The organism is Ruegeria sp. AG7, assembly GCF_056541545.1.
Genome location: NZ_JBQFYP010000006.1, coordinates 113794 through 171301 on the forward strand (window position 1 = coordinate 113794; position 57508 = coordinate 171301).

A 57508-nucleotide genomic window follows, 5' to 3' on the forward strand; every position below is an offset into this window, starting at 1 on the left:
CGATGCTGGTCTATATCTTCACCGACGCGCAGGTCGAACAATCAGCGTTGCAGGCGATGCTGAGCGCGCAGACAGACCGGACGTTCAACTGCATCACCGTGGACAGCGATACATCCACCTCGGACAGCCTGCTGCTGTGCGCCACCGGCGCTTCGGGTGTGGACGCCACCGGCAACGCGGCTTTCGCCGAGGCGTTGGAAGCCGTGATGCTGGATCTGGCCCAGCAAGTGGTGCGCGATGGCGAAGGTGCCACGAAATTCGTCGAAATCCGCGTAAAAGGGGCCGCAACAGACGCTGACGCCAAGATCCACGGCCTTGCCATCGCCAACTCTCCGCTGGTCAAAACCGCCATCGCGGGCGAAGACCCGAACTGGGGTCGTATCGTCATGGCCATCGGTAAATCCGGTGCCGCGGCGGACCGCGACCTGCTGAGCATTTCCTTCGGCGACATCCTTGTGGCCGAAAAAGGCTGGGTCAGCCCCGATTACAGCGAAGACGCAGCTGCCGCTTATATGAAAGGTCAGGATCTGGTCATCGCCGTTGATCTGGGCCTGGGCGAAGGCAATTCCACCGTCTGGACCTGCGATCTGACGCACGGATATATCGAGATCAACGCGGATTACCGCTCGTGAAAACCGTGTTGGTCTCTGCTGTCGCCCTGATCGACATCGAGGGCCGGGTGCTGTTGGCCCAACGCCCCGAGGGCAAATCCATGGCCGGTCTTTGGGAGTTTCCCGGCGGCAAGATCGAGCCCGGCGAAACCCCCGAGGCCGCCCTGATCCGCGAATTGCACGAGGAACTGGGCATCGACACCTGGGCCTCGTGCCTTGCCCCCCTGACCTTCGCCAGCCACAGCTATGATGATTTCCACCTGCTGATGCCTCTGTTCGCCTGCCGCAAATGGCAGGGCATCCCACAGTCGAAAGAGGGGCAGGCGCTGAAATGGGTCCGCGCAAATGACCTGCGCAATTACCCCATGCCGGCCGCGGATGTGCCCCTGATCCCGATCCTGCGGGATTGGTTGTAGGGGCTCAAAAGGCGTCAGGCGCAAACGGCCCGAATTTCGGCTTGGCGGATTTATTTGCCGATTTGTGGTAGTGTTCGAGTGCTTTCTCAATGGTGAAGGAGTACCTCGTTATGATTGCAAGTCGAGTTGGAAAGCTTTGGGTGTCCAGGATTGTTTTGATTTTGGCCTTATTTGTTTTGGCGGTTCATAGTGCCAAAGCAGATGATGCGAAGACTGCAGTATCGGTCATGATCGAAGAGCAGGCCCGAATTGATCGCTATGTCGAACTCGATTTTGCACGGCAAGATCTTTTGTTTCACCAGACGAGCACGATCCTGGCCCTATACGGTGATTACAACTCCTACACCAAATCGGACGGCACTCAGGCCAATGGCTCTGACATGACGCGATTCAGAAATCGGGTCACTGAATACGTGCCCGCTGCCATTGTGGATTTCCGGCGAAAGTCCCAAAGAGACAAAACAATTTCCGAGGATGAGGCAAGCAAGGCAGTAGCCGCAGAAACCCTGATGGAAGAGATGGTTTTGGCCGCAGGTGAAATCATTGAACTTTGCGACGCCAACAAGCCCTATGAGGCAAGTCTCGTTTACCGCGATAAGACAATGCCCTTGAACACGAAACTTTTGGGGTTGCTGTACACGTTGCGCTCAACATCTGTTGGTCGTTTTAAAAAAGCAGCATTAAAAGCTAAGTATCAGTAACCGCGCCAACCTGCCGAAGGTCGAATTCTGTTTGCCGGTCCGGCGTCCCTGCTGCACACAGGACCTGTTTGGTACGGTAATTGCGTGGGACGAACGGGTTCCTCGTAACAGTCTGCATTTGTACATATTGTACAAAACGTAACATCACCCTTCTGCACCTGTTACAATTCGTAAGAATTGAGAAAACATCAGGCAAAACTTGACGCTGATCGTGCGGGTGTCCCAAATCGGGGCACTGGCATCCGGGGGCTTTCCCGGATCCGCCATTTCCGGCTTAGAGGAGGCCGGATGGGGAGGAGAAAAAGATTGGCTCAGACGCAGTCGGGCGCCGAAGGGTTGCACTCCCTTCCGGCGCTTCTACACCGCAACGCGACCCAGTTCGGGGATGCCCCGGCCTATCGGGAAAAAGAATTTGGGATCTGGCAATGCTGGACCTGGGCTGAAGCGGCCAAGGAAATTCGCGCGCTCGCTCTTGGATTTCTTGAAATTGGCGTTGAGCGCGGTGACCACATTGCCGTGGTCGGACGCAACCGGCCAGCGCATTACTGGACCATGGTCGCGGCACAGATGGTCGGTGCAATTCCGGTGCCTCTGTATCAGGACGCAGTCGCCGAAGAGATGACCTATGTGATGGAGCATTGCGGCGCGAAATACGTCGTCTGCGGTGATCAGGAACAGGTCGACAAGGTCATCGAAATTCAGGAAAAAGTGCACCAGATCAAGCACATCCTCTATACCGACAAGCGAGGGATGCGGAAATACGACCACAGCCAGATGAACGCGCTGGAAGACCTCATGGCCGAAGGTCAGGCAGGACATCAGCGGTTTGATGCAGAGCTGGACAAGCGCATCTCTGAGATCACCTATAACGACACCTGCGTCATGCTTTATACCTCGGGCACAACGGGCAAGCCCAAGGGGGTGGTTCTGTCGAACCGCAACGTGATCGAAAGCGCCAAGAATTCAGCGATCTTCGACCATCTGACCCGCGATGAAGATATCCTCTCCTACCTACCAATGGCATGGGTTGGGGATTTCATCTTTTCCATCGGTCAGGCCTATTGGTGCGGGTTCTGCGTGAACTGCCCGGAAAGCGCCGACACGATGATGACCGATCTGCGCGAAATCGGGCCGACCTATTTCTTCGCCCCGCCGCGCGTGTTTGAAAGCCAGCTGACCAATGTAATGATCCGGATGGAGGATGCGAGCAAGCTGAAACAGCGCATGTTCCATCACTTCATGGCGCATGCCAAAAAGGTGGGCGGCAAGTTGCTGGATGGCAAACCCGTCGGCTTTGGCGACCGGATGAAATACGCGCTGGGTAACCTGTTGGTCTATGGGCCGCTCAAGGATACGCTGGGCTATGGCCGGTTCCGGGTTGGCTATACAGCGGGTGAAGCGATCGGACCGGAAATCTTTGATTTCTATCGATCTTTGGGCATTAACCTGAAACAGCTTTACGGTCAGACCGAAGCAACCGTGTTCATCACAGTACAGCCGGATGGTGAGGTTCGGGCCGATACGGTTGGCGTGCCCGCGCCGGATGTTGAGATCAAGATCGACGACAAGGGCGAGATCCACTACCGCTCGCCCGGCGTGTTTGTCGAATATTACAACAACCCGGATTCCACGGCATCAACCAAAGATGCCGAAGGCTGGGTGGCAACGGGTGATGCGGGGTTTATCGAGGAAAGCAGTGGCCATCTGCGGATCATCGACCGCGCCAAGGACGTGGGCAAAATGGCCGACGGGTCCATGTTTGCGCCGAAATATGTCGAGAACAAGCTGAAATTCTATCCCGATATTCTCGAGGTCGTTCTGTTCGGAAACGGCAAGGATCGCTGTGTGGCCTTCATCAATATTGACCTGACGGCGGTCGGCAACTGGGCGGAACGCAACAACGTGGCCTATGCCTCCTATCAGGAACTGGCGGGCCATCCGCGTGTGTTAGAGACGATCAAGGCGCATGTGGAAGAGGTCAACAAATCGGTAGCAGCTGATGAAATGCTGTCCGGTTGCCAGGTGCATCGCTTTGTGGTGCTGCACAAGGAACTGGATGCTGATGATGGTGAAATGACCCGCACCCGGAAAGTTCGGCGCGGGTTTGTCGAAGAGAAGTTCCACGACATCATTGCGGCGCTTTACGACGGGTCCGAAAGCGTCTCGACCACGACCGAAGTGACCTATGAGGATGGGCGCAAGGGATCGATTAGCGCGACGCTGAAAATCGTGGACGCGCCGGTTGTACCGGTTGCGCAGCACAAGGTGGCAGCGGAATGAGGGCCGCCACAGCACCGCGCGACCTGCGGCCATCGCCCTGTCCGCCATCCCGTTTTTGCGCAAGTCAGGGAGTGACTGATGCTGGATAACGCCGAAGGATATGTCACCGAAGACGGTCGCAAGATCGGCGGCGTGGTGATGGAGATGAAGAACATCACTCTGCGCTTTGGCGGCGTCGTGGCGATCAAGGATATCTCGTTCGATATTCGCGAGGGTGAGATTCGCGCCATCATCGGGCCGAACGGGGCCGGAAAATCATCGATGCTGAACGTCATCTCGGGGTTCTATGTCCCGCAGGAGGGCGAGGTCTGGTTCCACGGATCAAAACGCCCAGCGATGCGGCCCTTTGAGGTGGCGCAGCAGGGGATCGCGCGGACGTTCCAGAACATCGCCCTGTTCGAGGGGATGAGCGTTTTGGACAACGTCATGACAGGGCGTTTGAATTTCATGCAGACCAACATCCTCCAGCAGGCCTGGTGGAAGGGAAAGGCCGAGGCGGAAGAGGTTGAAAACCGTGAGGCGGTCGAGAAGATCATCGATTTCCTTGAAATCCAGCACATCCGAAAAACGCCCGTGTCGCGCCTTCCATACGGGTTGAAAAAGCGGGTGGAACTTGCGCGTGCTCTGGCGGCAGAACCAAAGCTCTTGCTGCTGGATGAACCGATGGCGGGCATGAACGTTGAAGAGAAAGAGGACATGAGCCGCTTTATCCTCGACGTGAATGACGAATTCGGCACCACCATCGCCCTGATCGAACACGATATGGGCGTGGTGATGGACCTGAGCGACCGCGTGGTCGTGATGGATTACGGAAAAAAGATTGGTGACGGTACACCCGACGAGGTGCGCAACAATCAGGAAGTCATCGACGCCTATCTGGGGGTCAGCCATGACTGAGACCAAAGCAGATATCCGGGGAGGCACATATGCCTGAGCAGTTAATCTTTGCCACGGAGGTCATCCTTAACGGTCTGATGGCCGGGGTGCTTTATGCGCTGGTCGCGCTGGGCTTTGTGCTGATCTACAAGGCATCCGGGATTTTCAATTACGCGCAAGGGGTTATGGCCCTGTTTGCGGCGATGACACTGGTCGGGATCATGAACGGGCAGGTGCCTTTCGCGCATTTGATCAACGCGACCTTCGGCACTCATGTCTATAACTTCGGCTGGAACATCCCCGCCCTGCTGGCGATCATCCTGACAATGGGTGTGATGGTTCTGCTGGCCTGGTGTGTGCAGCGCTTTGTCATGCGACATCTGGTTGGGCAGGAGCCGATCATCCTGTTCATGGCCACGATCGGTCTGGCCTATTTCCTTGAAGGTGTGGCCGACCTGATGTGGGGATCCGAGATCAAGACGCTGGATGTGGGTCTGCCGCAGGGCATCAACCTGTGGATCGACGAGGTCACCTTTAACATCTTCGGCTATGGCTTCTTCATCGACAACCTCGACATCGTGGCAACCGTAATTGCGGCGCTTCTGGTGGCGGCGCTGGTGGCCTTCAGCCAGTACACAAAACAGGGCCGGGCCATGCGTGCTGTGGCAGATGACCATCAGGCGGCACTTTCGGTCGGGATCTCGCTCAACTTCATCTGGGTCATGGTCTGGTCGGTGGCCGGGTTCGTGGCGCTGGTCGCGGGGATCATGTGGGGCACCAAATCGGGCGTGCAGTTCTCGCTGTCGCTGATCGCACTCAAGGCGCTGCCGGTGTTGATGCTGGGCGGGTTCACCTCGATCCCCGGTGCCATCGTCGGCGGACTGATCATCGGTGTGGGCGAGAAGCTGTTCGAATTCTCGGTTGGCCCGCTGGTCGGCGGCGCGACCGAAAACTGGTTCGCCTATGTGCTGGCGCTGATCTTCCTGGTGTTTAGACCGCAGGGTCTGTTCGGCGAGAAGATCATCGAGAGGGTGTAACGCATGACCAAGCTGATCGCCATCATCAATGTGATCGCATGGGCGGGGTTCTGGGCCTTTGGATATATCGCGCTGACTTCGAATGACCTGACTGACAGTCAGCTGACGATTGCCGCGATCCTGGCCTTTGCCGGTCTGATCATGGGTGTTCTGGCCTACCTGAAACTCGTGCGCGCCTCTGAGGCGAGCGGATATGCCAAAGGGTCCAGCCAGCTGGACGCCGCGACCCGAAACCGGGCGCAGGAAGAATGGGGAAAGTAACAGATGTTCTATCGTGAGGCCGGAGATTTCAAAACCTCCTACGTGGATGACAGCCAGACTTTCCCGATCAAGTTCGACCGGTACCGGTACTATGTCGTTCTGGCGGTGGCGTTTGGGATCATTCCGTTCATCATCAACGACTATTGGGCAAACGCCCTGCTGCTGCCCTTTCTGATCTATGCCATCGCGGCGATCGGATTGAACATACTCGTGGGCTATTGCGGGCAGGTCAGCCTTGGTACAGGCGGTTTCATGGCGGTGGGTGCTTATGCCTGCTACAAGTTGATGACCGCATTTCCAGATGTCAGCATGTTCATTCATGTCCTGTTGGCTGGTGGTATCACAGCGATTGTAGGCGTCTTGTTCGGCCTGCCTTCCCTGCGGATCAAGGGGTTCTATCTGGCGGTGGCTACGCTTGCGGCACAGTTCTTTCTGGTCTGGCTGTTCAACCGGGTGCCGTGGTTTTACAACTACTCGGCCTCGGGTCAGATCAACGCGCCCGAGCGTGACGTGTTCGGCATTATCATCTCGGGCCCGAACGCCCCGGCCTGGGCGACCTACCTGTTCTGCCTGATCTTCCTGACCTTTAGCGCGATTATTGCGCGCAACCTGACCCGCGGCACGACCGGGCGGACATGGATGGCGATCCGCGACATGGATATCGCCGCCGAAATCATCGGGGTGAACCCGCTGAAAGCCAAGATCAGCGCTTTCGCTGTAAGCTCGTTCTTTGTGGGCATCGCAGGGGCCTTGTTCTTTGCCGTCTATCTTGGCGCGGTCGAGGTGGGCGAAGCATTCGGCATTCAGAAGTCATTCCTGGTGCTGTTTATGGTGATTATCGGAGGATTAGGCTCGATTTTCGGGTCTTTTGCCGGGGCGGCCTTCCTCGTGCTGCTGCCGGTTCTGCTCAAACTGGTTGGCGTCGATCTTCTGGGTTGGCCGACCGATATCGTTGCCCATCTTCAGCTGGTGATCGTGGGCGCGCTGATCATCATGTTCCTGATCCTGGAACCCCACGGTCTTGCACAGTTGTGGCGCGTGGCGAAAGAGAAACTCAGACTCTGGCCGTTCCCGCACTGAGGGCTGGCCCAATCATAAAGACGGGTGATCAAGCCCGAACTCAATATCGGATCAATCAAGGGAGGAGACACCCGATGAACAAGAAACTGGCAACCGTGGCGCTGAGCGCCCTGATGGCGGCAGGACCTGCGATGGCGGATCTTGTGTTCCCGTCGCTCAGCTATCGAACCGGGCCCTATGCGGCCGGTGGTATTCCATTCGCGGACGGTTACGCCGACTATTTCACGCTTCTGAACGAGCGGGACGGTGGCATTGGCGGTGTACCAGCAAACGTGATCGAATGCGAAACCGGGTATAACACCGAAAAAGGCGTGGAATGCTATGAATCCACCAAAGGTGAAGGCGCGCTGGTGTATCAGCCGCTGTCGACCGGTATCACCTATCAGCTGATCCCCAAAGTGACCGCAGACGGCATTCCTCTGCACACGATGGGGTATGGCCGGACCTCGGCTGCGAACGGCAAAGTGTTCAGCCATGTGTTCAACTATCCGGCCAACTACTGGAACGGTGCGTCCGGTGCGATCAACTATCTGCTGGATGAAAATGGCGGTGACCTGAGCGGCAAGAAGATTGCGCTGGTCTATCACAACTCGGCCTATGGCAAGGAACCGATCCGGACGCTGGAAACTCTGGCTGAAAAGCATGGGTATGAGCTGTCCTTGCTGCCGGTTGATCACCCGGGCCAGGAGCAGAAGTCGCAATGGCTGCAAATTCGCCGCGAAAAGCCTGACTATGTCATCATGTGGGGCTGGGGCGTCATGAACCAGGTTGCGGTTCAGGAAGCGGCCAACATCCGTTTCCCGATGGAAAACTTCATCGGTGTCTGGTGGTCGGGCGCGGAATTCGACGTTCAGCCTGCTGGGGAAAAAGCGACCGGTTACAAGGCGCTGACCTTTACTGGCCTTGGCATGGACTATCCTGTCTATGACGACCTGAAAAAGTACGTCGTTGACTCGGGCAAGGCTGCAGGTGCCGGCGATCAGCTGGGTACAGTTCAGTACAACCGTGGTCTTTATGCCGCCATGCTGGCAGCCGAGGCTGTGAAAACGGCGCAGGCGATGCACGGAACCGCTGATATCGACGCGTCGATGATGCGCGATGGCATGGAAGCATTGGAAATGACCAACGCCAAGATGGAAGCTCTTGGCATGTCCGGGTTCGGCCCTGAATTCTCGGTCTCCTGCGAGAACCACGGCGGCCCAGGCCTTGTCGGTGTTGTTCAGTGGGATGCGGCGACTGGCGCCTGGAACCCGGTACAGGACTTCAAACCGACAGATGCCGAAGTTATCGGCGCGTTGATCGATGAAGATTCCGGTGCCTACGCAACCGAAAACAGCATCTCGCCACGTTGCGAGTAAGGCATGTTGCGCCACGGATGTGATCCGGGGCGTTCAGACAACCGGAGCGGCGGGTCGCCTGCCGCTCCTCACGAACAGCCCCGGAACGGGCAGGCATGAGGAAACGCGCTGATGCTGGATGCGGCACAAACCACTGACGTGCAGGCGGAAACCCTGCTTGAGGTCAATAATATCGAGGTGATCTACAACCACGTGATCCTCGTGTTGAAAGGCGTCAGCCTGAACGTTCCAAAGGGCGGCATCACAGCACTGCTGGGCGGCAATGGCGCGGGCAAGACAACCACGCTCAAGGCCGTTTCGAACCTGCTGCATTCCGAACGCGGAGAAGTCACCAAAGGTTCGATCAAGTATCGCGGCCAGAACGTGCATGAAAGCGATCCGGCCGATCTGGTTGAAAAGGGTGTCATTCAGGTGATGGAAGGCCGCCACTGTTTCGAGCACTTGACCGTCGAGGAAAACTTGCTGACCGGCGCATATACTCGAAAAGACGGGGCTGCTGCAGTCCAGCGGGATCTTGAGATGGTTTACGCATATTTTCCCCGGCTCAAGGAACGCCGCCGGTCGCAGGCAGGCTATACATCGGGTGGGGAACAGCAGATGGTTGCCATGGGGCGGGCGTTGATGTCGCGGCCCGAGACGATTTTGCTGGACGAACCCTCAATGGGGCTTGCTCCGCAGCTGGTCGAAGAGATTTTCAGTATCGTGAAGGACCTCAACGAAAAAGAGGGCGTGTCCTTTCTGCTGGCAGAGCAGAACACCAACGTCGCCCTGCGCTTTGCACATTATGGTTACATTCTTGAATCCGGGCGTGTCGTGATGGATGGCCCGGCAGCCGACCTGCGCGAAAACCCGGATGTGAAAGAGTTCTACCTGGGTATGTCCGATGAGGGCCGCAAAAGCTTTCGCGATGTGCGGTCCTATCGTCGTCGCAAAAGGTGGCTGTGAGCGGATGGAGGATATGGCGATGACCTATTTCGACGCACTCGAAACACGCTCGACAGACGAACGCGCCTCGGATCAGGCCAGGGCACTAGTGGAGCAGATTAAACGCGCGATGTCGGCCCCTGGATTTGCGTCGCATTTGTCAGAATCAGACACTAATAATGTAATGTCAGCAGATGATTTGCCAACATTGCCCGTTCTGCGGAAATCGGATCTGACCCGAGCACAAGCCAAACGCCCCCCGTTTGGCGGATTTACGGTAAAACCGGCGCGGCATTTCCATCATGTGTTCCAGTCACCCGGACCGATCTATGAGCCGGGCAGCACTGATCACGACTGGTGGCGCATGGGCCGTTTCCTGAATGCTGCGGGTGTTGGCGCAGGGGACATCGTCCAGAACTGTTTTGGGTATCACCTGACCCCGGCCGGTATGATTTTTGAAAACGGCGCACGCGCTGTTGGCGCGGCTGTTCTGCCCGCAGGAACCGGACAAACCGAGTTGCAGGTGACTGCCGCCCGCGACGTTGGCTGTACGGCCTATGCAGGCACGCCGGATTACCTGAAAGTCATTCTGGACAAAGCCGACGAGATGGGCGTTTCACTGCATTTCTCGAAAGCCGCCGTTGGCGGAGGCGCTTTGTTCCCGTCTTTGCGACAGGAATATGCCGATCGGGGTATCTCGTGCCTGCAATGTTACGCGACAGCGGATCTGGGCAATATTGCTTATGAAAGCGCCGCGATCGACGGGATGATCATCGACGAGCACGTGATTGTCGAGATTGTTACACCGGGAACCGGAACTCCGGTGGCGCCGGGTGAGGTGGGTGAGGTCGTGGTAACCTCACTCAACCCCGATTACCCGCTGATCCGCTTTGCGACGGGCGACCTGTCCGCCGTGATGCCGGGAATTTCTCCTTGCGGTCGCACGAACACCCGGATCAAGGGTTGGATGGGGCGTGCAGATCAGACAACCAAGATCAAAGGTATGTTCGTGCGTCCGGAGCAGGTTGCCGCTTTGGTCGACAAGCATGAAGAGATCGTCAAGGCTCGAGTCATTGCCACCCGTCAGGGCGAGATGGATTCGATGACTGTCCAGATCGAAAGCACAGGCGGGGATGATACGGCATATGCTAGATCGGTGGCCGAAGTGCTGAAACTGAAAGGCGCAATCGAAGTCGTCGCTCCCGGCTCGCTGCCCAAAGACGGGCTGGTGATTGAGGATCAGCGCGTCTACGAATAGCAGTGAAAATCAGGTCTGCGGCAGTTTGTGTCGCAGATTTGTTGACCGACGCACTGGTGTTTCCGAGCATTTTGGTCGATTAAAGGCAGACCCTAAGCCTTTGCCAATCAAAAGCCGGGATGATGGCCCAGATCGACTATTCAGAAAACGGATCACGCAATCGCGGTGTACGCGGCACACGGCTGTTGGCCGCTGTCGCCTATCTTGTGGCTGCCGCGTGCCTGCTGCCCATGGTGGCCGTGGTCTTGGCAGCGGTGACCGGCGGAACAGATACGATCTCGCACCTGATGGACACGGTGTTGCCCGGCTATACCGTGACGACCCTGATCCTTGTGGTTCTGGTTGCGGCGGGTACGTTCAGTATCGGCACGGGCGCTGCCTGGTTGGTGACGATGACCCGCTTTCCCGGTGTCAGGATCCTTGAGATCGCGCTGGTCTTGCCGTTGGCCTTTCCGGCGTATGTGCTCGCCTATGCGTACACCTTTATTCTGGATCATCCGGGTATTGTTCAAAGCACCTTGCGAGATGTAACGGGCTGGGGGCCGCGCGACTACTGGTTCCCTGAAATCCGCTCGACCGGGGGCGCGGCGGTGATGCTGATTCTGGTGCTTTACCCCTATGTCTACCTGCTGGCACGGGCTGCGTTCCTGCAACAAAGTGCTACGGCGTTTCTGGCGGCGCGGGCGCTGGGCAACAACCCATGGCTGGCGTTTCGGCGCGTCTCGCTGCCGATGGCGCGCCCGGCAATCGCCGGTGGCGTGCTTCTGGCCATCATGGAAACCATCGCCGATTTCGGAACCGTGTCGTATTTCGGTGTGCAGACCTTTGCGACCGGGATCTACACCAGCTGGTTTTCCATGGCCGACCGAGCGGCGGCGGCGCAGCTGGCGTGGTGCCTGCTTGTCTTTGCACTGATCATGGCTGTGGCCGAGCGCACCCAACGCGGTAAGGCAAAATACTATCAGGCAGGAAAGAAACATGCTGCCCAACCGGCGGAAGATCTGACCGGTCTTCGCGCCGTCGCGGCATTCTTGTTATGTACGATACCCGTTATCTTCGGGTTTCTGCTGCCCGTTATCATACTGGTCGAGATGGGTTTGGAATCGGAACAGAACCTGCTGTCGCGGCGCTATATCGGTTTCATCCAGAACTCGCTGACCCTTGCCGGCACGGCCGCGGTCGTCACTGTCTTTGCGGCGATCTGTGTCGGGTTCTTTCAACGTCTGAGACCCGGGCGCGCGTCGTCTGCGACGGCCTACATGGCGCGGCTGGGATATGCCGTGCCCGGTGGCGTCATCGCAGTCGGCTTGATTGTACCTTTCGCCAGCTTTGACAACGCGCTGGATGCCTGGATGCGGCAGACCTTCGATGTATCGACTGGGTTGTTGGTTACAGGCTCGATTTGGTTGCTGGTTGCCGCTTACATGGTGCGATTCCTTGCTGCCGCGCTCAGCGCATATGAAGGGGGGCAAAGCACGGTTCATGCCAATATGGATGCCGCGGCCCGGTCGTTGGGGCAAACACCGCTGGGAACATTGCGGCGCGTTCACCTGCCCATTCTGACACCGTCGCTGCTGACTGCGCTGTTGATCGTCTTTGTGGACGTAATGAAGGAATTGCCTGCCACCCTGATCATGCGCCCGTTCAACTTCGACACACTGGCCGTACAGGCATACAGGCTTGCCTCGGATGAGAGGCTTGAGGGTGCCGCCGTGCCCTCACTGGTCATTCTGGCAGTCGGCCTGCTGCCGGTAATCCTGATCTGCCGTCAGGTTGGTCGGCGGTAACACTTGTGTTGTAAATGCCGGACAACCGCGCATCAGGCTTGATTCAAACATAATTTCCGGCAAGGCTGGCGGTATGAACATGCAGCCTCCCAACCGGTTTTCGGCAAGCGCAGCGCAGATGCCCGTGGCCTTTGACCGGCACGAGATGTCGCAAATCCTGTCCGTTTATGGACGGATGGTCGCCGCCGGAGAGTGGCGGGACTATGGTATCTCAAACCTGCGCGACATGGCGGTGTTCTCGATCTTCCGGCGCACTGCTGAGCACCCGATCTACCGCGTCGAAAAGCACCCGCGCCTGAAATCCCGGCAGGGGATGTACTCTGTCATCGGTATGGATGGCCGCATCCTGAAACGCGGCCACGATCTGCGAGCCGTCCTGCGGGTGCTGGAACGCAAGCTCATCCGGGCCGTAAACCCGGATTAGAGCCTTTTTCGCGCTGTAACAGGCCCGTCGCCCTGATCCTGAATGCGCTGGATCGCCCGGTCCATCGGCTCGTACACAACCGCCATATGGCTGGCGTTCGCATGCAAAATCATGTTGTCGCCCGAAACCCAGGCCACGTGACCTTTCCAGAACAGCAAATCCCCGCGCTGCGCAGGTGTTCCAGCTGACAGGGCAGCGCCCAAGGCTTGTTCCTGATCGCCGCTATCGCCGGGGCAGGGAATACCGCAGGCCAGCAACGCGGCCTGAACAAGCCCTGAACAATCGATGCCGAACCGGCTGTTGCCGCCCCACAGATAGGGCGTACCCAGGAACAACTCGGCCACGGCAACCGGATCGTGCGGTTTTTCTGCAATAGGGGCCATGTGAACCTTTGGGACAAAACCCAATTCGGTCTGCACAAACCGATCCGTTTCGGCAGTCGCGTGGATTTTACTTCCGAAACTCAGAGACACGAGATCGCGGCTTTTGATATCAGGGGTCAAGTATGCATGTGTTGCGGGCGCATTGATCCAATGCGTTGCAGGTATTTCCTCGGACAGGTGGTCTGTTTCCAGCCAACCAGCATATCCGTCTTTTTCTGCGACGATCCTGCTCCACCCGCCGTGGTTTTCTTTGACGTGAACCGTGTCCCCCAGCAGCAATTGACGATCACGCGGCCCGTCAGGAGCACGCAACAGGTCGACGACCGGTTTGGATACGCGGCGCTTGGTCATAATCCCAATACCTCCGGTAAGGCCGACAGCACCGCGCGTGATCCCTGACCCAGACCGCCTTTTGTGCGGCCGGGTTCATTGCTGGGTTGCCACGCGTAAATGTCAAAATGGATATAGCGGCTAGACCCTACGAACCGGCGCAGAAACAGCGCGGCGGTGATAGACCCGGCAAACCCGCCCGAGGGGGCATTGTCCAGATCGGCAATGCCGGGTTCGATCATCGCCTCGTAGGGTGTGTGAAACGGCATTCTCCAGACCGGATCGGCAGAAGTTTTGGCCGCTTGTGCCAAGGCCAGCGCGCAGCTTTCGTCGTCGGTGTAGAACGGTGCCAGATCAGGGCCCACGGCCACGCGCGCCGCACCGGTCAGCGTCGCCATCGAGATCACCAGATCGGGATTCCCTTCATCCGCCAAAGTCAGCGCATCAGCCAGAACCAGACGCCCTTCGGCATCGGTGTTGTTGATTTCAACGGTCAGGCCCTTGCGTGACGTCAGGATATCACCGGGGCGAAAGGCATTGCCTGAGACTGCGTTTTCAACGGCCGGGATCAGAATCCGCAGTTGCAGGGGAAGGTCCAGCGCCATGATCATCCGCGCCAGTCCCAGCACATTGGCCGCGCCGCCCATGTCTTTTTTCATCAGGCCCATGGAAGCGCCCGGTTTCAAATTCAGCCCGCCGGTGTCGAAACATACACCTTTGCCCACTAGTGTCAGTCTGGGGCCACTGGTGCCCCAGTTCAACTCGATCAGCCGGGGGGCCTGCGCCGCGGCCCGTCCTACTGTGTGAATCATGGGAAAATTCTGATCCAGCAGCGCATGGCCGGTGATCACCTTGCAAGACGCGCCGAACTCATTCGCCAGAACCTCGACCGCTTGCTGCAACTGATCCGGTCCCATGTCCGAAGTGGGCGTGTTGACCAGATCGCGCGTCAGAGCCTCGGCATTTGCCATGGCCTCGATACGGGTGGCGTTGATGCCATCAGGTGCAATCAATGCCGCTGACCCTCCGGTCTGGGACGCGTATCGATCGAAGACATAGCCAGTCATCAGCCAGCCAAGACACTCCATCTCCAAAAGATCCGCAGGAATGCCCGAAGCAATGCCGTAAGTGCCTTCCGGCAGCGCCATGGCCGCTGCGGCAAGGGGGAACCGTTTGCGCGCACGTTTTTCTTCGGTTCCGTAACCAGCCAGCGCGAATTCAATTGCGCCGTTCGTTGCCGGCACAAGCAGGGCCTGCCCCAGAGCGCCGGAAAACCCGTTTGCTGCGACCCAGGACTGCACGCGCTCAGGCTGATCCAGAAGCCAGCCGTCCAAATCCGGCTGCGCGATCACATGAAGCGGTACGGAAGGGTCAGAGGATGGGGCGAAGGACAGAGTCATGGGCGCCTCGGCAGATTGTTTCTGTGCACAGACTAGCCGCGCATAATCTGCCCGCAACCCCTGTCAGACGGAAAGGTTCTGTTGGTCCCAGACGGCTGTCAACGACCGCTCACCAACGCGGATCAGACGTCCCAGCGTCGCGCCCGCTGCTACCGCGTCACCGGCATCGACGGCCTGCGCTACGTCACCTGCAACCCTGGCCAGAACCGTCATCCCGACCTGTTCGGAAATCGCGACCAGCGACCTTGCGCATTTGCGCAGGTCGGCCCACTTGCGCTGACGCCAAAAGCGTTCGCAGTTCGACAGGCGCACTGCCAGTTCTTCGATGGTGCGGCACAGCACATCCAGCGCGTTCTTGTCGCCCAGTTGACGGTAAAGGCCACTTAATTGATCCGAATCCAGACGGACGGATTCCTTGTGTTCAAGCGTGATTATTTTTTCCACCACATTCACCCTAATTCTGACGCCCCCACGGCGCAGGTTTGATACTGGTGGCAAATTCCTTTGCAAAACCTTGCAGAGAAATCGGATAATTGCTCGAATTTTCCTAGAATTCGGTTTAGAGGATCGATCAGCGACAAGAACGGGGACACCGTAATGGAATTTGCCAAACCTTTGCCGAGCTATCTGGTCACGCGGTATCACGGCTGGAAAGCGACCACGTATTCGGAAAACCAGGTCTGGTTCAAGCGGCTGGCAGATGAAGGGCAGCGGCCCCGGGCGATGGTGATCTCCTGCTGCGACAGCCGGGTCCATGTGACTTCGATGTTTGGTGCGGATCAGGGCGATTTCTTTATCCACCGCAATATCGCCAATCTGGTGCCTCCCTATGCGCCGGACGGCGATCATCACGGTACCAGCGCAGCAATCGAGTACGCCGTCACTTCTCTCAAGGTTGCGCATCTGATGGTTCTTGGCCATTCGCAATGCGGTGGCGTTCAGGGCTGTATCGACATGTGCAAGGGTCAGGCGCCGCAACTGGATGCAAAAGAAAGCTTTGTCGGCCGCTGGATGGACATTCTGAAACCAAAATTCGAACTTGTCGCTGATATCGAAGACAGCCTCGAACAAGCCCGACAGCTGGAACGCCAATCGGTTGTCGCGTCGCTTGAAAACCTGATGACGTTCCCGTTTATCTCGTCAGCGGTCGAACAGGGCACTCTGAGCCTGCACGGGTTGTGGACCGATATCGGCGCTGGCGGGTTAGAGAGTTACGATCCCATACAGAAGAAATTCGTTCCGGTCTGACGACAGTTCATAGTGAATAAACGATGAGGAATACGGCTCTGATTCAGAGCCGTTATTTCGTATACTCCATTCATGACGTTTGAATTTGGAGCTTGCTATGAAGATGCTTAAGCGATTTCTCGCAGGGTTGTGCCTCCTTGTTTTACTGTTCATCGCAGTCTCTTACGTGTTGCCCGGCAAGGCGGAAGTGTCCCGCAGCATCGCCATCGACGCCCCGGCCGCAGTGATCTTTCCGTTTGTGAATTCCATGCAAGCGACTGAGAAATGGTCCCCCTGGCTGTCACGCGATCCGGAGACGAAACTAAGCTACAGTGGCCCCGATGAAGGTGTCGGCAACAAGTTGAACTGGAGCTCTGATCACGCACAGGTTGGCAGCGGTACGCAGGAAATCGTCGAAAGCGTGGAAAATCAACTGGTCAAAACAGATCTGGACTTTGGGCAGATGGGCACGGCCTCGGCTTCGTTCACACTGAAACCCGATGGTGACGCAACCATCGTGACTTGGGGGTTCGAATCCGATCTGGGGCTCAATCCCATGTCCCGCTGGATGGGGTTGATGATGGATAAATGGGTTGGCGGCGATTACGAGCGCGGGTTGAATAATCTGAAAGTGCTGATCGAAAATAACACCTAGACCCTTCTTGAGATCGCAACATGCGTTCTGGTTTGCCCACCAAGGCAGCGGGGACCTCGCGGATCAATCCAAACGAAACCGCGCGAATTTGCCGAAGTGGTCGGATCCCATGAAGGGGCGCAGCTCAACCGTTCCGGTTGTTCCTTTCGGGAACAAAAGGTTGTCGATCGGCAAGGGTAAGTGCCAGCTGCCAAGATTATGAGTATTCAGGACGGCCCCAAAACTCTGGTTGTCTGCTGCCGCTGCGATCCGCCGAACGCTTGCACCCCAGGGAACCATGTTGAAATCTCCGGCAATCAGAACCGGGCCATCCAATTTTGCGATGCGTTCTGCAATGATCCGGCTTTGGGTTGATTGGTCGTAGGGAAAAGGCCACTTCAGGTGGATCGATACGATCCAGACCAAAGACCCATCCGGGGCCTTGACCTGCAATCCGACAAGACCGTGGCCTTTCAGGCAGAACTCGGAACCTTCGACAATCGGAAGAGTTGTCAGGATGGCAACGTTTTGTTCGGGACGGAACTCACAGATCACCTTTTCGGGGTAATGCTCGAACAGGTTGCTCATGTATTCGCGGTTGTGACTTGAGACTTCCTGCAACGTCACGATCTGAGCATCGGATGCAATGATGTCGTCGGCCAGCGAATACCGGGGCCACGCCCGGCTCATGAGGTTCTTTTGATACAGGGTCAGACACGGACCGTCGCAGTCCTTGGGCGGGGCGGCGAAACTGGTTGCGATTGATCCCACAGCAACAGCGGCAAAGGCCAGGGTGACCAAAGCAAGGTATCTGGCGCGCATATACAGCAGGATCGCGGCACACGGCAAAAGCAGAACGCCAGCTTGCGGGCGGAAAAGCGCAAAGGAATCTCCGACCGCCAGGAATTGTCCGGTAAACCCGATGAGGATAAGCCCAACCAGAATGCCTGTACATCCTGTGATCAGGTATCTTCCAATTCTGCGTTTGGCCGAATTTCCCATGCTCTGCCTCTGATGCCCTGTGCAGGGCACCACCTGTTGTCTGCTCTGTCTCATCCGTTGCGTTCAGATCCGTGCTTAGCTGGCAAGCACGCCTGAATTTGTCAACTGGTCGGGGGAATGTTCCGAATTCAGGACCGGTATTTGAACATTTCGTTCGGACTGATGAGCCTAAAGGTTCCACTAGAGAGGAACGGGTGATGAAAGTGGGTCTGTGTAAGTTACCGGAGGTCCGCTTCGAGCCCAGATGCAAGGTTTTGTCGTCCTTGCTTTCTGATTAACGGTTGCCACCCGAGGTGCCGAAAATTCTCGGGTCTATTCAACACAATTTCATTGCGCGTTTCTTAAACTAACGCAGCACTGGCTTTGTAGACTTAGTGATTATCAAGCCTATAGAAGTTGTAACGTACCCCTTCATCAGCAATCGCATGTGCTTGGTGCCAGAGTACTGTCTTGGATCCCCTTTGCGCCTGTCCACGGTTAAATCAAGTGGATCGTCGCCTAAGCGAATATCCAACGGCTCCACTTTGTGTCCTTTGGATTGAAGGCGTTTCACAGCATCTTCAATGTCACGTAGGCGATAGATTGCGGTCTTTCCGCCTTTTGACGTCCGGGTGTTTGATGATAGGTTGAATTCCGTTGTATGCACAGCGACCCCACCGGGACGCAGGCAGTCCATCTGTTTCTCCAAAAAACGAACTCCGAGTTCGAGAGAACCGCAGTGCTCGAAAGAACACGTGGACCAGGTAAAGTCGTACCCTGAGATATCGCTGGGAATATCGTTCATATCAATGGGGCGAAATTTGACGCTCTTCTTAAATAATTCCTTTGAGCAGATCTCAGAGAAAAGTAAATCTTCGACTGATGCGCTCCATTGGCCAGTTGTCTCCCAACCTTCATTACCCTTGTTGTTGTCAGCCAGATCACTCGCTAGAACTTCGCAGCCCTTCGCTGCGAGGTAGGCAGGGATTCTTTCCTTACCAACTGCGAAACCCAAGCCCTTGATTCCGGGCTGGAGTAGGTCGCGTTCGCGCAAAGCTTGTAAAATGAAAGCCAGCTCCCAATACTTGCGATGGTGAGTATGAGGAAGATTGAGTTCTTCAATGCAGGCGGCAAACTCATTCGAGTTTAGGCGTCCTGTTCGAGCGATTTCTGAACCTAACGGGCCTTGGCTCAATGGGCTATTAGATGAGACGTAGCTTACTTTTGGGTCGCGCTCGAAATTTTCGATACGGATTTTGGGAGTTGGACGTAAGATTGCTTCTAGCTTATCGAAAAAGGCTCGAGCCACGGCGGTTCACCATTTAATTAACCGAGATAGTGTTTTAGTAAGTCCAACGCTTTATCGGATCAGAAAAGTTGAATATTGTAGTTTGAATATATTATCAACATTCCAAATGCTTGATGCACAAAGCCAGTCTTGTTCCGCAAGTTTGGCTTTCTAAAAAGAAACCCGCTGATCAAACAGCGGGTTTCTTTTTTAGTTTTTGCAAAGGCTGGATTGTCAGCCCTTTTTCAGGACCTCACGGCCCAGCAGTTCGGCGATCTGAACCGCGTTCAGGGCGGCACCCTTGCGCAGGTTGTCGCTGACGCACCACAGGTTCAGACCGTTTTCGATGGTCGAATCCTGGCGGATGCGGCTGATGAATGTGGCAAAGTCGCCTGCGCACTCGATGGGCGAGACGTAGCCACCGGCTTCGCGCTTGTCGATCACCATGATGCCCGGCGCTTCGCGCAGGATATCGCGGGCTTCGTCTTCGTCCAGAAATTCCTCGAACTCGATATTCACGGCCTCGGAATGGCCGACGAAGACCGGAACGCGAACGCAGGTTGCGGTGACCTTGATCGACGGATCGACGATCTTCTTGGTCTCGACAACCATCTTCCACTCTTCCTTGGTCGAGCCGTCTTCCATGAAGACGTCGATCTGCGGAATGACGTTGAAGGCGATCTGTTTCTGGAACTTCTTCGGTGCGACTTCGGTGGTAGGGTTGTAGACGGCCTTGGTCTGATCCCAAAGCTCATCCATGCCTTCCTTGCCGGCACCCGAAACCGACTGATAGGTCGACACAACAACGCGCTTGATCTTGGCGCGGTCATGCAGCGGCTTCAGTGCGACAACCATCTGCGCGGTCGAGCAGTTGGGGTTGGCGATGATGTTCTTGTTCTTGTAGTCGTGGATCGCCTGCGGGTTACATTCCGGCACGATCAGCGGAATCTCCGGGTCATAGCGATAAAGCGACGAGTTATCGATCACCACACAACCCGCTGCCGCCGCTTTTGGAGCGTAGACTTTGGTCGCCTCGGAACCCACGGCAAACAGCGCCATGTCCCAGCCGGTGAAATCGAACGTGTCCAGATCTTTGGTCGTAAGGGTCTTGTCGCCAAAGCTTACTTCGGTACCCAGCGAGCGACGGCTTGCCAGTGCGGCAAGTTCATCAACCGGGAACTGGCGTTCAGCCAGAATGTTCAGCATTTCGCGGCCCACATTACCCGTGGCGCCGACGACTACGACGCGATAGCCCATTTCATGTCTCCAAAGTTAAGGACGCGCGTTCATAGCCGCGTTGCGGCGAAGAAAAAAGGGCTATCAGCGGGGTTTTCAACGACTGATGCCGAATTCAAGCGGTTCAATCGTTCAAAAGTCGTTCATAAAGCGCAACCAGCGTCTTTGCTTCGCCCTGAATGTCAAAATTCTGCTCGACATGGGCGCGGGATACCTGACCCGCTTGTGACAGGGAATCATTGTATTTCAGCATCTGGGCAATCGCCTCGACCAAGGCGGGAACATCATCGGGGGCCACCACCTTGCCAAAGGATGGATCAGTAATGATCTCGGAGAACGCACCGACATCTGTGGCTACAACCGGAACACCGCAGGCCATTGCTTCGAGTGGGGTCAAACCAAATCCCTCCCACCTTTGTGGCGCAACAAACAGGTCCAGAACCTGATACCATTCAGCAATCTGATCTACGGTCACCTCGGGCTTGAAAAGGATGCGATCCGACAAGCCAGCTTTGGCGACTTTAGTCTTCAGTTCGGCCAGAAAAGCGGTGTGTTTCTCGGTTGCCCGGCCCATGACGATGCCTGACACCGTGTCGAACCGCCCGCACACGTCAATCATGGCGTCGACAAAGGCATCCGTGCCTTTTTGGTGTCGGATACGGCCATAACACCCCAACAGTACCCCATCCGGCAGCCCCAGTCGGGCACGGACAGTGGCCTTGTCTGAAGGTGGAACAAAGTCCTGGAGGTTAATGCCATGCATTACCACCTGCGAGTCTCGTTCAAGATACCCTGCGGTTTTGCGCGAGGTTGCAACGACAGCATCCATCTTGCCGATCAGCCATTTGGTATAGCCTGTGTGCGGCCTTTGGGACGCGCTTGTGAACAGCATTTTGAGTTTCAACCGGAACACATTGCGCAGGATGAGCCCCAGCAACATCTCGGTGTTGCGGCGTGCGTGCCAGACCCGCCTTTTACGACGCGACAGGAAAGGCAGTCGACCCAGCGGGATGTGCGGAGTGTCGGCGGGCAGACCCGGACCAGTGGCGGCGATATCGATCCATTGCGCTTGCAGCGGAACCAGCCTTGCTATGGTCGCCGTTACGCCCGAAAGTCTGCGTTTCAGATTTGGGGCTATGACAACGGGGTCGTTCAACGGACTCTCCTGATGGCTGCGTCAATCCACACTATCCCGGCTGAATAGATAGATCACGCAACCAATGGCAAGGGTAACCGCAAAAAACCCGAATATTGCTGTGTACGGCACGGTTGATCCGTCTTGCACGGTGGCTGCGTGAATACGCCCGGTGACGAATTGAGCAATGCCAACGCCGCCGATGCCGAAAAGATTCAGCAATGTCACACCACGCCCCACCAGATGCGCAGGCACGAAGGCCCGGCCATGAGCCATGATGACCGGAAAGCTGGCACCGGTAAAGCCGATCACGGCCATCAGCAGGACGGACAGCCATATTGCATTATCAATCCACAGGCAGAGCAGGCCCAGCGCAACTGAACCCAAAGCGTTGCCAGCGAAAACCACCCATTTCCGGGTGCCAAAAATACGGTCCAGTGGTCCGTAGACAAAAGTGCCCGCAATCATGGCCGAGCCCATGATCAGCGTTGCGGTGCCGATCTGAGTGGAACTGAGGTCGAAAACGTCATTCAGGTACGGCCCGGCCCACAGCCCGCGCAGCGCTGCAGCGGGGGCGTAAGCAACCAGCATCAGGGGCAGGATCAGCCACAAGGCAGGCTCCTTCAGCAGATCCAGCAGCGATCCCTTGTGTTCTGTTTCGACCTTCGCAGGGTCGTGAACAGTCAGCCAAAGGCCCAATGCGATTGCGGCGGACACCGCGGCAAGCCCGACCATCGTACCGCGCCACCCCATCCATTCCACGGCAAGCGCGGTTGGATAAGAAGCCACCAGATTTCCAACGGACCCTGCGCCCAGCATCACGGCCGCTAATGTAGCAAACCGCGCCGGAGGGTATTCGCGTGCAAAGATATAGTAGGAGGCCATAAGGACCGGAGAGCACCCGACACCGATCAGGCCCATGGCTATGCTGATGTGCAGGGGCGTTGTTGCGGCTGCGAAAACCGCCGCCCCACCTGCCCCGCCCACCAGAAGCAGCGCGGCGGACGTGAGGCGGGGCCCAATCCTGTCCAGCGCCCATCCGACCGGGATCTGCATGACGGCGAACACGATAAACCAAAGACCGGAAGCAAAGGCCAGATCTTCGGGCGCGGCACTAATGTCACGCTCCAGATCCAGGCTGAGAACCGCAAGGAAAGCACGGAAAAACTGGCTGAGCACATAGCCCAGGCATAAAACCACCAAACCTGCCTGCATATTCAGCCCTTTCCTGCTCGTCCGAGGGAAATGCTTGGCACGCCGTGATGCAACGCACAAGCCTGTGTATATTGTTTCAAAGACAGGACATGGCTCGCCTTACGGCTATCTTTGTCAAAACACTGATTCCGAGGGGGAGCATGAAAGACCTCCAGTCCGCATTTTACGAAAACCTTCCCTTGCAGCGCGATTTTACCCGTCTGGCAGACCCCGCGCAATTTTCAAAACTGCCCGATGATTGGGTTCTGGGTGTTGCTGATATTGTCGATTCAACGGGCGAAATTGCGCGGGGCCGGTACAAGACTGTCAATACTGTGGGCGCTGCGGTAATTTCGGCCATGATCAACGCAATGGACGGCGCGTTGTTTCCATATGTCTTTGGCGGCGATGGGGCGGGGTTTGCTGTCCCGCCCGGAAAAGCTGAAACCGCCCGGACTACGCTGGCGGATTTGCGGCGCTGGGCAGATGAAGAATTCTCCATGCCTTTGCGGGCAGCGCTGGTGTCGGTGGCTGATATTCGCAAAGCGGGTAAGGATCTGCGCGTTGCGCGCTATGCACCCTCTACCGGAGTGGATTACGCCATGTTTTCCGGCGGTGGTCTGGCCTGGGCCGAGGCCGGGATGAAAGCCGGGAAAAATATGGTCACACCCGCCGGGCCAGGTGCGCAGCCGGATCTGACAGGCCTGTCTTGCAGGTGGTCCAACAGCCCGGCCCGTCACGGTCAGATCGTTTCGCTGGTCGTACAGCCCACACCGTCAGCAACCGAACGGGACTTTGCCGATCTTGCGCAATCCGTCCTGTCCGCGTCTGAAACACTGGATCGCGCAGGCCATCCGGTGTCGGAAAAGGGTCCGCCCATAGCGTGGCCTCCACCCGGCCTTGACATCGACGCTCATGTGTCGCGCAACGGGCGTCATGTGGTTTTGCACAAACTCGTCCTGCTGGTTCAGAACCTGTTGATCGCAGTATTGTTCAAAACTGGCCTGCGGATGGGACGCTTTGAGCCGGACCATTACAGACATATGGTCAGCAGTAATGCCGATTACCGAAAGTTTGATGACGGGCTGAAAATGACGCTCGACTGCGATCCGGACACGTTGCGCCAAATCGAACACCTGCTTGAAGAGGCGCGTCGCCGGGGGAAGATCAGATACGGTTTGCACGCACAGGACGAGGCGATGATGACATGTATCGTCCCCTCGGCCATGCGGGATGACCATGTGCATTTTGTTGATGGAGCCTCGGGCGGCTATGCGCAGGCCGCTGCGGCCATGCGCAGTTGACTGTTTAGGATGGTTTCCATTGCGCGGCCAGCGCACGAGCCGCTTGCGCCAGCAGCATCACATCTATGCCGACCGCCAGAAATTGTGCGCCCATGTCCAGATAGGTCTGACGTGCTTCGTCATTGGTGGCAAGGATGCCCGGCGCTCTGCCTGCGGCCTTGATCCGGGCCAGGGCGTCCGCGATGACCTCGCGCACCTCGGGTGCGGCGCTGTTGCCCTTGTACCCCATGTCGGTTGACAGATCAGCAGGGCCAATGAAAACGCCATCCACACCTTCGACTTGAAGAATATCATCCAACGCGGCCAATCCGGCGCGGGTTTCCACCTGCAACAACAGGCAGATTTCCTGATCTGCGGTCTGGATATAGTCGCTTGTCGACCCATACATCGTGGCGCGCGATGCCGCTGCACCAACACCCCGCACCCCGTCCGGCGGATAACGGCAGGCACGGACCAAGTCCTGCGCCTGAGCGGCGCTTTCGACAATCGGAACCAGTACTGTTTGGGCGCCAGCATCCAGAACCATCTTGATCAGCCAGGTCTCTCCGACAGGAACCCGCACAACGGGATGAGATGCGCTGCTGGCCAAAGCTGTCAGCTGATCCCGGATCGAGCGGATATCATTTGGTGCGTGTTCACCATCGATCACCAGCCAATCGAAACCCGCGGTTCCCATGATCTCGGCGGTGACGGATTCAGCAAAGCTCATCCAGCAGCCAACCTGCAGTTTGCCCTGTATTAGAGCCTGTTTGAATGCGTTTTGTGGGGCTGCCATGCTGAAACCTCATATTTCGACCGCAGGGGGTGAGAAGGACAAGAAGCGGATGTCGATGGCATCTTCAACGGTCGTTTTGAATTGTCCAGCCCGAAATCGGCCCGCATGACGGTGCAAATTCGGGTGCGGGCGCTGCTGCTGCGTGTCGGGTTGCTTGCTTATATCCCGGATTTCGGTGATAATTTTCTTATGACCGACGATCTCCCTCTGACGTCGCGATCTTTGCCCATTGCGCTTTTGCGGGCGCGGGAAAAGGTTATGGGACCCATTCGAGCAATGCTGGCTGACGCTGGTGTCACGGAACAGCAGTGGCGGGTGTTGCGGGTGTTGAATGAAGAAGGCCCGCAAGAGCCGACCCACATCGCCGATCGCGCCTGCCTGTTGCTGCCAAGCCTGACGCGCATTCTGCAAAAGCTGGAGAACCGCGGACTGATCACGCGGCGCAGCCATCCGGCAGACCGACGACGTCAGGTTGTTGAGATCAGCACAAAAGGGGTTCAGATCATTCGTGCCAATCTGGCTGCAAGCACGGCCCAGGCGGAACGTATTCGATCTCAGCTTGGACCGGACAAGCATGAGTTACTGCTGGATCTGCTGAACGAGTTGAAGGACCTCGAATCCTGATCATTGGCACTGCATGAGATGTCTTCGGCAGTGACCCCGCCGGAAACTGTAGGGGGAGTCTCCGACGGGGCGGCCAGACCCGGACTGGTCGTTGGTGCCTGGCCCAAGACCGGTTACGTCAAACCTGACGGTCCGGCCTGTGCTTCGGAGTATATGAAAAGCCTGTGATGTGGCTCTGAACAGGGTCTTTCGGCCCTTGGGGGAGGGGCCTTGCACCTATACTCTCCGAAACTGATTTAGGCTTAGCCGACCGGTAAATGGGTCAGCCTATGGTTTGCCGACGTCACTTTGGTGGAATGCTTTACCAAAGCTGCTGTTCTGAATTATGACACCGCACCGAAATCGGAGCGGTCCTGACCACCTGAGGATTTTGCCCGGCTTTTGACTGAGCCAAGAGTTGTTTCGACCTGTTTGTGTACTGGTGAGACCATAAAAACTGATGAAACCAATTTTTGACACGGCGTCAGTCAATCAGGTCAGAATTGAGCCGTTTCACGCTGAAACACCACTTCGAGATTGGCGAAATACAGCGTGTTTTCCGGGCTTGCTGGAGGGTCTGGCAGACGTAATATGGCAGCTACGCAACCTTCAGGGATTATCATGCCAAACAGCCTTTTTTCGCTTCCGGACCCGATCACCATCCCCGTTGTCGGCGCGGCGGCCGGATATCCCATTGGACGGATCTTCTGCGTCGGTCGAAATTATGCAGCCCATGCCGCCGAAATGGGGAATGAGGTGGATCGCGAGGCACCTTTTTACTTCACCAAATCCGCCCCGAACGCCGTACTCTCAGGTGCGACGGTTCCTTATCCTGCCGGGACCCAGAATTACCATCATGAGATGGAACTGGCATTGGCCATTGGAAAGCCAGTGTTTCGCGCCACTAGCGCGCAGGCGTGGGATGCCGTTTTTGCCTATGGCTGCGCCCTGGATATGACGCGCCGTGATCTGCAAATCCGCGAGCGCAACAAGCAGCGGCCCTGGGATCTGGGAAAGGACGTCGAATACGGAGCGGTCTTTGCCCCGTTGACACCAGCCACCGACTGGACCCCGGAGAATGACAAACGCATTCAGCTAAGCGTAAACGGAGAGTTGCGCCAGAACGCGACCCTGGAGGAGCTGATCTGGAAGATCGACGAGATTGTCATGCACCTGTCCGGCTTTTACCACCTGCGCCCCGGTGACCTAATCCTGACCGGTACGCCGGCTGGCGTTGGTCCAGTCGTTGCAGGGGATGTTCTGACAGGTGAGATTGATGGGCTGGAACCGATCAAATTGTCCCTGTCCGACGCAGAATAGACCCTATTTAGGGTTTTTCAGCCAGTCCTTGGCGAAAGTCACATGTTCCACACCGGCCAGTCGCCGCACCCGGTCCAGCTCGGCGTTCAGGCGTAGGGTACGGGCATCTGACCAGCGCACCCCGCGCTCGGGCCAGAGCGCTTTGACATGCAGCAGGTCACGATCGCGGTGGGCCTTCATATCGATACGGCCAATCATACGGTCGCCCTCGAGCAAAGGAAAAACGTAGTATCCATAGGTTCGTTTGGCCTCGGGGACGAAAACCTCGATGCGGTAGTGAAAGCCGAACAGCCGCTCGGCCCGGCTGCGGTCGCGCAGCATAGGGTCAAACGGGCTGAGCACGCGAATGCGGCCTGGCGGCTGCGGTACTTCGGTCGTCAGATTTGGGCGTGCGAATGCCTTGCGCAAGCGCCCATCGGCACAGGTGACCTCGATTTCTTCAATATCGCCACTTTCCAGCGACGCCGCGCACCAGTCTTTTGCCTCAGCCGCGCTGACGGTGTCCCAGAAAGCCGCCAACTCTCCGGATGTTGCAAATCCAAGCCGGTCCAATGCGGCGTTGCACAGCCAATCCACGGTCGCCTCGGCATCACAGGGCGTGTTGCCGGGGCAGAGCTGTGTTTCAATCACGCGCTCTGTCAGATCATAGCGTTTCTGGAACCCATCCCGACCGACGACGGTCAGGGCACCCGAGCGCCACAGATATTCCAGCGCGGTTTTCGATGGGTGCCAGTCCCACCATCCGCCCGAGCCCTTCTTTTCATCCTTGCCAACATCCGAGGACGACACCGCACCATGGTCGCGGATGTGTTGCAGGACTGTGTCAAACTGCTGTTCGAACCCATCCCGCCGCCAGTTCTTCCACCGCGCCTTCAACATATCAGCATCCCGCTGAAAGCGCAGATGCCAATGCTGATAGAACTTCATCGGAATCACCGCCGCATCGTGCGTCCAATGTTCGAAAAGCGCATTATCCCTTTCATAGAGCCTTTTTAGGTCGGCGCTGCGATAGGCGGGCCTGCGCGAGAACAGGATCATGTCATGGGCACGGGCAACGGTGTTGATGCTATCAAGCTGAACAAATCCAAGCCGGTGGATCAGATCCAGAAGCGCGGAACCTTTGGCCGAGCCTGAGGGTTGTTCACCCAATACGTGCCGGTCCATGAAGATCGCCCGGGCCGTCCGGTTGTCGAGCCTTTTCAGGGATGTGTTCATCGCCGTTTCAGCGTGTCACCATAACTGATCGTGGGGGTCAGAGTAACGCGTGTCTCGATCTCAGTATCAGGATTTTCCAGACGTTCGGCGATGATCTGGGCAGCTTGGCGGCCGATTTCCAGACGACAGGCGTCCATCGTCGCGAGTTTTCGCGGCAAGCCCTGCAAAAGCTCGACATTGTTGAACCCGGCCAAGCCGATCTGTCCCGGAATATCGATACCCTGTTCCAGCAGGTACAGCAGGCCACCGGCCCCGATCATATCGTTCGAGTAATACAGGAAATCCAGCTCGGGTGAGCGTTCCAGCATGGCCTGGGTCATCTCGCGCCCTTTGGCCAGGGCCGATCCACCGGAATAGAACTCGCGATCCTCGATCTCGATCCCGTGCTTGCCAAGAACTTCGGTAAAGCCCTCGAACCGCTTCCGTGCGCGGTGATCCAGCGGCATCTTGGTGCCCATGAAACCGATATGCTGATACCCGGCCTTCAGGATTGCCTGTGCCATTTCGCGCCCCGCGCGGCGGTGTGAGATCCCCACCATCGCATCCACCGGCTTGCCATCCGTGTCCATGATCTCGACCACCGGAATACCTGCCGAATCCAGCATGGCGCGCGCGGCCTCGGTATGTTCAAGCCCCGCAATGATCACGCCGGAAGGCCGCCACGAGAGCATCTCGTACAGCACTTTCTCCTCTTTCTCGGGCAGATAATCGGTTACCCCGACCACCGGTTGCAATTCGGTGTCTTCCAACACCTGATTGATGCCTGTCATCACCTCGGGGAAGACCATATTCGAAAGCGAAGGGATGATCACCGCGATCAGATTAACCCGGCTGGACGCCAATGCGCCCGCGATCTTGTTGGGGACATAGCCAAGCTCCTTGGCGGCGGCCAGAACGCGGGTGCGGGTGGCGTCAGACACATCCCCCCGGTTACGCAGAACCCGGCTTACCGTCATCTCGGATACTCCGGAAGCCTCGGACACATCACGAAGGGTAAGCGGGCGTTTGGTTTCACTGTTCACGGGAGGCACCTGCGTTGTTGTTTTGTCCGATGGTAGCGTGAACAGGTCGGCGTGTACAACAATTGTGCAAAGGCGATGACAACCCGGAAAATCCCGGTTACAGAGAGCCTGGCACGGCCCCGTGGCTCAACTGGATAGAGCAGCCCCCTCCTAAGGGGCAGGTTGCAGGTTCGAATCCTGCCGGGGTCACCAAAAATACCGTATTGTTTAACAGATACCGGGTTTCCGCGGCCAGTGGCGCCGTCATGATTTGCTAAGCTTTGCGAGGTCATATGCCGAAACATATAGAATTCTCGCTAATCGTTCTTCAATAACCTTGCGCAGCCGCTCCGATCAGAATGCCACCGATCATGGCAAGAGCGATCCAGTCCGTGAGATATCGTTCGAAATGGTCACGTCAGTGCTTCGGAGGTTTGATCCGTCAGTTTGCCTGAAGTCAACGCAGCAAGGGCCACCATCACGGTCGCGGTCCCGAGGACCAGTGGCAATCCTCCGATCTGGTAGGCCAGGCCGGACAGAACCGTGCCGATCAGCCGTCCTGTTGCATTTGCCATGTAATAAAATCCGACATCCATTGTCACACGTTCGGACCGGGTGAAAGCCAGGATCAGATAGGAATGCAGCGATGAATTCACCGCAAAGATTGCTCCGAAGATCAGCAGCCCAGCCACAAGCGTTGTGGTTAGCCAGGTTTCAGGCCCATGTGACAGCGAAACGGCCAATGTTAGAGACGCAGGAACGCAGAAAAGGGCACTCGCCCACCTGCGTGCCGCGCGGATCAAATCGCCTTCGGTTCGATCCGCCGCACGAAGGATCTTTGGCGCGTAGGCCTGCACTGCGCCATAGAGGATGACCCACACCGCCATGAATGTTCCGATCATGAAGAACGCGGAACGGTTGCCGTCCTCGGTGCCATCCGACAGGACGGCGTAGAAATAGATCGGGATGCCGACCACGAACCAGACATCGCGCGCACCGAACAGAAAGACCCGCGCCGCGGACAGCCAGTTCACATTGGCGGATTTTGACAATACTTCCGAGAATTTCGCCCCTTTTCGCCCCTTCGGCAGGCCCGCTGGCATGAACAGGATAACTGCGAACAGGATCAGTGCCAGAACCGCCGCCATGACCAGGATTGCCGCCATGAATCCCAACGTGGCCAGCATGGCCGCGCCCAACAGGAAACCCAGCCCTTTGACGGCATTTTTTGATCCGGTCAGCGCAGCGACCCACCGAAACAACCCTCCGCCCTCGGCCGGGGCCAGTAATTTGACTGATGATTTCGACGACATCTTGGCCAGATCCTTGGCCACTCCGCTTGCCCCCTGTACCATCATCACAAAGATGACCGAGGCGGTAACGGTCCAGTGCGGATCAAGCTGTGTCATGGCAAGCAACGCCACCACCTGCAGCCCCAATCCTGCATACAGGGTGGACGTTAGCCCGAACCGGGCGGCAATCCAGCCTGCGGCCAGGTTGGTGACGATCCCAGCAATCTCATAAAGCACAAACAGATAGGCCAGCTGAACCGGTGAGAATCCCATGGTGTGAAAGTGCAGCAGCACCAACATCCTGAGCGCCCCGTCAGTCAGCATGAAGGCCCAATAAGCCGCCGTGACCGCGACATAAGCCGACAGTCCTTCGGGCCGCTGGGTCACAGCGAGGACCCGACCATCAGCGCCACATCCACCAAGCGGTGCGCATAGCCCATCTCATTGTCGTACCACGCATAGATTTTCACCTGTGTCCCGTTTATCACCATGGTTGAGGGCGCATCGACAATCGAGGAGCGTTTGTCATTGGTGTAATCGGTAGATACCAGAGGGCGGGTTTCATAACCCAGAATATCCTTCAGGTCACCCTCAGCCGCCGCTTTAAAGAGGGCGTTGACCTCGTCAACCGTGGTGGCCCGCTCAACTTCGAATACGCAATCGGTCAGCGAGGCGTTCAAAAGCGGCACCCTGACGGCGTGACCGTTCAGACGCTCCTTGAGTTCCGGATAGATCAGTGTGATGGCGGTGGCCGAACCGGTGGTCGTCGGGATCAGTGAGTTGAGGGCCGACCGTGCGCGCCGCAAGTCCTTTGCGGGCCGATCAACGATTGTTTGCGTGTTGGTCACGTCATGGATCGTAGTCATCGACCCGTGGCGGATACCCAGATTCTCGTGGATCACCTTGACCACCGGCGCCAGGCAATTCGTTGTGCAAGAGGCCGCTGTCACAATTTTATGGGTCGCGGGGTCATATGTGCTTTCATTCACTCCAACAACGATATTTGCCGTCGGGCCGTCTTTGACCGGGGCAGAGACGACGACTTTCTTTACCCCGGCATCAAAATATGGGGCCAGCTTGGCCTCGGTCTTGAACACGCCCGTACAGTCGATCACGACATCAACGCCATCCAGCGGCAGGGTGTTCAGGTCTTTCGTGCCGATGAACGGCAGGCGGGTTCCATTCACAGTGATGCTGTCGGCATCAAAGCTGAATTCTGCATCCCAACGCCCGTGTACCGTGTCGAACTCCAACAGATGCGCGTGCATCTGGGGGTCGCCGAAGGCATCGTTGATCCAGGCAATCTTTGCGCCCCGTTCCAACAAGGGCTTCAGGGCCAGTTTCCCCATTCGGCCAAGGCCGTTCACAGCGTAAGTCGTCATGGCGCATCCTCAAGTGGCGACCGCGCGATTTCATCAACGGCGGATTGCAGTGCGATCCGGTCCAGGCTTTCAACCGGCAGCGATGTAAAGGCTTGAACCCGACGCTTCAGCGCGCCGTACGCGTTTTGAAAGGCCAGGCTTTTCTCGGCATCGGTGCCTTCTGCCTTGACCGGATCCGCCATGCCCCAGTGACCGCTGATCGGCTGGCCTTCCCACGCGGGGCATTCTTCGTTCGCAGCCTGATTGCAGACCGTAAAGACGAAATCCATTTCAGGTGCGCCCGGTCGCGAGAACTCGGATACATTCTTGGAGCGGAGCGCCGATGTATCATGCCCCTTGTCTTGCAGAACCCGAATTGCAAACGGGTTGAGTTCGGAAAACGGTCGTATGCCGGCCGAATACACATTGAACCGATCCCCGCCGATATCCCGCAAAAGGGATTCGGCAAAGATCGACCGGGCAGAATTACCCACGCAAATGAACAACACATTGAACTTTCGGTCAGCCATGGTTTCGCGCCCTTTGGCCAAGGGCATGCAAAGATCGGGTCGGCCACGGCAGCAATCCACGAGCAGGAAATCGAACATGTGCTGCACGTTCTTCATCTCAATCGAATAGAGCAGTGACGTCCCGGATCGTTCCTGCTTGACCAGCCCGGATCGCTGCAACGCGTTGAGATAGTTCGACAAGGTGCTGGACTTGATCCCCAGTTCCGACGCCAGTTCCCCCGCTGGAACAGTGTCAGGATACCGTCGCATCAACATGCGAAATACGGTGATACGTTGCGGGTGGCCAAGGGTGGCCAGCTGGTCGGTTATCTCTTCCATCATATTTCATGAAATATAGAATAATAAACTTAGAGTCAAAACTACTCATGCGTCGTTACAAAAATTTCACAAACTGGAAGCTCGCCCCATTGGATTGATCATTGGCCCAATACGTCGACGACAACCTCTGGTGAAAAGGGGGGAAAGGCCCGAACGGACATAACTGGTCTTGCAGGCTTTAGGCTGACAGTTTAAATGGGCCATCTCATCCGGTAGAGGCCAGTTCCGGATGATTCAAGGCGCCGCTGTAGCTCAGCTGGTAGAGCACGTCATTCGTAATTAGCGGGTCCCCGCGAGAATGACTTGCGAAACCAAAGAGTTCGCGGCAAAGGAGTAGAACTAGTAGGGCCATAGTAGGGTCCCAGAAGCCGCTGTAGCTCAGCTGGTAGAGCACGTCATTCGTAATGATGGGGTCGGGGGTTCGAGTCCCTTCAGCGGCACCAGTTCTACGCTTAATATCAGATACTTACGATCGAGCTGACGGGCTGGTCGTTTAATGTCATTCAACTGCGCCGATGATCCGCTCCGCGCTTCTAAACACTGGTTCAAAGGGCCCAAAGTGCTCCGCCGGAACGTGCGGCACGACTTCCCTTGCGAAGCGAACCTTGTCGCCGATGAAACGGATGAAACGTTCCGGGCGCGATTGATCAACTTCAAAGTGGGCGTCTAGGCCTGGGACACCATGCAAAAGAAGCTCGATGGTGAGTAGTGATCGCCCCGCGTAGTGGTCGCCAGTGTCATGATTGACAACTTGTCTCGCTATTTGGGGATTGTCTGGGACTGGGAGAAGAAGTGCATAGCCCTCCCTAGCGTTCAGCTTCTTCGCCAGGCATAGCGCCGGGTTTGTCTCAAGATCTGCGCCCAACTGCACCCAGTCGTTGTACGCTTCGTCAAAGTCAAATAAGGCGATGAATTTACGGTTGGGGTTTGACTCGTAGAGAGATGCATCTCTCAACAAGTTGCGTAAGAAGCCGCAGCTGAATGCGTTCTGAATGTCGAATGGACGATCTGCGTCACCACGCAGTTTCTTCCATGCGGTCTCAAGTATCAGTTCATCGGTTATGCCCTCTGTGAACAAAACGGGACCGTTGGTGTTCTTCAAGTTGAACGCAATGTTCATCCGCGCTTCGGTTTCGGAGAACGAGATCAGGCCAGCAGACAAAGATTTGATGATCGAAGTTTTGTTCGCGCTGCGTATGGACACGCAACCGCCTTCGATTTCAAACATTTGGATTTCTTGCTTCTCCGACCTGGCAACAGTCGAAGCGCTGTGGCTACTAAGCAAAACATGGTTTGTCTGGGCAGCCTCTGTACCAGCTATGTCTACAACCTGTTTCAAGAACTCAAACTGCCACTCCGGATGTAGGAAGGAGTCGGGTTCATCCAGCAATGTAATACAGTTACGATCTTTGAAGAGCTCAGAAATCGCGAAGATGTAGATGGATTGGAACTGCCCATCACTAAAATCTCTGACGAAGATCGGGCGGCCGTCCTTTAGGCCTATAGGAATAGAAAGGGACTCGAACATTCCAAGCGTCTTGAGATTGTCCAGGCTTCGAAACAAGTCAGAAGACGTTTCATCGGCAAACTCTTCGGCGAATAGCCTTCGATTAATTGGTATTGTGTAGCGATCACGCGTTCTGTCGTAGATCGAGTCTCTTGTGAAATCGCCGCGAACGCAGTTCAATAGCCTCTCGACAAAGGCTAGTGAGATGCCTTGCGCACCCCACAAGAACGATTGAGTGTCGCCTACTTCGACGCTCAGATGGTCAAATCTCGGCGGCTTAAGTGACAGGGTAGCCGTCTCAGTCGTGACATCGATCCCGAGCTTCTCGCAGATGTAAATACGGGCGGCGCAATCCGGTGATTGCATCAATAGGATCGAGAGTAGCATCTCCTTATAATCTGTCCCAATGCTGATGAACTGCCGTGCCTCGTCGCCCTTCCATTTCTTGTTTCGGCGGGCATAGGCCTTCGCATAGCGTTGAACAGTCGTGTCGATTGTGTCGCTATGACCCGAGTAGTAGATGATTACATTGTCCGGGATCGGATTGCTGCCGATGGTTGAACGGATCCTACCGTTGATGGTCATTTCCCCGTTTTCTCTCCGAACACGGACTTCAACACCATCGATTTCGTAGACAATTTCAAAGTCGAAGCTGATGGCGCTTCGGCGTTTTGCTGAAGAAAAAATGAAGTTAAAAATTTCAACAAGCGCTTCGAAGAAATTAGATTTACCTGTTCCATTTTTACCGACAAAGATGTCGAGGAAGCTTTCTCCGTCAAAGGTGAGTGTGAAGTCGCGTAGGTTCTTGTACTCGCTGATCCAGACAGATTTTAAGCGCATGATTTCTCAATGAATTTGTGAAGTAAGGGCATCAGCGAAGGCAATTTTCGTATCTTGTGAGGCGCGAAATGAACGGCGCAGATTCTCGCAAATTTTCAACAGCTCTGAGACTCGCAGGCAAATCCGGTTGAGCTCTTCTTTTGGAGGTAAAGGCACTAGAACTTCACCAAGGATTTCCAAGTTGATGTTCTTCTGCGCCGTTGAAGGAGCGTAGTCTTCTAGGTCGTTTTTTGCCGTCCGAATGAAATAGTCGAAGTACGAAACGTTAACGCCTTCCTCGAACGGGATATAGCCAACAACACTGTCCGGAAAGCAGGCTTCCATAGACAAGATGCCCGTGTCTGCGATGTTCGCCGCTATTGTTATGCAAAGTGTTCCCTTGGGCCACAAACGGCTCTGTTCAAGCCCAAAATCGTTATAGAAGCTTTCTGCCTCTGAGATGAACGGGTCAGCACGAGCGACATCTCCTGTTTGCACAAGCGGGTAGGTTCCACCATCGAACAATCTTCGATCATTGCGGGGACGGTGTTTTGATTTCCCCCTTGCAAGCTCTCCAATTTCAGGCAGCCGAGCCCATGTCCAATTCGCAGGCAGCTCGTAGGGCTTTGCAAGCTGGTCGATATCCTTAACGGCCTTTGGTTTCCTTATGGCTTTTTCCCTAACAAGTTTAGTTCTGGTACGGATTGAACGATCCAACCATTCGGATGCGGGTTCTTCATTTTGGTCTTGAGAAACAAGGAGCCCTCTGATGGCCAGCTCAAGAATAGTTCGCTCTAAACTTCTTACGCTCTCTTCAGTCTTGAAAAGCGTGTCGAAGTTTGCTCCCAGGCGACTCCAGTTGTCGGCAAGTTCTCGAGGAGTTTTGCTGTTTCTGAGAACGGCAAGACAGACTTCGACAAGGCTCTGATGCGCCTTAACACCGTTCTCGGCCTGGCTCTGTAGGGCACCGCATAGTCGCATAAGTTCGTCCACCTTGGCTACGATGCGGTGTTGTTCCGCGGTTGGCGGAAGTGCGATTGGTGTTTCCGAGAAATACCATCGTGGAACCCGCTTCTGCCCCGCCGATCCTGTCATGATCGGCTTTCCATTCTCCAAGAATGAGGGCGCCTTGAGGTGCAGGAGAATAAAGCGCCCGGCCACTTCTTTGCAAAACAGACGCGCGACATGTAGCTCCGTCGTACCTGCGCCAACACCGTTCCGTAGACCCGAGAATACAGCCGCTTTGCTATTCTCAAAACAGGGCGTGATTTTTGCCAGAGCTACGTCGCCATCTGCAAAATGCGTGTAGGACTTTCTAATCTCCCCCCATCGTCTCTCTTCTTGCCCGTGCTCCCCAGTATGACTAGTCCCAATCTCTGGCATTGGAACGAAGGACGCTAGCTCGTCATCTTCCAAGTCGTTTTTTGGCGATATTTCGGCCAGATCAATAAGTCTGGTCCACGCCCATCCTTTCGGAAGCGTGAAGCGCATTTCGTCTGGTTTCACCGACCCCGGTTTCTTCTGCTTACGAATGAGCTTCTGTGATAAGAGCTCTTGGCGGGTGAGCTCGACCTTCTTGAGGAGTTCGACAGCGGTTCCTTCGCTGGCATCCTGTGGCACCAACCTACCTCGCACCGCAAGTTCGAGGATTAACTCCCGTAACTTCTGGATGCCGTAAAAATTTACAGTTCCGCCGCTCCCGCGCCCAGCACCGGATTTCTTCTCGGTGGCAGACGTCCAGATATCTAGGTGGTCGGTGATAAGTTGATTCACATCAGTCACGGGCGCCCCCGTTCAATGCATCCGCTAGGATGGCCTTCAACTGATTACGCAGTTTCTGAATGTCGTCTTGAGCGTTGCCGTACTCCTTGAGCAGATGGTCTGGGTCGTGGTCCTCCACCTCATCCTCATGCGGGTTCTTTAGGTCAAAGTTGTAGTTTCGCGCTGCCAGGTCATCGGCGCTAACCTTCCAGGCGTGTTTGGTTTCTTTGCGAGCCTTGAAGCCATCAGCTTCCTCACCCCACCAGTCGATTTCAGCCTGGAACTCCTCGAACTTCATCGGGCGGGACTTGTTGTAGTTCGTCACGCCCTCCGGATAGGGATGTTCATAGAACCAAACGTCCTTTGTGGCCTCACCCTTAATGAAGAACAAAATGTTGGTCTTGATGCCCGTGTATGGGTTGAACACACCGTTGGGCAGCCGAACGACGGTATGGAGATTGCATTCCTCCAGCAGCTCACGCTTGAGCGTGGTCTTTACGCCCTCTCCGAACAGGAACCCGTCAGGCAGGACCACCGCTGCCCGGCCATGTTTCTTCAGCCGCCGCTTGATGACCGCGATGAACAGGTCGGCAGTCTCGCGCGTCCGGTAGGTCGCCGGAAAATTCTTTTCGATGCCGTCTTCTTCGATGCCACCGAAGGGCGGGTTGGTGATGATTACATCCACTCGGTCCCGTTCGGAAATCCCGGTGTAGGGATAGCTTAGGGTGTTATCGAGCCGGATGTGTCGGGGTGTGTCGATCCCGTGCAGGATCATGTTCGTGATGCAAAGCATGAACGGCAGAGGCTTCTTTTCGACGCCCCTGATGGTACGTCCAAGGGCCTCCCGATCTTTGCTGGTTTTCACATAGTTTTCGACTTTGTGATCGATCGCGCATGTCAGGAAGCCACCGGTACCGCAGGCCGGGTCAAAGACTACCTCTTCCAACTTCGGATCCACACGGTTCACGATGAACTTAGTGACTGCACGCGGAGTGTAGAACTCGCCTGCGTTTCCCGCGCTCTGCAAGTCTCGCAGGATTTGTTCATAAATGCCGCCGAAGGTGTGCCAGTCGCCCGAGTTGTTGAAGTCGATTTCGTTGATCTTGTTGATGACCTGGCGCATGAGCGTGCCAGACTTCATGTAGTTGTAAGCATCAGCGAAGACACGTTGGATGACCTCAGCCTGTTCCCGCTTTGGGCTGTTCAGCAGGTCCTGTGACTTGAGCTTTGGAAACAGGATGTTCTGTACGAAGTCGTAGAGCTCGTCGCCTGTCATCCCTTCGCGCTTGCCCGCCCAGTTGCGCCAGCGGAGATGCTCAGGAAGCGGTGATTGATAGTCGTCCTCAACGTACTCAAGCTCGGCTTCGCGGTCGTCGAAGATCTTCAAGAAGAACATCCAGACCATCTGGCCGATGCGCTGCGCGTCGCCATCAACGCCCACATCCTTCCGCATGATGTCTTGGATTGCCTTGATGATACTCGCTATGTTGCCCATTAGCCTTCCGCCTGCCTGTACAGCTCGTTTTCGAGGTCCCTTACGGCCTCTTCATATTGTTCTTTGCCACCGAATACGTTCCGGATAATTTCGACTGGTTTCCCAATCTCATCAAAGGGATGCATGCGCAGCACGCGCGCGTCCTCGATCGCTTCGATACCTTCGTCCGCGTACTTGTCCAAGAGAGCAGACAGAACCTGTCTGACTTCCTCCCCATATTTCGTGAAATAGTCCCGCTTCTTCACATTGTTGGCGCGCTCCGCACGCGTCAGTGGGGGCTGCTCATATGCGACATGAAGGAGTAGGTCGAAGTCTCCAATATCCTTACCAACCTCCGCAGCAAGGTTCTCCAAAAGGACGCCATGCTCCTCAAGCTCCTGAATGATGGCTTTCTTTTTGTCGGCTCCGTTCCAGTTTCGAATGAAGTCGTCCAGCGAGGCGTACTCTGACCGAATCTGGCGCTTGGCGAAGTCTTTGTAGGACTCGGTAATCAACTGGCCATCCGGTCCCAGATACTCGATACGCTCGGCAACAATCGTAGCATCAACGCCGCTGACGCGGATTTTTGTGGTGCCTGCGGGCTCATCATCCGGCCCGTCACCGTCATCACCTGGGTCGTTATCTGAGGGGTCGGGAGGCTCGGGATTATCATCAGGACCGGGTGTGTAGATAACCACAGGGTTTCCATCAAAGTCGGGGTCCCGAAATAGATCTGTCGCGCCTTTGAAATCCATAATCGTGAAGAAGTACTTATTGTGCTCTTCGTCGATCCGCGTGCCTCTTCCGATGATCTGCTTGAAGATCGTCATCGAGGTGATGGTCTTGTCCAGAACGATCAGTTTACAGGTCTTGGCGTCAACTCCGGTCGTTAAGAGTTCGGAGGTTGTCGCGATCACGGGAAACTTGCTTTCCGGGTCGATGAAGTTGTCGAGCTCTGCCTTCCCCTCGACGCTGTCTCCCGTGATCCGCATCACGTATTTCGGGTTGTCGAGCGCTAGCTGTCCTGCGGCGTTGACGATGGCCTTACGCATGCGCTCAGCGTGGTCGATGTCCTCACAGAATATAATGGTCTTCGAGAAGGGGTCCGTCGCCTTCAAGAGCTGCATTACTCGGTTGGCGACGAGCTTGGTTCGCTGATTCAGGACCAAAATACGGTCCATGTCTTGTCGATTGTATTGGCGACCCTCAATCTCCGCTCCGAGGTCGTCGGTCATACCAGGCGGCGGCGTCCAGCCGTCAACGTCGCGATCGATATCGATCTTCACCACCTTGTAGGGGGCCAGGAAGCCATCATCGATGCCTTGCTTAAGGCTGTATGTGTAAACAGGTTCGCCGAAATAGGTCGTGCTGGATACGTATTTGGTTTCCTTGGGCGTGGCCGTCAGACCGACCTGAATTGCGTCAGAAAAGTAGTCCAGGATTTCGCGCCAGGCGGCATCGTCGGCGGCACTGCCGCGGTGACACTCATCGATAACGATCAGGTCAAAAAAGTCGCGTGAGACAGTCTTGAATACCTTGTCGGCTTCGTCAGAACCGGTGAGCGATTGGTAAAGGCCAAGGTGTATCTCGTAAGACGGGTCGATTGTGCGGTTGCGAACTTTGGTCATGACCGCGCCGAACGGTTTGAAATCATTCACCAGCGTTTGATCAACGAGCACGTTGCGATCCGCGAGGAAGAGAATGCGCTTCGCTTGCCCCGCTTTCCATAGCCGCCAAATAACCTGGAACGTTGTGTAGGTCTTCCCCGTCCCAGTGGCCATGACGAGTAGAACCCGTTTTTCTCCTTTCGCTACCGCTTCAATTGTACGGTTGATGGCTTCAACTTGGTAGTAGCGCGGCTCCTTGCCAGATGTGTCCTCATGATACGGCTGCAGGACAAGCTTTTCCTCCTCGTCCTCAATTCCGCGAAACTTCTTGTATCTTTTCCAAAGCTGATCTGGGGTCGGGAACTCATCGAGCGAGAAATCTGCTTCAATGTCTTCGCCAGCTTCCGGTACTTTATTATGGCCGGCAAATGCATCTCCATTGGAGCTAAATGCACTCGGAACGTTCAAAATTTCTGCGTAACCCAATGCCTGCTGTAGGCCGTGACTGACGCCAACGTTGTTATCCTTTGCCTCGACAACGCCAACTGGAACTGACGGCTCCCAAGAAAGGACATAGTCAGCGAATTTTTTCTTCTTTTTATTTCGGGAAGACATATTCCCGCGAACAATAACTGGTCCTGGAGTCAGGGTTACTTCACGCCGTATTTGCGTCATTGGATCCCAGCCGGAATTGCGAATAGACGGCGAAATAAAAAGATCGCAAATATCGCTTTCGCTAAGCTTTTTCTTTTCGCTCGGATCCATCATGAGCAATCAATATCTCTACTTCTGCCGGGATTGCGCCCTTAAAGTACCGGTTGCGGCGAAATCCGCTAGTACAAACTTGGGCTTACCCCCCAGTGATGAGACAAGTTAGGCTGCCCGTATGACTTACGTCTTCTACGACACGGAAACCACCGGCACGGACACGACGTTCGACCAGATCCTGCAATTCGCGGCGATCCTAACTGATGACGACCTAAACGAACGCGACCGCTTCGAATTCCGCTGCCACCTTCTGCCCCATGTCGTCCCCGCACCAGGCGCCTTGCTGGCGACACGGGTAACTCCCGCGATGCTGAACGATCCCAGTCTGCCTTCTCATTATGAAATGATGCTTCAGATCGCCGAGAAGCTGCGCGCATGGTCACCGGCGATCTTTACAGGATACAACACCCTCTCTTTCGACGAGCCTTTGCTGCGTCAGGCCTTCTACCAAACACTGCAGCCGGTTTACCTGACCAATACCAACGGCAACCAACGGGCGGATGTGCTGCGCCTGGCCCAGGCCACGGCAGCATTGGCCCCCAATGCTATGGCCGTGCCCATTAGCGCCAAAGGCAAGCCGACACTCCGCCTCGACACCTTGGCACCAGCCAACGGCTTCGCACATGAAAACGCCCACGACGCTTTGGCAGATGTGGAGGCCACTATTTACATGGCGCGGCTGATCCGTGACCGCGCACCTTCTATTTGGAATTCCTTGCTTCCAATGGTGGACAAGGGCGAGGTCGCTAGACGCCTGGGCACCGGTGAACCCAAGTGCATCGTCGAGTATCACATGGGGGTGCCATCCGTTCGTGCAGTTGTCGGCTGCGGCCACCATCCGAATAACCCAACCATGCAGGCTGTGTTTGATCTGCGTCGAGATCCAGCAGAAGTCTTGAACTTAAGTGAGGCAGAACTGGTGGAAGAGACGAAGGGACCCAACCGGGCACTTCGCACCATCTACTCAAACAAAATGCCAGCATTGGTCGACGCGGCCATAGCGCCAGACCTGCCAGCCGTTATTGGCTTACCGATGGCTGAGATCGTCCGTCGGGCCGCTGTGGTGTCCGCTGACGGTCAGTTTGCCGCGCGGTTGGGCAGGGCAATGGAACAGCGCTACCCGCCCTTCGAGCCAGCCCAGATCGTCGAACAGCGCATGTATGAAGGTTTCCCAAGCCGTGCTGACGAAAACCGAATGCAGGCATTCCACAAGTCAGACTGGCCGGAACGTGCGGAGATAGCCGAAACCTTCGAGGACGACAGATACCGTGAATTGGCGCGGCGCCTTGTGTTTGCGAACGCTCCAGAGGCCTTGTCGACTGCGCGTCACGAACAGCTGCAAGCTTGGCTGAACAACCGCCGACACGGGCGTGACGGTGTCGAATCCGGGCGAACTTTGGCAGACGCAATGTCAGACCTGGAAAAAGTTCAAACAGACCACCCTGCAGGCCGTGAGCCAATTACCGCCATAAAGCGTTGGCTTGAAGCTTTCTGAGTGCACTCGAGTTTGCTGGGCATAATACCAGTTGGAAAACGCAGTTTTTGCGCTGCCCAGAGGCCAAAACCAAACCCGGTAAACCCGTCAAACCCGGGGGAGAATTGGTGCTCTAGGTTTGACGGTTTTTATGTTGAGCGTCCCTGTTGATCAGAACGGAAATTCCTCATCAGGCTCCTCGTCATCGGGTACGTCCGGAACATTGCTGCCAACAAATTCTACGCGATACCGTTTCGAGCCTGCTGAATCGGCATAGCTGCGCAGAACACGGCCGCCCACAATCCGATCCTTATGCTTAAGAAGCAACCGGCCAATGCTCTTGGCGTTGAACTGGCCATCTCGCCTCATACCAGCCAGCAACCCGTACAACTCTTTGATTTCCGGAGAGCTGGATTCCTCCGCCATTGCACCGATTTCAGCAAGGCCATACTCTCGATCGCCCAGCGCCGCGACCCAGGCATCCAAGAGGCCCGCAAGCTCGGACTTCATTGGGTCATCCAGCATAATTCTCTCACGGGTCAATGCTGGATCAGGCAAGCCCAACCAGAGCAACGCGTCCCTCACCAGGTTCCATTCTCGAAACGACCCAATTGGCGTCGACTGTTTGGGGCGACCCGCCGCAATATAGGCGCGCAAAATAGTTAGACCTGCGGCCACCAGTTGTGTCCGGTTTTCTGCGGCTTCTTCCCGTGGGTCAAAGTCATGTTCAACGAGGTCAGGCCGTTCTGTTTGCGGGTCCAGGCGGCACACCAGCGTGCGCCGTCCCATGTCTCCAGCCACCTCAAGGTTGTTTCCAGTGGCCATGAACAGTGCATTGGTAGGGGTTTTGGCAACCTCGGATTTGCCGAGAATGCGGGCGCCCCATTCTTCTGTTGTCAGCACAGTGCAGAGTGAGTCGCCGTGAATGGGGCGATCACAGTTGTCAATGACGATGATTCCGTCGCCGGCCATCAAGACCGCACCAATCCGCTTCTCGTCCTCCTCTTCTGTTTTGCCTTGAGATATGATCGTGGGCGAATGGCCATAGGCCATGATCCCGATGGTGGCCGCAACGTAGGTTTTCCCGCTACCGGCAGTTGGCGCGTCTAGTGCGAATAGAGGCGCAGTTCGCAGCGATCTGCGAATGAAGGCGGTGAGCACAGCTGCGAGCAAGACGCTCTTGTCGACCGGTTCAGCAAAACGGAAATCCCGAAACGGTTGCCACAGAACATGCAGTGCCTCGATGGCTTCTTCTTTCGAAGGTGCTTCACGTACAGGATCAAATTCGACATCGCCGGGATCGTATAGCAGGCCAGAATTGTAATCGTAGCCGGGTGTCTGAAGAATAGAACCATCTGCGCGCAGTGTGGGCGTGGAGATGATGCCGTTGAGTACTGGAACCCGCCATTCGCCAACACGTGCGATGTACGTCGCAGCATGTTCGACCGGTGGGTTAATTGCTTTGAACCCGTCTTTGGTGGGGCGTTCCCAATTTGCGATGCGCGCGAACTGTTCACGGAGCCATGCCGTGATTACGCGTGTCAGTACAAGTGCGCCGCCCGAGCGTTTTACCCCGTCTTCGCCAATAGAACGTGGCAAGCGGCTGACGCGGACCAAATTCTCGCCGCGCTGGTAAACGCCAGCATCGGACTTGATGAGCAGGTCTTCGATTTCGTCGATTTCGTACGGTTGGCTGCCTGGTTCCACAAGAATAGTCGGCTTACCGTCTCTCGCGAAACGCCCGGCCAGGCCAGCGCCTGAAAGCCCCAGCCACTTGCGCAAGGTACTTTCGAGGTTTTCGATTTCCAGGCGTCCGCAGAGCTCCGTGAGGCCCCAGGTTGGCTCTTCATCTTTAATCTTTTCGCGGGTTGCTGCTGCTTTGCCGCCGCGCTTTTCAGCTTCCTCGTCGCCGGCGGCAGCGGCCATCGCAACAACAATTCGGTCGACGTCTTCGTCCGAATACCCCGCCCGGACCAGTACACCGGTCAGGGCCAAACACACATTGTCACGGTCCCCTTGTACGCGCGGATAATAGCGTAATAGCACCGCAAGCCCGGCGCAGAGACCACATCGCTTGGTCAGATCGACAGCGGACACAGTGGGAATGTCTTCCGGGCCACCCTGCCATTGCACCTTTTCACCAGATGGGTGGGTCGACGGCGGAAACATAGTTTGGTTTCCATCGGCGCGGAGCTCCAGAACAGTTGCTCGTCCGAACTCCAGCTCCTTGGCCACTTTGGGTGGGATTTGAAATCGTTGGCTTTTGTCTGCTGCGCAGATTGCTAGGCGATGGCTACGCGGGGATGTTTTGCGGCCAACGGGCGTGAATTCAGGAAAGACAAAATCGGCGATCAGGACGGCCTCAGGTATATCAAGGTCGATGTCGACGAGATTGCCCGAGCGTGAGCCCATGATGACGCCGACATTATTCTCGGCTGCGAATGCCCGCGTGATTTCATCGGACGCCCACGTGCGGGGCGCCTTCCAGTCGTCTTTGGTATGTTTTTCGCGGGGAAGGAGCCGCAGCGGCTCCCATCCCAGTTTGACGTAGGCAAGCGCCGCTTCCGCAACGCTGCCATTGTTGATTGCGTTGGCGAGAAAAGACTCAGTCATAGCTGAATCCACCGGGATCGCGTCGATGGCAGTTCAGCCAGAAATTGAAGTCGTCTTCATCATATAAGACGCGACCACCTATCTTTATATAACGCGCACCTTTGCCTTGGCTTCGCTGTTTTTCAAAGAAGGACTCGCTAAGTCTTGCTCGAGCAGCAACTTCTTTTGTCGTGAGAAGTTTGCGATTTTTGAATGCCATCTTTGGCCTCCTGTCGTTTCAGTAGGCCTCCTTTAATAAGCACATATTTTACTACGTCACCGGCTTTAAATCGGGTGTTTTGGGTCGCGCAACGGCGTGGTTGGTTCTTCGACTTCGATACCTAAGTGCTCGAGCAATCCTTTTACTTCCCGCAGGTGTTGCGAAAACACTGTTTCGGCCAATCCATCCCGGCCATAGACCATTTTCAGTACAGGCTGTTTGTATTTATCGAACTTCTTTTGCAGCCTGTGGATCCGTTCCTCGAGCCCTGCCATTGGGAAATCTGGTTCACTCTCTTTTCGGCGTTCCAATGCCTCTTTGGCTAGCGCAGTTACCGAGCTGGCAGTGTTTTCCGGCTCAGATGGCCAACTAAGCTCATACTTGTGGCCTATTTCTGGGCGGCCTCTTTCGGCGATGTATCGGCGAGCCATATAGACAAGTTCAGGCAAGTCGCTTCCGAAGTTTCGCCCCTTTGGCGTGGCGATCCCGAACAGACTCTTCTTGGCATCGTTCAGCCGAAGATGGTCATCCGAGCGCTTCGCAGTAGGCACTGGGTTAGCCCGAATGATGGCCAATAGAAGCATATCCAGAAGCGCTTCTGCCGCCTCCGGGGCGACTTCGCTTGGGTAGGGCTTAGGCTCGTTCAAGAGGCCATCCTTTCAGAACGGATTGATGCAAGTTCGGAAATCCTGTTCGCCACCGCCTCGACCGGTCCACGCAACCTTTCCAAATCACTCACAATGTAACCAGCAGTTACGTCACCCGATAGGCGATGGTTCAACAGCCGCTTCAATGCATAGTGGGGAATATCCAGGCTTTCGGCGATTGTTATGAAGGTTCGGCGTAAGTCGTGCAGGGTAAATTTCACCCCGCTGCGCTCAGTCACTCGGGCCGTGAACTTTTTGGTCTCCACAATATGGCCCTTGCGCCCCGTACCTGGAAATACCCAAGGTGACGCGCCTGTTTTGGCCTGACGCTCTTTCAATAAGCCGACGAGGTAGTCAGAAAGTGGCAAATCCAGTGGGTCGCCGTTCTTCGTCCTGGGGATATGCAGTGCTTTTTCGTCTAGGTTGATGTGTTCCCAACCGAGCGAGGCGATCTCATTACGCCGCATCCCAGTGAACAGAGCAACCAGGAGAAAGTCGCGAGAGTAGTCTGGTTCTTCCATTACTGCTGCCCACCATATTGGCAGGTCATGGGCGGCCACAGCTCCACGACGCCGACGTTCCGGATACCATGCTCGTGCCTGCGTCAGAATATCGACTGGGTTGGGCGGGAACTCGTCATGCGCAGCAGCCGTTACATTATAGACTGACCGAAAATGGCGCATGACATTATTTGCCGTAACCTCACCGTTTGCCTTACCGATGCGCTGGTGGCGCTTGAGTATCATTTGTCGGCTGATGGAGGTGACTGGCGTTCGCCGCCAATCTTTCAGGTACAGGTTAACCGTCCTTTGGTAGCGATCTCGCGTACTGTCAGCGATGGAAGTCCGTGTTGCAAAGAACCGGTCAAAGGCTTGGCCGAGCGTCAGGCTTTCTTGTGCGACGCGCCGCTTTTCAGCGTTCGGATCGACACCCATTGCCATGTCGCTCAGGATGCCTAGAGCGCGTTTGCGAGCTGCATCGACACCAATTACGTCGGCGCGACCAATGGTTACCCTTCGTGTTCTGTTTTTGACCTGCCCTTCAGCGAAGTAGACCTTGGAATGTGATCCAACACGCAAGCCAAAGCCCCGCAGCATCTCATCGCGGTATAGGATCTGACCCGTTTCAGGGTGCGATAGCGCATCAATCGCGCGTTTTGTGAAACGAAGAGCTGGCATCGAGACCTCCTTCTGGCCTCAAGTCAAGATAGGCACAAAATCTCGAAATTACAATCATTATCAGATACTTATCGAGATTTTGGATTCTTTTCAGTGTTCTACAAGGTACGTACGCGTGCGCGCGCGTGAGGGTGGAACGTGAGATCAGGGGTTAAATAGATATAGCGTTTGAGTCTGTTGGGGACGCGCAATGAAAGCGGGCGCCCCCCAAGTTTAGGCAAGCTTGATCTGCTCGATGAAAAAGTTGCCACCGGGATCGCGCTGCACGCCCAAGCGTTCAGCTTCGTCGCGCTTTACTTTGTCCTCAAAGATCAATTGCCCGCCAACTCGCACGATCATGATGCAGTCCGGCAACTCCCGGATGCGCGGGTGATAGCAGACTGCCCGCTTTGGAATATGAAGACATTTTTCGTCGACCAGCGCACCCTGACCGCGACATGATCGGAAAGGTTCAACTGTTTTGTCATAGTCTCTAGCCGGATTGCAGAAATCGATCTGAAAACTCAGCAGGCTCGCATCTGGGAGCGCAATCTTACAGGGCAGCTCCATGTAGGCAAACATCCCTCCGCCTAATCCCATAAGGTCGGGCATGACCGTGAAACCCAGGCTATCGACGAACCTTGCGCTAGCTTCGGAAATACAGTCGACCTCCAACACATTCAGTTCGCGGGTTCGCGCACGCTCTACAGAACGGCGAACAAGCTCACGTCCAATACCTTGCCGACGCACTTCGTGGTTCACGGCGACAAGATCAATACCGAGGTCACTGTCCACGCAAAGGCCAAGAAGACGGTTTTGGTCCCGTAGTACATTAAGACGCCCTTCCGAAAATGGTCGGGCCAGAGTGCCTGGGTTGAGCATCTCACTATTGGCTGCTTCGTTGGCAGTTAGCATTAAGACTGCTTCGGCAAAGTCTTCGTTTGTAGCGACTCTATCAACTAGTGGCTTTTGCAGCCCGGTCTGGGACGTCGCTTTTGTTTTTTGTGCCATTGTTTGGCCTCCTGTGATTACAACAGGCCTCTTTCAATACGCACAATTTTCACAGGGTCACCGGCTTTAAATCGGGTGTTTTCTATTCTCATAGAATCGTTTTCGAACCGATCAGTCGGATTGGTACCCCGGGAACAGCAAGCGAAGCTGATCGAGCACCCGATGCGGATGACCTACGTCCACGCAAACCGCTTGTAGCAAGCGCTTCGTACCGGCCACATTCCATTCCTTTAACAATCCCGGTTCGCCCAGGTGGCTGTCCCATGGGTAAAGTAAGATGAGGCGGTCCGCATCGTATGCATGAGCGTATGCAAGCATCTGATACACGTCGGATTGTGAAACGTTACGATTTCTTGCGTCTTCGGTATCGAGACGTTTCCACTTTGTATCGAGGATCACGGGCCCATGGTCGGTCTCGATGACCACATCGGGTCTGAGTGAAAATGCCCCAGCTCCCCCTGGAAGGTGCCTTAAAGCATAATGCCTGCGGTCTTGGAGACGCACAGGCAATGGTGACAAAGCGCGCTTTAAGCTTCGACCAACGAATTTCTCAAACAGGTCGTTCATCGGGAACAGCAGAGAGAACCCGGACGGCCCACCAGAAACGGTACTTTGCCAATCGCCTGACAAGAACAATCTCGCCAAACCGTACACGCTGTGGAATGCGGTATTCGTACGGTCTAAGCGAACCGGCTCTGCTAGCGGTCTAGCGCTGGTTCCCGCATGCTCGAGACGGCTTACCAGCTCATCCAGCCGCCTGAGGTTTTCGGCAGTTCGAGCAAGTTTCGCTAACCGGAGTACCGCTGCCTTCAGAACCCTATTGATCGGAGTATTTTCACTTAGTTCGTCAAATCTGCAAGCCAGCCGGTCCGGGCGCGCTGCGTGTATCGTCAGCTGGCGCTTTACGAGCAGACTGCCGCGGAACGCGGGAAGGTCGTCCTCTCGCTCTAGGTATTGCCGTGAAAGGCCGTGCTTAACTGCTGCAAGCAGTCTCTCGCAGAAAAGACGGATTAGCAGTTCAAGCAAGTCGTGCCTTTGGGTTTGCAGAGAGGACAATTCCCCTTCGGAAACGCGCAAGTCATAGGCGACGGCAAGCATTCGGATTAATGCACCGCGAACAGCGCCGTCTTCGCCTTCAATCTTGGGAAGTATTTCAACAGTAAGGCCTGGGATCGACAGAATTCCCGTGACCTGCTGGGCTCTCAATCCATGATGGGTTCTGGTAAGCACGCCAGTTTCTGGAAGCCTTAGTTGCCGTGCAGCTTGTACAGCAAGACCGTGTAACCTGTCTGCTTGAGACTCGCGAAGGCCGCCATCCTCCACGCGCAGTTCCTGCCATTCGCGCCGTGTAATGGTCGGTAGTGGTTTGGATCCTAGAGCCGTCATTCAGAATCGACCGGTTCCGCACCAGTAATGGCTTCCGCATATGCTGCTAGCCCGTATGAACCTTCGCTTAAATAGCGATCCACAAACTTCCAGCGCTCCTCGCCATAGTCATCGATTCCGGGTGGCGTCGGGATTTTTTCACGCCGCAAGAACCTATCTCCACCGCCAAGCACGGCCCGAACACGGTCAAGGTCCTCATGGAAATATTCGCGCAGAAGAGGCATTATTTTATTCGACATGACTGTATCGAGTTCAGGGAGAGTCGTTGCGCCCATCAGCCACGCGTGACCAATGAGTTGGTCCGTTCCAAGGAACCACTCCAAACGGGAATTGATGCTTTCGAGCACAGAGGCGACATCAACGCCGTCAATCTCTTTGAGGACATTGGGCTTCGGTGGCATTTCTACGAATTGAAAGCGCCGTCTCAGGGCCGTGTCGAGCAGAGCAATTGACCTATCAGCCGTATTCATTGTTCCAATGATGTGAAGGTTTGGTGGCAGCGTGAATGCCTCGCCCGAGTGCGGCAGAGTCACAGAGATTTCGTTTTGTGCGCCGGATCTCTTGTCCTCTTCCAAAAGCGTTATGAGCTCACCCATAACCTTGGAAATGTTAGCACGGTTTATTTCGTCGATGATCAAAACATGAGGTGGCGGTGGAGCGGCCGATCTCTTTTCTTGGACATAAGGCACCAAAGCGTCCCAGTTAATCTGATTGTTATAGAGCTGATAGATCGAGTGCTGGGTGAAGTTCTTTGAGTAAATATCCTCGACGGCAATGCCGTCATCCGTTTCATCTTTCCAGAGCCACTTAACTGGGCGTCGATGGTGGTATTCATCTATGTCGCGAGGAACATACTCATAAGGTCCTGATACAATGCCTATCGCCTGTATCCGACGGTTTCCTCGACTGGCCAGAACGACATCGCCAGCCTGCATTGCAACACGTATCTGTGACGTGAATACTATGTTGCCATGGCGCCCGTCAGTGTCTTCTTGCCCAGGCTCCTCCCGCCATCGATTTGCTATCGCTTCGTAGCTATCAAACTGCGGACCTGACCAGTCAATTTCGCCTCCATAACCCAAGAGGACATATCCATTCTCTAGACACTCATCGCGCAAATAATCGTCTTCGGGGTTATTGCTGCGCCCGAGTGAAACTTTGAAGACCTTCCGCCCTGAAGGGTCAAAAGTTTCTGCAGTCGTGCTCGGTAGTTTTCTTGCTCTGTCGGCGATCCTTTTGAGCACACCATCCACGGGTTGAAGCCGAAAACCTGCGCTCGAGGTCTCGTCGTCGCTTTCTCCCGTTTCTGGTCGTAGCCCTTCAATAAACTCTTCGTAGCCATACGTCTGGTGAAAAGTAACGAATTCGACCCGCTTTTGTTTTACGAGCTGGTCATAACGTTCCCGTAGCTCCCCATTTTCAGTGGGAGCCAGGTCATCACAGATTTCTACGGCACGCCTTGCAGTGACATATGTCTTCCCAGTTCCCGGGGGTCCGTAGAAGATCGTATTGAGAGATTTGGTCTGCATTGTGCTCGTCTTTCGGCGTTCGAAGGGGGTGGTCACATCGGGCAAATCAACCAGCTTTCTCCCTGCGGTCTTCTGATACGCCTTATTGAGCAGGGTCACCAAAGACCGAGGCGCTTTGGATAAATACGCGCCTTGATTCAATTCGAGCTTCCGATTGTAGAACAGACCGTGGCCGTCTTCGGTCTCCAAGAGGGCGCGCATTTCTGGTCCGATTTCCGCGTCCTTGAAGAACACATCGCGCGCTAGTTCTGGGTCCAGAGGTTCGAATTCACGTAGTTGGACACGATAGCCAGGTTGGCCTGCCCAATCGGTGTCCGGAAGGCCGACAAACTGATCATTCACCTCCTCAGCAACTACGGACTTGCCTGAGAAACCGAGGTTGTCTGTCAGGTGCAGAACGATATCACCAGGTGCCACCAAACGCATACTAGAATAGAAGTCACCACCGTTTTTGGCGCGTTGTGGCGACCAAAGTGCCTCGCCAAGACGGTGTTCCCCTGACTGACGATCAGGTCTGCTTTTGACGATCGTCTTCTCAATCCAAATGTTGGGACCCGCGGCGGGTTGCTCACTACCGGCACCGGTCTTGCGTTTTTTTGAATCTTTGTCCTCTTTTCCCCATCTCTCCCTTAAGTTCTTGTCATAAAAATCGATCTCTGTTGTGCCGTACTCTGCTTCCAATTTCTTGCGGATTGAGAGAATGGTTTTGTCCAAATTGCATGGAGTTTTATCGACTTTAAAAAAGTCCTGATCCTGATCTAAGATTTCAGCAAAAGAACCATAGAGTTGCTTTTTGTGATTTCTGCTGCAAATCCGCTCGAAATATGACGGGTAGCAAAAATACAAAAACATGTGGCGAAAGGCTCTAACCGCACTGCCGTCGTTGCTTGCGACCCATTCACATAGCTTCCAGGGGGCGTCATCTAGCAATGTTGCACGTTGCTCGGCCGGCATCTGTTTCCAAGCAACAAGCAACTCAATAAGAAAGCCGTACTCATCGGGAATCTTTGTAAGAAATGCAGTCCCTGGGTTGGCGACGCCAGCCAATGCGTCTGCATTGAGGGCCGCAGTCTGAGGGAGCTGGTCACCCGAAAGCTCCCAGACCTCTCGAATGCGGTCCGTCTTGGTCGCGGCACCAAAGTAGCTATCGCCGACGAACATAAGCAACAACCACAAAGCCTCAGCTGCGAGCTTAGCAACTTCCGGTCTGGCGCCTTCTAGTTGAAGGGCAAGTTTTTCATAGAATTTTTGATCACCCAAAATTGGGTTATCGACAAAATGTGTCCTTAGCTCAGAAAAATTTTCGGTGGTCCAAAGTGCCTGATCTGAAAAAACGCTGCCACTGCCCTGCAGGCACCTGGATTTCCATGTGTCTGCCTGAGCAAGAACTGTCGGTGTTGTTTCATATCCAGTCCAAGTCGCCATTTTTGCTCACAAATATAGGTCTACTGCAATCTCTTGACGACTATAACGAGCGAAACGCGGCATGGTAGTAGATTGTGTCGAACCCATTTTACGATGATGCGACCAAGGCCCAGTGCCGTTCGCCAACTCGCTGTGAATCGGAATGGACGGCGCGTAGGAAGCGCTGAAACCCGTCGATGGGGTGGGGTTGCCCGGGTTATGCAGTTTTGACGGTTTTGGTGCACCCGGATAATTTAGGGCGCAGATACGCCTTTGAGCCATTGGAGAAGTAGCGATTATGCAAAGCGAATTCTTAAACCTCGGCCCGGAAGCAGCAAACGCAACCATCCTGTTTGCGCATGGCGCCGGTGCGCCGATGGACTCTCCTGCAATTACAGCAATCGCGGGTGCCTTGGCCGAACAGGGTCTAAGAGTTGTTCGGTTTGAATTCTCCTACATGGCTAACCGAAGAACTGAGGGCACTAAAAAGCCCCCGCCACGCGCTGAAAAACTGAACTCAGAGTACCTAGCCGCAATCGACGCGCTCCATATCGATGGCCCGCTGATCATAGGCGGGAAGTCCATGGGCGGGCGCGTTGCTAGTATGATTGCAGATGGGCTATTTGAAGCGGATCGCATCTCTGGATTGTTCTGCGTAGGCTATCCTTTTCACCCGATTGGGAAACCCGAAAAGCTTCGCACTGAACACCTACAGCACTTACGAACGCCAACGCTGATTTGTCAGGGTACGCGCGACCAGTTTGGCTCGAAGGAAGAAGTCAGCGGGTATGAGCTTTCCTCGGCAATCCAGATGAGATGGTTTGAAGACGGCGATCACGATCTGAAACCACGCAAGCGCGTTTCAGGCTTCACACATGACGATCACATCAAGTCCATGGGCGTAGCGGTTTCGGCATGGGTCGAAGGCCTTGATGGCTAGAGAGACCTTAGCGCGCCGGGTTTACCGTGTTTGCAGGGTTTGGTACGGCGGCTGCCAGTAATACAGTTGGCCAACATACGGCGCCAACCAACTCAAGTTAACATAAGACCGCTTGCTACTCCCGAACGCATGTCGAAAGTGTTGGCCGTGACAATCCAAATTGTTGCCGCCCAATTTCAAAAAAAGGGTCAAATATTGAAGTTCCAACTATCTACCGAATTGCAAAGCGTCGTGTCTGCGATTTCTGAGGACGTAGACAAGATCCTTTCCCAAACCCCTGTACCATTGGGGCATGCGAACCCGACGACCAATACCGGGGTATACATTTTTAGCTTGGAAGACAAAGTCATGTACGTCGGTGAAGCGAAGGGTAGAAATGGCCTTAAAGACCGACTCCTCTCAAAACATATTTCTGGCGACGACAGTCACGCCATTCAGAGAGCCTTTAAGGAGGACTTTCCGGATCGCAAAGCGCGGCGCGAGCAAATTAAAACGATCGTGCATGCTCAATGGTTGGAGATTTCTGACGGGCTTCGGGTATCTGCTGTCGAACGCACATTGATTTGGATGTTTGATCCGCCTTGGAACGTCAAATGATCGGACTCAGTGTCTCTTGTCTTCTGCCCATCCACTGATGCTCACAAAGTTGACTTATTGAAACGCGCATACTGGTACGACAAGGGCGCTGAAGCCAACTTGTGGTCGATGCTTTTGCCTTCGAGTTTTCTGTATGCGGTGGTCTTTAGGTCAGGTGAAACCATAAGCATCCCCGATTTTGGGTTGATAGCGATCATGCCTGCATCAAACAGCGCATGAACATCGCGCCTGAGGACTAGGCTATTCTCCGGAACTTCGAATGCCGGGTTTCCGGTGTGAGGTATGACGTGAGCAGCCTCTAGGACCGTGGGGATGTTGAAGCCGGTAACTACGCAACGCCCAGAGTGACGATGCATAGCCGCATCACGGAATTTCTGCTGCTCTGGCCTAGCTTTTACAGTTGTGGTTTTTCGCTCGTTTTCGGCGGTGAGGACAGCATCACGATCTTCTGAAAGGGCGCGATCCAAAGGAGACAGATACTCACGCTCAGCGCTTACAAGTGCTTTGGTTTTCCTTGCGCCTTTGGCCAAAATAACCCTGTCGATTTCTGCCTGCTCATCGGAGGTCATGACCCACGCCCTGGGGCTGCGATCCTCATTTATCCGGTCGAGAATTGTTGATTTCCAGCCTTCTTCACCGAGCAGTCTGAAGCCAAACGGATGCTTAAGTAATGCAAGATCGCCAAGTTGAATCTGTAGAGAGCCGTCTTTGTCGGTGATGCGCTTCGCCTTCGCGACCCCAGTCAGACCCAAACCGGACCCGAAAGCCTCATCTTCGTGGGCCCAGAGATAAAGAAGGTCGCCGACGCCAACTTTTGGGCCGGGTGACTTGTCACTGTGCGAACTTGCTCTTGAGCTCTCCCAGGGCATACTCAGAACCTTGTCGTCCCAATCTTCCACTCTTTGTGGTCGGGAGATGCCTGCGGGACCGTGAAGCTCTCCGTTGAACTTCAGTAGGAATGCGTTCCATTCAGCATCGCTGTCGGCAACCGAGCGCCCTTTGAGCGATGCCTGCCAGAGCTCCAGTCCGCCGGGAAGACCATCTGTGACTGAGCGGAGTTCTGGGACACTATTCCAATCATAGGAAAAGACCTCTTCTTGGGCGTCAGCAATGTCGATATCCCCAATGACCTCGCGAATGTATCCCAGTGCGTCATCATCGGGAAAGTGATGACCTTTTCTCACAAGGATCGTCGTTAGAGGCGGAAGCTTCATATCACGCATGTAGTGGAGAATCGCATACAGATTCTTGCCGAGTCCGCGACCAGTTGGATGTCCCCAGCCGACAGCAGCAGCAAGTTCTTGATACGTTGTGCGTTTCTTTTGCTTCGCTTTAATCGCGAGGAAACGAGCTATTTCAAACTGAAATGGGTCCATGACACCTGACTAATTGCTCGCATTTTGTGCAAAAGATCGCCGCGAAATTCGCGCTCTGCAAGCAGGCGCCAGTCGGCAAACCCCGTGGTTGCAGCAATGCAAGTTGGAGTTGGAAGCGGGAACTCGCTGCCTTTGGTATTGGCGTCGAGTTCACTAATGGACCCATTCAAGTTTAACTTTCAGGCCATTGAGATGGGACCAGGGAATGACGCCCGATCTCTGCAATCGTCCCACAACAATTCCTGGCGCGATGCCTTGACTTTCCGCAAAACTACGCACCTCAGCGGAACTGCGCGGGCTCTGGGCCAAAAACTTGTCCCATTCCTTTTCTGGAATCAGAAAATTGGATGCCCACGTGTTTGCCTCATCCTCAATAGGATCACCGTCACCGTCGCGACCATCGACGAACACGTTCTTTAGTTTATTGTGCTTTTTCCCATGCAGCATTATGTGCGCCGCTTCATGGAAGAAGCTGAACCAAAGATGATCATCGGTTTTGTGCCGAGCGCTCAACTGGATTACCGCCTTGTTGGGAGAATGCCACCAAGCGGCGCCACTCAATGCCGTTTTGGGCAAGGGTTTCACAAGCGCTAGGGCTACTCCCGCGGAATTGCAGAGGCTGGTCGCTTGGGGAATGGCCTGATCAATGTTTGTTCGGGTCAGCACTCTAATCTCGGAAAGTGCGGCCTTGAATGCTGATGCATTGTAGCTCTCACACTCTTGTTTCCCGGCTGACAACTCACCCAATCTAAACCAGGTTGATAGCGATGCTACATTGCTATCGAATGCGGCGGAATGCCGATAAGCCACGCTTTTCTCGCTGTATTTAATAAGCCAAGCGTCTACAGAACCAACCCCAAAGAATCCCAAGAGTTCAGAGACTGCATCCGACCATGATGCTGGTTTCTTAAAGCATCCGCGCTTGACGAGGTCACTCACTGGGAATGATTTTGCCCAGTTTTCCATTGAGCTCGCGGCGGTTGCTTCGGCGTTGCGTGCTAACTTGAGCTGGTACTTCGCTTCAAGAGCAAGCCATACATTCGCAGAAACCCCGAGAACCTTTTCAAATTGCAGGGCTGTTTCTGGCTCCAAGGGCGCCTTTCCGGAAACAATCTCGCTGATCAGTTTTGCAGACCTGCCACAACGCCGAGCAAACTCCGCGTGCGAGATTTCGTGAACCTCCAATCGCTCTTCAAGAATCCACCCCGGCGGAACGGCATAATTAGGGTTAAACTGAATACCAGTCGCGGTCATTTTTCCCTCCATCAGTGATAGTCAATCACTTCAATGATTTCTATCGCTGTAACGTCTTCCTTGTTGATCCCGCCGTCTTCCCTTCGGGGAATGGGGTCATGGTCTACTTCGAATATCAGCCTGTGCGGATGGACCAGATCGACCGCGAATTGCTCGTCACGATCTTCCGACAGTTGGTGACACCGCTCAGGTTTTGTTGTGGGTACCTCAGCGAGACATGAAGCGGCCTCGAGTACGGCAAGCCGCATCATGATCTTTCGAGCCATTCGGTTGCCGTACTTGCGATTCAAGGCGGATTCCGACTCGAAGACCTTTCTGAGTTTGCTCTTCTTGAAGTAGATCTCCACTGACCAAGGCCTTTTCATTACCTATTAGGTAACGCTTTAGCTCACATCTTCAAGTACTGCAACCCTTACTGGATGCTCAGATAGATTGGCGCGCAGGCGGCGGGATTCACATCAGAACCGGAAAAGAAGCCATGCTTCGTCACATTGCATGCTCCCCGTTCGTCACGTGTCGTGGCCAAAGCGAATGTCGTGTCCATAAGACAGGTCGGCAGCCTGGCAAAGCGCCTCAAGTGCTCTAACCAAGTCTTTCCTGCCTATGTTCTCGCTAATGTACCATCCGGATGATGTCTTTTTTGTAGGAAGATCAATCCGCACTGGATGAACTGTAGTGCGTGTTCTGGCAACAAATGCACGCGTTCTCGCCCGCATTTGCGCTAATTGCGCTATCGCCTCTGGCGCAACGTCATAGATAGTGTCGACAACTGCCGCGAAAAATGAGGCCAGCGTTTCGGAGCGTATCGGCTTGCCCAGTACCTCGCCTTTGTAGCCTTTGGACTTCGCGGACAGTTTTTGTTGTGGCGCTGATGCTTGTTCGCCAACTCCTTCGAAGCGGGACACGCAGCTTGGCCGCCTGTCTCGACACCCGTCGATGGGGTGGGGTCATTAGTAGGGGATTAGTAGGGGATTTACGTCAAACGTTCTCCGGCGCTATCCGACGCCGTCCAAGACCACGTACGAAGATAGTCCAATGATCGTAGGATGTTATCCAGTAATTGGAGGCGCTGTCCGGTCACGTCCAACACCTGGACTTCAAAATTCGTAATGATGGGGTCGGGGGTTCGAGTCCCTTCAGCGGCACCACAAGTTTCAGTATCCACTCATTGGAGTAAACCCTCCGACCTCCAGTCGGACCTGCTTCAGCGCGGAGAATCATGTAGTATGACACTGGCAAGCACTGTGTTTTCTATCACTGCTACCATATCGTCTGGTCGACCAAGTATCGCTACTAGGTGCTGACCGGTGCGGTGCGCTTGCGGGTGCGCGCCATCATCCGTTGGGTCTGCCACGAGAACGAGGTCGACATCTTGCGCGGGGTGTTGTCGAGCAATCCCGTGCATTTGTTCGTGTCGGTGCCGCCGAAGATTGCCATCTCGGGTC

50 protein-coding genes, 2 tRNA genes and 1 pseudogene (2 of these 53 running past the window's edge) are annotated in these 57508 nt (G+C 55.3%); 24 read left to right on the forward strand and 29 right to left on the reverse strand.

Annotated elements, in window-relative coordinates; translation table 11 throughout:
- From argJ to ACR0BF_RS10080, 13 genes are all read left to right on the forward strand, one after another.
- A protein-coding gene (gene argJ / locus ACR0BF_RS10020) for a bifunctional glutamate N-acetyltransferase/amino-acid acetyltransferase ArgJ (protein ID WP_480493997.1) crosses the window boundary here: on the forward strand, window positions 1-632 show its 3' portion. It extends 595 nt beyond the left edge of the window; only the last 632 of its 1227 coding nucleotides appear in the window; the start codon falls outside the window, past its left edge; its stop codon occupies window positions 630-632.
- Window positions 629-1027, forward strand: a complete 399-nt coding sequence (gene mutT / locus ACR0BF_RS10025; protein ID WP_267363933.1) for an 8-oxo-dGTP diphosphatase MutT — start codon at window positions 629-631, stop codon at window positions 1025-1027. Before argJ ends, mutT begins: the two co-directional genes overlap by 4 nt.
- Window positions 1028-1137: 110 nt before the next feature.
- Entirely contained in the window at window positions 1138-1728 is a 591-nt protein-coding gene (locus ACR0BF_RS10030; protein WP_480493996.1) for a hypothetical protein, read from the forward strand.
- Window positions 1729-2016: 288 nt separating this feature from the next.
- Window positions 2017-4008, forward strand: a complete 1992-nt coding sequence (locus tag ACR0BF_RS10035) for an AMP-binding protein (RefSeq protein ID WP_480606714.1) — start codon at window positions 2017-2019, stop codon at window positions 4006-4008.
- A gap of 78 nt (window positions 4009-4086) precedes the next feature.
- Window positions 4087-4905, forward strand: a complete 819-nt coding sequence (locus ACR0BF_RS10040) for an ABC transporter ATP-binding protein (RefSeq protein WP_480474340.1) — start codon at window positions 4087-4089, stop codon at window positions 4903-4905.
- A gap of 29 nt (window positions 4906-4934) precedes the next feature.
- On the forward strand, window positions 4935-5921 hold the full coding sequence (locus ACR0BF_RS10045) for a branched-chain amino acid ABC transporter permease (protein WP_267363929.1): 987 nt from the start codon (window positions 4935-4937) through the stop codon (window positions 5919-5921).
- 3 nt (window positions 5922-5924) lie between these two features.
- Window positions 5925-6182 carry a hypothetical protein gene (locus ACR0BF_RS10050; RefSeq protein WP_209506939.1) on the forward strand — a complete coding sequence of 86 codons (258 nt, stop codon included), beginning with the start codon at window positions 5925-5927 and terminating at the stop codon, window positions 6180-6182.
- Between the two features lie 3 nt (window positions 6183-6185).
- Window positions 6186-7262, forward strand: a complete 1077-nt coding sequence (locus tag ACR0BF_RS10055; protein ID WP_480482437.1) for a branched-chain amino acid ABC transporter permease — start codon at window positions 6186-6188, stop codon at window positions 7260-7262.
- Window positions 7263-7336: 74 nt separating this feature from the next.
- Window positions 7337-8620, forward strand: coding sequence for an ABC transporter substrate-binding protein (locus ACR0BF_RS10060; RefSeq protein ID WP_480474335.1), 1284 nt, complete (start codon window positions 7337-7339; stop codon window positions 8618-8620).
- A 111-nt stretch (window positions 8621-8731) separates the two neighbouring features.
- Window positions 8732-9565, forward strand: coding sequence for an ABC transporter ATP-binding protein (locus ACR0BF_RS10065; protein WP_480474334.1), 834 nt, complete (start codon window positions 8732-8734; stop codon window positions 9563-9565).
- Window positions 9566-9584: 19 nt separating this feature from the next.
- Entirely contained in the window at window positions 9585-10802 is a 1218-nt protein-coding gene (locus tag ACR0BF_RS10070) for a phenylacetate--CoA ligase family protein (protein WP_480606718.1), read from the forward strand.
- Window positions 10803-10924: 122 nt separating this feature from the next.
- Window positions 10925-12589: an ABC transporter permease gene (locus tag ACR0BF_RS10075; RefSeq protein ID WP_480606720.1), complete on the forward strand. Its 1665-nt coding sequence runs from the start codon at window positions 10925-10927 to the stop codon at window positions 12587-12589.
- A gap of 73 nt (window positions 12590-12662) precedes the next feature.
- On the forward strand, window positions 12663-13013 hold the full coding sequence (locus tag ACR0BF_RS10080) for a DUF2794 domain-containing protein (RefSeq protein WP_480474332.1): 351 nt from the start codon (window positions 12663-12665) through the stop codon (window positions 13011-13013).
- Here the strand turns inward: ACR0BF_RS10080 and ACR0BF_RS10085 are convergent.
- The 3 genes from ACR0BF_RS10085 to ACR0BF_RS10095 all read right to left on the reverse strand — a co-directional run bounded on the left by ACR0BF_RS10085 (window position 13010) and on the right by ACR0BF_RS10095 (window position 15579).
- Complete coding sequence (locus ACR0BF_RS10085) at window positions 13010-13747, reverse strand: C40 family peptidase (RefSeq protein ID WP_480624819.1); 738 nt, start codon at window positions 13745-13747, stop codon at window positions 13010-13012. The genes ACR0BF_RS10080 and ACR0BF_RS10085 overlap by 4 nt on opposite strands.
- Window positions 13744-15126: a leucyl aminopeptidase family protein gene (locus ACR0BF_RS10090; protein WP_480624820.1), complete on the reverse strand. Its 1383-nt coding sequence runs from the start codon at window positions 15124-15126 to the stop codon at window positions 13744-13746. Before ACR0BF_RS10090 ends, ACR0BF_RS10085 begins: the two co-directional genes overlap by 4 nt.
- A 63-nt stretch (window positions 15127-15189) precedes the next feature.
- A complete protein-coding gene (locus ACR0BF_RS10095) occupies window positions 15190-15579 on the reverse strand; it encodes a hypothetical protein (RefSeq protein ID WP_480554433.1) in 390 nt (129 codons plus the stop codon).
- 144 nt (window positions 15580-15723) lie between these two features.
- Here ACR0BF_RS10095 and ACR0BF_RS10100 point away from each other — a divergent pair, with 144 nt between their 5' ends.
- Complete coding sequence (locus tag ACR0BF_RS10100) at window positions 15724-16374, forward strand: carbonic anhydrase (RefSeq protein ID WP_480474329.1); 651 nt, start codon at window positions 15724-15726, stop codon at window positions 16372-16374.
- 97 nt (window positions 16375-16471) lie between these two features.
- The gene (locus tag ACR0BF_RS10105) at window positions 16472-17008 is read left to right on the forward strand and encodes an SRPBCC family protein (RefSeq protein WP_480624821.1); all 537 of its coding nucleotides are present in this window, start codon (window positions 16472-16474) and stop codon (window positions 17006-17008) included.
- 63 nt (window positions 17009-17071) lie between these two features.
- Here the strand turns inward: ACR0BF_RS10105 and ACR0BF_RS10110 are convergent, their stop codons facing one another.
- From ACR0BF_RS10110 to ACR0BF_RS10130, 5 genes are all read right to left on the reverse strand, one after another.
- Window positions 17072-17989, reverse strand: a complete 918-nt coding sequence (locus tag ACR0BF_RS10110) for an endonuclease/exonuclease/phosphatase family protein (protein ID WP_480624822.1) — start codon at window positions 17987-17989, stop codon at window positions 17072-17074.
- A gap of 346 nt (window positions 17990-18335) precedes the next feature.
- Window positions 18336-19277: a class I SAM-dependent methyltransferase gene (locus ACR0BF_RS10115; protein ID WP_480482420.1), complete on the reverse strand. Its 942-nt coding sequence runs from the start codon at window positions 19275-19277 to the stop codon at window positions 18336-18338.
- A gap of 213 nt (window positions 19278-19490) precedes the next feature.
- Window positions 19491-20513, reverse strand: a complete 1023-nt coding sequence (locus ACR0BF_RS10120) for an aspartate-semialdehyde dehydrogenase (RefSeq protein WP_480474325.1) — start codon at window positions 20511-20513, stop codon at window positions 19491-19493.
- A gap of 103 nt (window positions 20514-20616) precedes the next feature.
- Entirely contained in the window at window positions 20617-21648 is a 1032-nt protein-coding gene (locus ACR0BF_RS10125) for a glycosyltransferase family 4 protein (RefSeq protein WP_480624823.1), read from the reverse strand.
- A gap of 21 nt (window positions 21649-21669) precedes the next feature.
- A complete protein-coding gene (locus ACR0BF_RS10130) occupies window positions 21670-22842 on the reverse strand; it encodes an MFS transporter (protein WP_480474323.1) in 1173 nt (390 codons plus the stop codon).
- A gap of 140 nt (window positions 22843-22982) precedes the next feature.
- Between ACR0BF_RS10130 and ACR0BF_RS10135 the strand changes: the two genes are divergently transcribed.
- Window positions 22983-24125, forward strand: a complete 1143-nt coding sequence (locus ACR0BF_RS10135) for a DUF3095 domain-containing protein (protein WP_480624824.1) — start codon at window positions 22983-22985, stop codon at window positions 24123-24125.
- A 4-nt stretch (window positions 24126-24129) separates the two neighbouring features.
- Here the strand turns inward: ACR0BF_RS10135 and ACR0BF_RS10140 are convergent, their stop codons facing one another.
- Window positions 24130-24900, reverse strand: coding sequence for an HpcH/HpaI aldolase family protein (locus ACR0BF_RS10140; RefSeq protein ID WP_480518138.1), 771 nt, complete (start codon window positions 24898-24900; stop codon window positions 24130-24132).
- A 189-nt stretch (window positions 24901-25089) separates the two neighbouring features.
- Between ACR0BF_RS10140 and hpaR the strand changes: the two genes are divergently transcribed.
- Together hpaR and ACR0BF_RS10150 are read left to right on the forward strand one after the other, a co-directional pair.
- Window positions 25090-25524, forward strand: coding sequence for a homoprotocatechuate degradation operon regulator HpaR (gene hpaR, locus ACR0BF_RS10145; RefSeq protein WP_480482410.1), 435 nt, complete (start codon window positions 25090-25092; stop codon window positions 25522-25524).
- A 600-nt stretch (window positions 25525-26124) separates the two neighbouring features.
- Window positions 26125-26823, forward strand: coding sequence for a fumarylacetoacetate hydrolase family protein (locus ACR0BF_RS10150; protein ID WP_480624825.1), 699 nt, complete (start codon window positions 26125-26127; stop codon window positions 26821-26823).
- A 3-nt stretch (window positions 26824-26826) separates the two neighbouring features.
- On the opposite strand, the gene ACR0BF_RS10155 is transcribed toward ACR0BF_RS10150, so the two are convergent.
- Both ACR0BF_RS10155 and ACR0BF_RS10160 read right to left on the reverse strand, forming a co-directional pair.
- Entirely contained in the window at window positions 26827-28038 is a 1212-nt protein-coding gene (locus ACR0BF_RS10155) for a winged helix-turn-helix domain-containing protein (protein WP_480624826.1), read from the reverse strand.
- Window positions 28035-29060, reverse strand: a complete 1026-nt coding sequence (locus ACR0BF_RS10160; protein ID WP_267366879.1) for a LacI family DNA-binding transcriptional regulator — start codon at window positions 29058-29060, stop codon at window positions 28035-28037. The genes ACR0BF_RS10155 and ACR0BF_RS10160 overlap by 4 nt, the downstream gene beginning before the upstream one ends.
- Before the next feature lie 115 nt (window positions 29061-29175).
- Here ACR0BF_RS10160 and ACR0BF_RS10165 point away from each other — a divergent pair.
- Window positions 29176-29252, forward strand: a tRNA-Arg gene (locus tag ACR0BF_RS10165).
- 200 nt (window positions 29253-29452) lie between these two features.
- Here ACR0BF_RS10165 and arsJ read toward each other — a convergent pair.
- From arsJ to ACR0BF_RS10180, 3 genes are read right to left on the reverse strand one after another with little or no spacing between them, the layout of a single operon-like run.
- A complete protein-coding gene (gene arsJ / locus ACR0BF_RS10170; RefSeq protein ID WP_480624827.1) occupies window positions 29453-30718 on the reverse strand; it encodes an organoarsenical effux MFS transporter ArsJ in 1266 nt (421 codons plus the stop codon).
- Complete coding sequence (locus ACR0BF_RS10175; protein WP_480624828.1) at window positions 30715-31713, reverse strand: ArsJ-associated glyceraldehyde-3-phosphate dehydrogenase; 999 nt, start codon at window positions 31711-31713, stop codon at window positions 30715-30717. Before ACR0BF_RS10175 ends, arsJ begins: the two co-directional genes overlap by 4 nt.
- Complete coding sequence (locus tag ACR0BF_RS10180; RefSeq protein WP_480624829.1) at window positions 31710-32543, reverse strand: arsenate reductase/protein-tyrosine-phosphatase family protein; 834 nt, start codon at window positions 32541-32543, stop codon at window positions 31710-31712. Before ACR0BF_RS10180 ends, ACR0BF_RS10175 begins: the two co-directional genes overlap by 4 nt.
- Before the next feature lie 364 nt (window positions 32544-32907).
- On the opposite strand from ACR0BF_RS10180, the gene ACR0BF_RS10185 reads away from it, so the two are divergent.
- Window positions 32908-32983 (forward strand) — tRNA-Thr (locus ACR0BF_RS10185).
- A 56-nt stretch (window positions 32984-33039) separates the two neighbouring features.
- Here ACR0BF_RS10185 and ACR0BF_RS10190 read toward each other — a convergent pair.
- Genes ACR0BF_RS10190 through hsdR form a run of 4 tightly spaced genes read right to left on the reverse strand, consistent with a single transcriptional unit; the run spans window position 33040 to window position 40473 of the window.
- Window positions 33040-34887: an ATP-dependent nuclease gene (locus ACR0BF_RS10190; RefSeq protein WP_480624830.1), complete on the reverse strand. Its 1848-nt coding sequence runs from the start codon at window positions 34885-34887 to the stop codon at window positions 33040-33042.
- 6 nt (window positions 34888-34893) lie between these two features.
- The gene (locus tag ACR0BF_RS10195; RefSeq protein ID WP_480624831.1) at window positions 34894-36648 is read right to left on the reverse strand and encodes a restriction endonuclease subunit S; all 1755 of its coding nucleotides are present in this window, start codon (window positions 36646-36648) and stop codon (window positions 34894-34896) included.
- A complete protein-coding gene (locus tag ACR0BF_RS10200) occupies window positions 36641-38122 on the reverse strand; it encodes a type I restriction-modification system subunit M (protein ID WP_480624832.1) in 1482 nt (493 codons plus the stop codon). Before ACR0BF_RS10200 ends, ACR0BF_RS10195 begins: the two co-directional genes overlap by 8 nt.
- Window positions 38122-40473 carry an EcoAI/FtnUII family type I restriction enzme subunit R gene (gene hsdR / locus ACR0BF_RS10205; protein WP_480624893.1) on the reverse strand — a complete coding sequence of 784 codons (2352 nt, stop codon included), beginning with the start codon at window positions 40471-40473 and terminating at the stop codon, window positions 38122-38124. The genes ACR0BF_RS10200 and hsdR overlap by 1 nt, the downstream gene beginning before the upstream one ends.
- Window positions 40474-40594: 121 nt before the next feature.
- Here hsdR and ACR0BF_RS10210 point away from each other — a divergent pair, with 121 nt between their 5' ends.
- Window positions 40595-41971, forward strand: coding sequence for an exonuclease domain-containing protein (locus tag ACR0BF_RS10210; protein ID WP_480624833.1), 1377 nt, complete (start codon window positions 40595-40597; stop codon window positions 41969-41971).
- 150 nt (window positions 41972-42121) lie between these two features.
- On the opposite strand, the gene ACR0BF_RS10215 is transcribed toward ACR0BF_RS10210, so the two are convergent.
- The 7 genes from ACR0BF_RS10215 to ACR0BF_RS10245 all read right to left on the reverse strand — a co-directional run bounded on the left by ACR0BF_RS10215 (window position 42122) and on the right by ACR0BF_RS10245 (window position 51917).
- The gene (locus ACR0BF_RS10215; protein WP_480624834.1) at window positions 42122-44575 is read right to left on the reverse strand and encodes a bifunctional DNA primase/polymerase; all 2454 of its coding nucleotides are present in this window, start codon (window positions 44573-44575) and stop codon (window positions 42122-42124) included.
- Complete coding sequence (locus tag ACR0BF_RS10220) at window positions 44556-44762, reverse strand: helix-turn-helix transcriptional regulator (protein ID WP_480624835.1); 207 nt, start codon at window positions 44760-44762, stop codon at window positions 44556-44558. Before ACR0BF_RS10220 ends, ACR0BF_RS10215 begins: the two co-directional genes overlap by 20 nt.
- Window positions 44763-44827: 65 nt before the next feature.
- A complete protein-coding gene (locus ACR0BF_RS10225) occupies window positions 44828-45409 on the reverse strand; it encodes a hypothetical protein (protein ID WP_480624836.1) in 582 nt (193 codons plus the stop codon).
- Window positions 45406-46587, reverse strand: a complete 1182-nt coding sequence (locus tag ACR0BF_RS10230; protein WP_480624837.1) for a tyrosine-type recombinase/integrase — start codon at window positions 46585-46587, stop codon at window positions 45406-45408. The genes ACR0BF_RS10225 and ACR0BF_RS10230 overlap by 4 nt, the downstream gene beginning before the upstream one ends.
- A 213-nt stretch (window positions 46588-46800) precedes the next feature.
- Complete coding sequence (locus tag ACR0BF_RS10235; protein WP_480624838.1) at window positions 46801-47577, reverse strand: GNAT family N-acetyltransferase; 777 nt, start codon at window positions 47575-47577, stop codon at window positions 46801-46803.
- 111 nt (window positions 47578-47688) lie between these two features.
- Window positions 47689-48963: an McrC family protein gene (locus tag ACR0BF_RS10240; RefSeq protein ID WP_480624839.1), complete on the reverse strand. Its 1275-nt coding sequence runs from the start codon at window positions 48961-48963 to the stop codon at window positions 47689-47691.
- Window positions 48960-51917: an AAA family ATPase gene (locus ACR0BF_RS10245; RefSeq protein ID WP_480624840.1), complete on the reverse strand. Its 2958-nt coding sequence runs from the start codon at window positions 51915-51917 to the stop codon at window positions 48960-48962. Before ACR0BF_RS10245 ends, ACR0BF_RS10240 begins: the two co-directional genes overlap by 4 nt.
- A 277-nt stretch (window positions 51918-52194) precedes the next feature.
- Between ACR0BF_RS10245 and ACR0BF_RS10250 the strand changes: the two genes are divergently transcribed.
- On the forward strand, window positions 52195-52836 hold the full coding sequence (locus ACR0BF_RS10250; protein WP_480624841.1) for an alpha/beta family hydrolase: 642 nt from the start codon (window positions 52195-52197) through the stop codon (window positions 52834-52836).
- A gap of 147 nt (window positions 52837-52983) precedes the next feature.
- Window positions 52984-53433, forward strand: coding sequence for a hypothetical protein (locus tag ACR0BF_RS10255; RefSeq protein WP_480624842.1), 450 nt, complete (start codon window positions 52984-52986; stop codon window positions 53431-53433).
- Between the two features lie 41 nt (window positions 53434-53474).
- On the opposite strand, the gene ACR0BF_RS10260 is transcribed toward ACR0BF_RS10255, so the two are convergent.
- The 4 genes from ACR0BF_RS10260 to ACR0BF_RS10275 all read right to left on the reverse strand — a co-directional run bounded on the left by ACR0BF_RS10260 (window position 53475) and on the right by ACR0BF_RS10275 (window position 56968).
- The gene (locus ACR0BF_RS10260) at window positions 53475-54809 is read right to left on the reverse strand and encodes an HNH endonuclease (RefSeq protein ID WP_480624843.1); all 1335 of its coding nucleotides are present in this window, start codon (window positions 54807-54809) and stop codon (window positions 53475-53477) included.
- A 153-nt stretch (window positions 54810-54962) separates the two neighbouring features.
- Window positions 54963-56063 carry a HigA family addiction module antitoxin gene (locus tag ACR0BF_RS10265; protein ID WP_480624844.1) on the reverse strand — a complete coding sequence of 367 codons (1101 nt, stop codon included), beginning with the start codon at window positions 56061-56063 and terminating at the stop codon, window positions 54963-54965.
- An 11-nt stretch (window positions 56064-56074) separates the two neighbouring features.
- Window positions 56075-56329: a hypothetical protein gene (locus tag ACR0BF_RS10270; RefSeq protein ID WP_480624845.1), complete on the reverse strand. Its 255-nt coding sequence runs from the start codon at window positions 56327-56329 to the stop codon at window positions 56075-56077.
- A 243-nt stretch (window positions 56330-56572) separates the two neighbouring features.
- Window positions 56573-56968 (reverse strand): hypothetical protein, encoded by a 396-nt coding sequence (locus ACR0BF_RS10275; protein WP_480624846.1) that lies wholly within the window; start codon window positions 56966-56968, stop codon window positions 56573-56575.
- A gap of 362 nt (window positions 56969-57330) precedes the next feature.
- Between ACR0BF_RS10275 and tnpA the strand changes: the two are divergent.
- A pseudogene (gene tnpA, locus ACR0BF_RS10280) lies at window positions 57331-57508 on the forward strand (IS200/IS605 family transposase) (it continues 215 nt past the right edge of the window).

What these genes read in the sequence shown, in the direction of transcription:
- ACR0BF_RS10030 (WP_480493996.1), top strand. Translation starts at nt 1,138, where the DNA reads ATGATTGCAAGTCGAGTTGGAAAGCTTTGGGTGTCCAGGATTGTTTTG.
- ACR0BF_RS10035 (WP_480606714.1), top strand. Translation starts at nt 2,017, where the DNA reads ATGGGGAGGAGAAAAAGATTGGCTCAGACGCAGTCGGGCGCCGAAGGG.
- ACR0BF_RS10040 (WP_480474340.1), top strand. Translation starts at nt 4,087, where the DNA reads ATGCTGGATAACGCCGAAGGATATGTCACCGAAGACGGTCGCAAGATC.
- ACR0BF_RS10045 (WP_267363929.1), top strand. Translation starts at nt 4,935, where the DNA reads ATGCCTGAGCAGTTAATCTTTGCCACGGAGGTCATCCTTAACGGTCTG.
- ACR0BF_RS10050 (WP_209506939.1), top strand. Translation starts at nt 5,925, where the DNA reads ATGACCAAGCTGATCGCCATCATCAATGTGATCGCATGGGCGGGGTTC.
- ACR0BF_RS10055 (WP_480482437.1), top strand. Translation starts at nt 6,186, where the DNA reads ATGTTCTATCGTGAGGCCGGAGATTTCAAAACCTCCTACGTGGATGAC.
- ACR0BF_RS10060 (WP_480474335.1), top strand. Translation starts at nt 7,337, where the DNA reads ATGAACAAGAAACTGGCAACCGTGGCGCTGAGCGCCCTGATGGCGGCA.
- ACR0BF_RS10065 (WP_480474334.1), top strand. Translation starts at nt 8,732, where the DNA reads ATGCTGGATGCGGCACAAACCACTGACGTGCAGGCGGAAACCCTGCTT.
- ACR0BF_RS10070 (WP_480606718.1), top strand. Translation starts at nt 9,585, where the DNA reads ATGACCTATTTCGACGCACTCGAAACACGCTCGACAGACGAACGCGCC.
- ACR0BF_RS10075 (WP_480606720.1), top strand. Translation starts at nt 10,925, where the DNA reads ATGGCCCAGATCGACTATTCAGAAAACGGATCACGCAATCGCGGTGTA.
- ACR0BF_RS10080 (WP_480474332.1), top strand. Translation starts at nt 12,663, where the DNA reads ATGAACATGCAGCCTCCCAACCGGTTTTCGGCAAGCGCAGCGCAGATG.
- ACR0BF_RS10085 (WP_480624819.1), bottom strand. Translation starts at nt 13,747, where the DNA reads ATGACCAAGCGCCGCGTATCCAAACCGGTCGTCGACCTGTTGCGTGCT.
- ACR0BF_RS10090 (WP_480624820.1), bottom strand. Translation starts at nt 15,126, where the DNA reads ATGACTCTGTCCTTCGCCCCATCCTCTGACCCTTCCGTACCGCTTCAT.
- ACR0BF_RS10100 (WP_480474329.1), top strand. Translation starts at nt 15,724, where the DNA reads ATGGAATTTGCCAAACCTTTGCCGAGCTATCTGGTCACGCGGTATCAC.
- ACR0BF_RS10105 (WP_480624821.1), top strand. Translation starts at nt 16,472, where the DNA reads ATGAAGATGCTTAAGCGATTTCTCGCAGGGTTGTGCCTCCTTGTTTTA.
- ACR0BF_RS10110 (WP_480624822.1), bottom strand. Translation starts at nt 17,989, where the DNA reads ATGGGAAATTCGGCCAAACGCAGAATTGGAAGATACCTGATCACAGGA.
- ACR0BF_RS10120 (WP_480474325.1), bottom strand. Translation starts at nt 20,513, where the DNA reads ATGGGCTATCGCGTCGTAGTCGTCGGCGCCACGGGTAATGTGGGCCGC.
- ACR0BF_RS10130 (WP_480474323.1), bottom strand. Translation starts at nt 22,842, where the DNA reads ATGCAGGCAGGTTTGGTGGTTTTATGCCTGGGCTATGTGCTCAGCCAG.
- ACR0BF_RS10135 (WP_480624824.1), top strand. Translation starts at nt 22,983, where the DNA reads ATGAAAGACCTCCAGTCCGCATTTTACGAAAACCTTCCCTTGCAGCGC.
- ACR0BF_RS10140 (WP_480518138.1), bottom strand. Translation starts at nt 24,900, where the DNA reads ATGGCAGCCCCACAAAACGCATTCAAACAGGCTCTAATACAGGGCAAA.
- hpaR (WP_480482410.1), top strand. Translation starts at nt 25,090, where the DNA reads ATGACCGACGATCTCCCTCTGACGTCGCGATCTTTGCCCATTGCGCTT.
- ACR0BF_RS10150 (WP_480624825.1), top strand. Translation starts at nt 26,125, where the DNA reads ATGCCAAACAGCCTTTTTTCGCTTCCGGACCCGATCACCATCCCCGTT.
- ACR0BF_RS10155 (WP_480624826.1), bottom strand. Translation starts at nt 28,038, where the DNA reads ATGAACACATCCCTGAAAAGGCTCGACAACCGGACGGCCCGGGCGATC.
- ACR0BF_RS10175 (WP_480624828.1), bottom strand. Translation starts at nt 31,713, where the DNA reads ATGACGACTTACGCTGTGAACGGCCTTGGCCGAATGGGGAAACTGGCC.
- ACR0BF_RS10180 (WP_480624829.1), bottom strand. Translation starts at nt 32,543, where the DNA reads ATGATGGAAGAGATAACCGACCAGCTGGCCACCCTTGGCCACCCGCAA.
- ACR0BF_RS10190 (WP_480624830.1), bottom strand. Translation starts at nt 34,887, where the DNA reads ATGCGCTTAAAATCTGTCTGGATCAGCGAGTACAAGAACCTACGCGAC.
- ACR0BF_RS10200 (WP_480624832.1), bottom strand. Translation starts at nt 38,122, where the DNA reads ATGGGCAACATAGCGAGTATCATCAAGGCAATCCAAGACATCATGCGG.
- hsdR (WP_480624893.1), bottom strand. Translation starts at nt 40,473, where the DNA reads ATGGATCCGAGCGAAAAGAAAAAGCTTAGCGAAAGCGATATTTGCGAT.
- ACR0BF_RS10210 (WP_480624833.1), top strand. Translation starts at nt 40,595, where the DNA reads ATGACTTACGTCTTCTACGACACGGAAACCACCGGCACGGACACGACG.
- ACR0BF_RS10220 (WP_480624835.1), bottom strand. Translation starts at nt 44,762, where the DNA reads ATGGCATTCAAAAATCGCAAACTTCTCACGACAAAAGAAGTTGCTGCT.
- ACR0BF_RS10230 (WP_480624837.1), bottom strand. Translation starts at nt 46,587, where the DNA reads ATGCCAGCTCTTCGTTTCACAAAACGCGCGATTGATGCGCTATCGCAC.
- ACR0BF_RS10235 (WP_480624838.1), bottom strand. Translation starts at nt 47,577, where the DNA reads ATGGCACAAAAAACAAAAGCGACGTCCCAGACCGGGCTGCAAAAGCCA.
- ACR0BF_RS10240 (WP_480624839.1), bottom strand. Translation starts at nt 48,963, where the DNA reads ATGACGGCTCTAGGATCCAAACCACTACCGACCATTACACGGCGCGAA.
- ACR0BF_RS10245 (WP_480624840.1), bottom strand. Translation starts at nt 51,917, where the DNA reads ATGGCGACTTGGACTGGATATGAAACAACACCGACAGTTCTTGCTCAG.
- ACR0BF_RS10250 (WP_480624841.1), top strand. Translation starts at nt 52,195, where the DNA reads ATGCAAAGCGAATTCTTAAACCTCGGCCCGGAAGCAGCAAACGCAACC.
- ACR0BF_RS10260 (WP_480624843.1), bottom strand. Translation starts at nt 54,809, where the DNA reads ATGGACCCATTTCAGTTTGAAATAGCTCGTTTCCTCGCGATTAAAGCG.
- ACR0BF_RS10265 (WP_480624844.1), bottom strand. Translation starts at nt 56,063, where the DNA reads ATGACCGCGACTGGTATTCAGTTTAACCCTAATTATGCCGTTCCGCCG.
- ACR0BF_RS10270 (WP_480624845.1), bottom strand. Translation starts at nt 56,329, where the DNA reads ATGGCTCGAAAGATCATGATGCGGCTTGCCGTACTCGAGGCCGCTTCA.